Here is a 56,819-nt window from a genome sequence, read left to right as displayed (position 1 = left end):
GGCCGCGGTACTGCACCAGGATCTCGGCGGCCCGCTGGCCAGCGCCTACACCGATTACACCGGCGAGCTCGGCACCTACAACACCCAGATCGTCGGGTATCAGTGCCACTCCTTCGACGAGGTCACCCGCGGCCACCTGGTGGCCCGGATGCCGCGCGGCACCTACGCCCGCTTCGCCTCGGTGGGCAACTTCCCCCGGGTGATGACCGACCTGTGGACCCAGATCGCCTACGCCGAGGAGCACAACCAGATCCGGCGCACCTACACCGGCGATTTCGAGTGCTACCCGCACGCCTACAAGATCGAGCTCTATCTCGCGGTCGAGGATTCATGACATACACCATCGCGGTGCGCAATACGGCGATCTACGGCGGTCTGGTAGTCCCCCGGGTGCACCCCAGCTTCAAGGTCAGCAACAGCGACCTGATCGAGTTCCTCAAGGACCGGCTGCGCGAACGTTCCGGCGACAAGCATCCGATGTACACGGTGTACGTCCCGGATCCGGCCGGTAGCTACAACGCTGTGGTCAGCTTCGAATACCGCGCGCCGGAGGAGATCCCGGTCGGCGATCTGCTGGTGCGGGTGCCCAAGGGCGTCTACGCCCGCTTCGAGCCCAACGGTGATTACCACGACCCGGTCGAGGACGTCTGGGCCCAGGTCGACGATGCCACGGCATCGGCGGAGATCACCCGCGCCTACCGCGAGGAGATCGAGATCTGGCGCGGCCCGGACGCGGTCGAGCTCTTCATCTCGATCCTCATTTAGATTGCGGACAGTTAACTCAATTGGAACCGACTGGTCTCTAGTTTCTGGCGCGAAATCGCCCAGAATCGTTTGACCTGCGTGAACTTCGGCTCGGCGCAGAAGTTTTCGGAAGATTAGCCAGACGCCTGGTCAATTCCCGTCATATGACGGATACTGCCCTAGGCAAACTCGTGCGCTGCGGATTCACCACGCCCGGCAGCCATGGATCGGAGGACGTGCGCAGGCATGAACGGTGACCTTGGTCCCCGCGCGGACTTTCGGCCGCTGATCCTCGACGAGTCGGCCCCCGCCGATACCCCCATGCTCACCCAGCTGCGTAAGTCGCAGCTGGTCCGCATCCACGATCTGCGGGACGTCCTACGCCAGGAACTCGGCACCCTGACCAACCCGATTTCCACCGAGCCCGAGGACCGTTGGGTCTACTACCCCTGGCGGCGTACCCTGGTCGGGCTCCTGGACGAGACCTCCTTCCGTGCCATCCGGCTCGACCGCAACCGCAACAAGCTGACCCGCGACGAACAGCAGCGCCTGGCCGGGCTGCACATCGGCGTCGTCGGCCAGAGCGTCGGCCACGCCTGTGCCTACACCATCGCGCTCGAAGGCGGCTGCGGCATGCTGCGCCTGGCCGACTTCGACGAGATCGAGCTGTCCAACCTGAATCGGGTGCCGGGCAGCATCTTCGACATCGGCGTGAACAAATCCGTGGTCACCGCCCGGCGCATCGCCGAACTCGATCCCTACCTGCCGGTGCAGATCCGCACCGCCGGGGTCACCGAGGACTCGGTCGACGAATTCCTCACCGGACTGTCGGTGGTCATCGAGGAGTGCGATTCGCTCGACATCAAATTCGCGGTCCGCGAAGGCGCCCGCCGGTTCCGCATACCGCTGCTCATGGAGACCAGCGACCGCGGTCTGTTCGATGTCGAACGCTACGACCTCGAGCCCGGGCGGCTCCCCTTCCACGGCCTGCTCGGCGCCACCACGGGCGCGGACCTGCGCGGGCTCACCACCAAGGACAAGGCGCCGCACGTCATGCGGATCCTGGACCCGGGTGAGCTGTCCGCGCGGATGGCGGCCAGCCTGGTCGAGATCGACGAAACCGTCACCACCTGGCCGCAACTCGGCAGCGAGGTACAGCTCGGCGCGGCCGTCGTGGCCGCGGCGGTGCGCCGAATCGGATTGGGGCACAAGCTCTCCTCCGGGCGCGTGCGCGTGGACCTGGAACACGGGCTGGACGCCCTCGCCGAACCCGAGCCGGTCGAGGAAGGCAGTTTCCCCGAACCCGAGCCGATCGACGACGCGCCCGCGGTCTCGCCCGTAGAACGGGTACTGCACTGCGCCCAGCGCGCACCGTCCGGCGGCAATACCCAGCCGTGGGTACTGCGACAGGACGCCGCGGGCCTCCGGATGGATCTGGTGCGCACCGAGTCCACGGCGCTGGACATCGGCTACCGGGGCAGCGCGGTCGCGATCGGCGCCGCCCTGCACAATGCCCGCGCCGCCGCGGCCGCGCACGGATTGCTCGGGCCGCATCGCGTCGCCGAGAACGCGGCGACCGTGCTCACCGCGACCCTGGAGTTCGGGTCCGGCGCCGACCCGCTGCTGGCCCGCGACTATCCCGCCGCCCTGGCCCGCGAGACCAACCGGCGGCTCGGCAACGGCGCCCCACTCGCCACGCCGGTACTGGCGGGTCTGGCCGCCGCGGCCGCCGCCGAGGGCGCGCTGCTGCACGCCGTCACCGAGCACGACGATCTCGCCCAGGCCGCGGAACTGCTCGGCAACTCCGACCGCATCCGATACCTCACGCCGCGCCTGCACGAGGAGCTGTTCGCGGAGCTGCGCTGGCCGGACGGGCACGGCAGCGCCCAGCGATCCGAGCCCGAGCGATGGCCGGGCGGCGGGCGGGTCGCCCTGACCGGAATCGACGTCCGCAGCCTGGAACTCTCCCCGGTCGAACAGGCCAAGCTGCGGATGGCCCGGCGCACCGATGTGATGGCCCGCCTGCACGAATGGTCGACCGGGCGGGCGCTCGGCGAATACACCCGCGACCGCGTGAATTCCAGCTCGGCCCTCGTCGCGGTGACGCTGCCGTGCCCCTCGGGCGCACCCGGTCTGATCGACTACGCGCGCGCCGGTGCGGCCGCCCAGCGGGTCTGGCTGGAAGCCGGTCGCCGAGGTCTGGCCGTGCAGCCGGTCTCCCCGGTGTTCCTGTACGCGCGGCGCCCCGCGGAGTTGATCGCGATTTCCCCGGATTTCGCGGATACACTGACTTCACTTCAGGGCCGTTTCCTGGACCTGCTCGGAGTGCCGGAACATGAGATCATGGCCTTGGTGCTTCGCCTGAGCTACGCGGCAGCAGCCACGGTCCGCAGCAGGCGGCTTCCCTTCGGGGAGCACAGAAGCCGATGGGGCGGGTCGGACCAGCCGGGCGCGGGCGACCGCAGCTAGCACGATCGGAGACATGGGTGCCTCGCCGAACGCTCGACTCGTTGGTGACCGAAGTCGCCGCCGAGTTGATGGGCGTCGACGCCACGACCATGGTGGCGGCGAGCGAACGCGTGCTGGCCAAACTGGTCGAGCATTTCGACGTCGACTTCAGCTACCTGCGCCATACCGAGCGCGAACGCCGGGCCACCGTGCTGATCGCCGAGTGGCCGCACCGCGCCGAGATCCCCGATCCGGATCCGCTCGCGGTCGTCTACTTCGAGCACGCCGATTCGGTCTTCCGCGAGCTCGAACACGCGGTCGAACCGATTATCGTGCGCCCGGATACGCAGTCCGCGGACTACCAGGAGACGATCCGGCGCTCCTCGGGCATCCCGACCGTGGCCATGGCCGCGGTACCGCTGCTCTCCCGTGGTGAATCCACCGGTGTCCTGGGCTTCATCAAGCAGGGCGACCGGGCCTGGAGCACCCGCGAGCTCAATGTGCTCAAGGCGATCGCCGTGCTGTTCGCCCAGGTCCAGGCGCGGGTGGTGGCCGAAGAGCGGCTGCGCTACATCGCCCTGCACGACGACCTGACCGGCCTGGCCAACCGCCGCGCCCTGCTCGAGCACATGGAGGACCGGCTGCGGGCGGGCGCGCCCGGCCCGGTGGCGGCCCTGTTCCTGGATCTGGACCGGCTCAAGGCGCTCAACGACTTCCTCGGTCACACCGCCGGGGACAACTTCATCCGCACACTGTCCTCCCGGCTGCGCGAGAACCTGGACCCGCACGACATGATCGCCCGCCTCGGCGGCGACGAATTCGTCATCGTCCCGGCCAAGCCGATGGACGCGGTCGCGGCCGAGCTGGAGGCCACCCGGATTCAGCAGCTGATCGGACGACGGGTCACCGTCGGCGGTGAGTCGGTCAGCCGGGGCGCGAGCGTGGGCGTGGCCGTCGGCATCCCGGGTGAGACCACGGTCGCCGACGTCCTGCGCCGCGCCGACCACGCCCTGCTGTCGGCGAAATCCGGCGGCGGCAACGGTGTCGCGGTGTTCACCGACGCCATGCGCGCCCAGTTCGAACTCCAGGACGATGTGGAGCTGAATCTGCGCGGCGCGGTCTCCGACGGGTCGCTGCTGCTGCATTTCCAGCCCGAGGTGGATCTGCGGACCGGCCGGATCGTGGCGCTGGAGGCGCTGGTGCGCTGGATGCACCCGACCCGCGGCCTGCTGCCGCCCGCCGCTTTCGTCACCGTCGCGGAGGCCACGAATCTGGCCGGTGAGCTGGGCCGGTGGGTGATCCGCTCGGCGTGTGCCCAGTTCGCCGAGTGGCGGCGGCGCGGGCTGGCCTCGAATGTGGTGATCCGGATCAATGTGTCGCCGGTGCAGCTGGTCAGCCTGGATTTCGTGGAGCGGATCGAGGACATCCTGCGCCTGTTCGGCATCGACGGCAGTTCGGTCTGCCTGGAGATCACCGAGCATGTGGTGGTGCAGGATCTGGCCCGCACCCAGGTGACGCTGCGCGGTCTCAAACGCATGGGCGTGCAGATCGCCATCGACGACTTCGGCACCGGGTACAGCTCGCTGTCGCATCTGAAGGCCCTGCCCGTGGACGCGGTGAAGATCGATCGCGGTTTCGTGCAGCGGCTCGGCGCCAGCACCGACGATCTGGCCATCGTGAAATCCATTATCGGGCTGGCGGGTTCGTTCGGCCTGGGCGTGGTCGGCGAGGGCGTGGAGACGGCGGTCGCGGCGCGCACCCTGGTCGGCCTGGGTTGCTATCGCGCCCAAGGGTTCCTGATCGCCCGGCCGATGCCGGCCGACGAGGTCGAGGAACATCTGCTCCTCGGCCGGATCCCGCTGGATCTCGAACTGCCCCGGGCGGGCCGCACCGCGCGCTGATTCCGCGGTGTTTAGGCCACCACCGAATGGTGGTGCGCGGGGCCGGTTCCGCTTCCTACGCTGCTGATCGGAAACCTACCGAGAGGCGCGACGATGACGAACCATGTAGCTGTCCACACGACCGGACCGGCACCGCTGGCCCTCGTGGACGGTGCCGTCGACCTGTGGCGGCGCGGCTGGGAGCGGCTGCGCGGCATCGGGTTCCGTACCCGGCCCGTACCGGAGCCGCAGTCGGTTCCCGAGCTGCTGGCCCGGCTGGATCCGTTCAATCCCGCACCGGGCCGCGGGCGGCGCTGAGCGCGCGTAGCGTGAGCTCGAAGAGATTGCGAGGCATCGGATGAAGCGGTTGTACCTCACGCCCGACGACCTGCTGCGGGTCCGGATCGGTGCGCCGCTGGGCGCGCTCGGCGAGACACTGCTCGCGAGCCGGACCGTACAGCGCACGCGCACCGTGCTTTTCGACGGCTGGCGGTCCCAGGTGGCGACCACCATGCCCGAGAACTTCGGCGTGCTGGCCGATCTGATGCCCGCCGACGGCTGCTTCCTCGATCTGATCACCCCGACCCGGGGCGCTCGCACCCTGTCCGACGGGATCACCGCGCTACATCTGGCCTCGCGCGAGGAGTTGCGCCGCGAAGTGGCCTGCGCGGCCACCGATTCCAGCACCGACGGATGCGCGCAGTGGATCCGGAAACCGCCGCTGCCGAGCTGGGCGGCGCACCTGCCCGACCGCGACAATCGCACGCTGGGCGAGGTCGCCGCGGCGATCGAATCGTTCCACTCGGTCGCCTTCGCCGATCGCTGGACCCACGTGCAGTCCTATCTCGAGGTCGCGGTGGACCGGATGGCGCGCACCATGGCGACCGACGGTGTCGAGGGATTGTTCGCGACCCTCGCCCCGTACGCGCGCTGGCGCGCACCGATACTCGAGGTCACCTGTCGCCGCCCCTCCCCCGACCGCCACCTCGACGGCCGCGGGCTGGTGGTGGTGCCCGCGCTGTTCCTGGGCACGGAACCGATCCTGCTCACCTCCACCGTCGACGACACCGCGCCGATGACCCTGATCGTCCCCGCTATTCGGGACCGCACCGATTTCGCCACCGCGTGGGGGCCCCGCGAACCCAACGAGGCCCTGATCGCGCTGCTCGGCCGCACCCGCGCCGCCGCCCTCCAGGAGATCGCGGAGGGGTGCAGCACCACCGAGCTCGCGCGCCGGCTCGGGGTGAGCCCGGCCACCGCCAGCGAGCACGCCACCATCCTGCGCGAGGCCGGGCTGATCGAGAGTCGACGGCATCGAAACGCCATGCGCCACGGGGTGACAACGCTGGGCGCGGCACTGCTCGACGGCGCCTACGACACCGGTCTGCGCAGCGCCTGAACGCCGTCGGCGCGCTGTCGGCGCGCTGTCAGCGAGTCCGGGCACCTTGGTCTCGAGCGGGCGTAAGCCCGACCTAAACCGAGAGGAAAACCCATGTCGGACACCGCATTGCACGAGGTCGCCGCCGCGCGAATCACCGTCGCGCAGTTGCTCAATCACACCTCCGGCATGGACTGGAGCATCATCAACGACACCGGCGAGGGCCCGGAGGCGCTGGCCGATTTCGTGGCGACGCTGGCCGAGCTGCCGATGATCGGCGAGCCGGGTGCGCGCGCCTCCTACAGCCAGGCCGGGTTCAATGTGCTGGGCCGCGTGATCGAACAGGTCACCGGCCAGTCCTACGAGCAGGCCGTCACCTCGATCATCCTGACCCCACTCGGCCTGACGAACACCGTGTTCTCCGAGCGCGAGGCGATCACCCGCCGCTTCGCCGTCGGCCACGACAAGGGCGCCGACGGCACGCTGACCGTGGCGCAGCCGTGGAAACCCACCCGCGCCAACAATCCCGGTGGCGGCGTCGCGTCCTCGGTCGCCGACCAATTGCGCTGGGCCCGCTTCCATCTCGGCGACGGCGCGCCGGTCCTGCCCGCGGGCATGCTGCGTGGCATGCGTGAGCCGACGGTCGCGCTGCGCGGCAGCTCACTCGGCGACGCCTTCGGCACCTGCTGGTTCCTGCGGGAGATCGACGGCGTCGACACCATCGGGCACGGCGGTTCCAGCATCGGCCAGTTCGGTGAGCTGCTGATCGTGCCGGATCGCGACTTCGCCATCATCGTCGCCGCCAACGCGGGCCCGGACGGCATCGCCGCCAACCAGGCCATCGTGCGCTGGGCGCTCGAGCACTACCTCGGCCTGATCGACCGCGACCCCGAGCCGATCCCGTTCGACACCGCCCGCGCGGCCGAGGTGACCGGGCATTACGAGAACGACGCCATGACCTTCGACATTCGCGCGGACGGTGCGGGCTTGATGCTCGAGGTGCTGATCAAACCGGAACTGCGCGCCGCGTCGGAGTCGGAACTGCCCGCCGACCACGCCCCGTTCGAATTCGGGCTGCTCCCCGGCGACGGTGACGAGTACGTCATCACCAGCGGCGCGTTCCGCGGCCAGCGCGGCTTCTTCAGCCGCGACGGCCGGGGCGCGGTGGTGGGCGTCGACCTGGCGGGCCGGCTGTTCAACCGGTCGGCCTGACCACCTCGGGATAGCGTGCGCGGAGTTGCTCGAGGCAGCGCTGCACCTCGCGCAGCTCCCGGCGCAGCAGCTGGGATTCGGTGCTCGCGCGGGGCTGGCCCCGCCGGTTCAGCCGAGTGGCCAGGGCCGCGGTCAGCGTGGCGGCTTCGGCGCTGAGCAGGTCGTAGAACACCTGGGCCTGGGCCACATCGGATTCGTCGTGCACCGCTCAGACCGCCCGCGTCCACCCGGTCCGAGTCGTTTGCCAGCCGTACACCGCGCCGTTGCTCATGGTTCATGGTCACCGGCCCGGCCCCGCTCGTCAATCGGTGTGGAACTATCGGGGCGACGGAGCTGGTTGTATGGGAAGTACTCCGACCACTCTCACCGAGGAGGAAGCGTGACCGACACGCGTAAAGCGATCCTGGCGGGCGGCTGCTTCTGGGGCATGCAGGACCTGATCCGCAGGCAGCCCGGCGTGCTGGCCACCCGGGTCGGCTACACCGGCGGGCAGAACGACCACCCCACCTACCGCAACCATCCGGGGCATGCCGAAGCCGTGGAGATCGTCTACGACCCGGCGGTGACCGACTACCGGGCGCTGCTGGAGTTCCTGTTCCAGATCCACGACCCGACCACCAAGAACCGCCAGGGCAACGACATCGGCACCAGCTACCGCTCGGCCATCTTCTATCTGGACGACGAGCAGAAAGCGGTCGCGCTGGACACCATCGCCGACGTGGACGCCTCCGGCCTGTGGCCGGGCCCGGTGGTGACCGAGGTGACCCCGGCCGGCGCGTTCTGGCAGGCCGAGCCCGAGCACCAGGACTACCTCGAACGCTTCCCCGACGGCTACACCTGCCACTTTCCCCGCCCGGGCTGGAAACTGCCGAAGCGGTAACGGATTTCGCCGAGGGCATTGTGGGCGTCGCGCTCGCCCTGCGCCGAGCGCGACCCGGATAGGCTGTGCCGGTGCGGGTTGGACAGCGGGTCTCCGGTTTTCTGGCATTCGCGGTACTGCTGGTGGTGGTCGTGGCCACCGCGTGGGAGCAGCAGCCGCGTGGGTCCGCGCCCGCGTCGGCCCCCGCGGACGTGTTCAGTGCGGGCCGGGCGTTTCCTACGGTGGAATCGATTGCGCGGCAGCCGCATCCACTGGGAACGGTGGCGCACGATCAAGCGCGTGACAAGCTGCTCGACCAGCTTCGGGAGATGGGGTTGCAGCCCCGGCTCGAGACCGGTACCGGACGTTATCCGGGCGCGCTGGCCCGCGATGTGACCGGGCTCGCCCGGGTGGAGAATATCGTCGCCCGGCTCCCCGGCACCGCCTCGACCGGCACCATCTACCTTGCTGCGCACTACGATTCGGTGACCTCGGCACCGGGCGCCAACGACGACGGTGTCGGCGTGGCCACGGTGCTGGAGATCATGCGCGCGCTGCGGGCGAGCCCGACGCCGCTGCGCAACGACGTGGTGGCGCTGCTCACCGACGGTGAAGAGGCCGGGCTGCTCGGCGCGGAGGCGTTCGTGGCCGCGCATCCGGATCTGCGCGGCAGCGTGATCATCAACCATGAGGCGCGCGGCGCGGGCGGCCCGGTGTTCCTGTGGCGCTCGACCCGGCCGGACGGTGATCTGATCCGCACCGTCGCCGCCTCGATCCCGCGGCCGAACACCGACTCGCTCTCGACCGCGCTGGTCGCGGAGATCACCTCGAGCAACACCGATTTCGCCGCATTCGAACCGGCCGGCCCGCGCGTGCTGGACTTCGCCTACGCGGGCCGCAGCGCCTACTACCACAATCCGTTCGACGATCCGGCGCACGTCGAGCCGGCGACGATGCAGCAGATGGGCGACAACAGCCTGGCGTTGACCCGCGAACTGGGTGACCGTGATCTCGCCGCGCCCACCGCCGACGACGAACCCGCCTACTTCCCACTGCCGTTCGGCCTGCTGATAGTGCTGCCGACGTGGGTGATGTACGTCTTGGCACTGGTCGCGCTGCTGGGCGCCGGGTGGGTGAGCCGGCGGGTCCGGCAGTCGGGCGAGACCAGTGTCAAACGGGTATTCGGTTCCACCGCACTGCTGTTGGTGACAGCGCCGATCGCCTCCGGCGCGGTATACGGACTGTGGGAGGGGATCACAATGGCACGGCCGGAGTATCGGCCGTTGTTCGTCGATCCGTACCTGCCGGAGTTCTACTACGCGGCCGTCATCGTGCTGTCCGCCGCCGTGCTGGCGGCCTGGATCGCGCTGTCGCGCCGCTGGTTCGGCACCACCGGCACCGCCGCGGGTCTGCTGTGCGGACTGAGCGTGCTCGCGGCGGTGTTCGCCGCGGCCGCACCCGCCGCCGCACCGACCCTGGTGGTGCCGACCGCCGCTGCGGCCGTGGGCGTTTCAGCCATGTTCGCCGTCGGCGACGGGTGGCGGCTACCGGTGCTGGCCCTGTTCCTGATGCCCGCGGCCGTCTTCCTCGGCCTCGGCGTGTGGGCGCCGCTCCAGACGGGCGTGGCCGCCGCGCCGTTCCTGGTCACCCCCACCATCGTGCTGCTGGGCGCACTGCTCACCTTGACACTCACCCACACCTGGCCCCGGCGCGGCTGGACCGTGCCCGCCACCGCCCTGCTGCTCGCCGCCGCGCTCACCGCCACCGGTCTGGCCGTCGACCCGATCGATGACCGGCATCCGATGACCGCCCAGCTCACCTATGCACTGGATGCCGACAGCGGTCGGGCCCAGTGGATTTCGCGCTCACCAGCGGACCGGTGGACCGATCGCTTCGTCGACGACACCCCGCCCGGGCCGCCCTACTCCACCCTGTGGGCCGACCTCGCCGCGAGCGGTTCCGCACCCGCCCAGGCACTTCCGGCACCGACCGCCGAGATACTGTCCGACACCACCGATTCCGGTAGGCGAACCGTCCGCCTGCGGCTTCGTACCCACCGTGCCGCGCCCACCGTAGCCCTGCGCTACACCACCGCCCCGCTGCTCCTCCGGGCGGATGGTCGCGAACTGACCCCGGTGCCGCCCAAGGGATTTCAGTTCCACGCACCGCCGCCGGAGGGGATCGAGGTGGAACTGGTCGCCCCGGCGGGCCCGCTCGAGCTGACCGTTGCCGACTACAACTACCTGCCCGATTCCGGCATCGAAAGCTACCGGGACCAGCCCGCTGATGTCTTCCTCCGCCAGGACAGCCTCAGCGGCGTCTTCGCCCGCATCCCGCTCGGGTGACCGCCTACGCCGACGCCGCGATCAACGCGATCAGCGGCAGCACGCTCGACCCGATGGTGCCGAGCACGCTGCCGCCGCGCGGCCGCCACAGCCCGAAGGCGTCGGCGACACCCATGGCCAGGCTGGCGAGCAGCATGTACCAGCACCCGGTCAGCACGACGGCCGCACCGGCCGCTTCGGTGCCGTTGTGCAGGATGATCAGGCCGATGATCGTCCCGAGGCCGCCGAGCAGATTGCGGAAGCCGACGACGAAAGCCCACATGCGCACGTCGTCCACGTTCTCGGTGTCGACGTGCAGCAGTTTCCGCACGGCGGGCCGGTCGTAGTAGAACATCTCCAGTGGCGCCGCCCCGAGATAGACCAGCGCGGCGAGCAGCGCCACGATCTGCGCGAATCCATTCACGACACACTCTCCTCGAGCGTCGTTTCCGGCGGGCCCACTTCGCCGCCGCTGCTTCCAGCATGCGCCGCGAAACCCCTGTTCGAAACGGTTTCCGGCTACTCGTCCGGCAGCAGTTCGTATTCTTTGAGCATTTCGCCGATCTCGGTGGAGTCCAGTTTGGCCATCAGCTTCTTGCGGACCAGCGAGGGCCCGGGCAGGCGCAGTTCCGCGCCATCGCGCAGGCGGCTCGTCGCGGCCAGGAGCTTGCGGACGTCGTAGGTGGAGTTGAAGACCTCCGGGATGCCGCGCTCGATATCGAGCAGCCGGTAGGCGGCCTCCATGCCGGTGCGCACCGAATACTCGGTGGTGAAGATGCAGTCGCGGGTGGTTTCGGCGAACTGGCCGATGAAGGCGAAGTTCACCGCGCCCTCGGGCACCACCTCGGGACGGTCACCGGCTCGGCGCGGCATGAAGAACGCGGTGACATACGGCATCATGCACGGCACGCATTTGGCGGCGGAGGCGGCGAGTTCGCCGATATCGGCTTCCGGTACGCCCAGGTGGTAGAGCCACTCCTGGGTGATCTCCGCGCCGGTGCACTCCTGCATCGGCTTCTTCACGTAATCGCCCGGCACGTCGACGAACAGCGAGTAGACCCACACCACGATCTGGTCGGCGGGCTGCTGTTTGAAATGCGGTTGCCGGTTCACCGTCCAGCTCATCAGCCAGGCCGAATCCCGGACCGTGACGATGCCGCCGGTGACCACCTTGCCGCTGAACGGGTCGCGCTTGCAGATCTTTTGGATGTAGCGCGGAATTCGCTCGTCGAGGGTGGTGACGGTGGCGGATTCCCATTTGCTCTTGTCGATGTCACCGGCGAATACGTCCGGGCGGCCGAAGGCCGGGTCCTTGGCCGCGATGCGCCGCCACAGGTCCCAGGCGGGCGCGGGGCCACGGTCGAGTCGCGCCGGTGTGTTCTGGTCGCCCTCGTCGGAGTTCTCGGTGAGTGAGCCGATGGTCATGAACAGCAGATCGTCGGGCCCCAGATCGATGCCGCCCGCGTCGCCCTCGGAGATCCAGTACAGGCGCGTCGCCTGGGTGCGCTCGGCGGTGCGGTCGAAGTCGACATCGGTGATCGTGGTGTCGAATCGGAAGGTGACGCCCTGGTCCAGCAGCCAGCGGTACAGCGGCAGCACCAGTGATTCGTACTGGTTGTATTTGGTGAACTTGAGCGCCGAGAAGTCCGGCAGGCCACCGATGTGATGGATGAACCGGTGCAGGTAGAGCTTCATCTCCAGCGCGCTGTGCCATTCCTCGAAGGCGAACATGGTCCGCCAGTACATCCAGAAATTGCTGGCCAGGAATTCCTTCGAGAAGACCTCGTCGATCCGCTTGTTCTCCATCTCCTCGCGGGTGGCCAGGAAGACCTTGACGACGTCCTTCTGCCCCTGGTCGCCGAGGGTGAACAAGCCGTCGGTGTGCGCGTCCTCGCCGCGCCGGACGGTGGCCCGCTGGAGGGAGAAGTTGGGGTCGTCCTTGTTCAGCCAGTAGAACTCGTCGAGCACGCTGGCGTCCTCGAGCTCGATCGAGGGAATGGAGCGAAACAGGTCCCAGAGGCATTCGAAATGGTTCTCCATTTCCCGGCCGCCGCGGATGACGAACCCCTTCTCCGGTTCCTTGATGCCGTCCAGCGCACCGCCGGGCAGTTTCAACTCCTCGAAGATGGTGATCTTGCTGCCGGGCAGTTGCCCGTCCCGGATGAGAAACGCCGCCCCGGACATGGACGCCAGCCCCGCCCCGACGAACCAGGCGGTCTTGTTGTCGACGCCCTCGGGTTTGCGCGGTCGCGCGAACGCCTCGTAGTTGCCGCTGCTGTAGTACATGGGACCCCTCTTCCGAAACAGTCGAAGTACTGGCCACGCGCGCCTTCCACCTTCCTACACAAAGCGCGATTAGCCAAGAGGTTGCCGACTGGGCTAGGGGCCGAGTTCGAGAGCGATTGCACCGGAGAGGAGTTCACGCGCCCGCTCGAGGGTGAGGGAGCCGCTGTGCCAGCGCTCACTCAACCCCTCGACCAGGGCGGTCAGGCGCTCCGCACTGTCCGCCGCGTCCACACCGGAGGCACACGCGCCGGTGTCGCGCGCAGCCCGGATCAACGCCTCGATATCGGCGCTCCAGGCCTCGGTGGTGGCCCGGAGCGGGGCACGCAACCCCGGATCGAACGCCGCGCTGGCGCGGAGCTCACCCCAGGCAATGCTGGTCTCGCGGACATGCTCGTCCCCCTGGAGTTCGCGCAGCAGTATGGCCTCGATCCGCTCCCGGCCATCCAGGCCGTCGGGCTCGGTATAGGTCTGCGCACGGTGATTGACGTGCTCGAGCGCGGCCGACAGAATGCCCGCGCGATCCTTGAAGTGGTAGTAGATCAGCGCGGTCGACACCCCGGCCGCCGCCGCTAGCTTGTCCACCCGCAGGCCGCGGACGCCATCCTGGGCGATCACGCGGACGGCGGCTTCGAGGATCTGGTTTCGACGCTCCGACACGATTCCCCACAGTAAGGTCAGGCAGCCGGTTCCTGCTGCGTGGTGCAGTGGATACCGCCGCCACCGGCGGCGATACCGTCGATATTCAGCTGCACGATCTCCCGGCCGGGGAACAACCGCCCCAGAGTGGCGCGGGTGGCCGGATCGGTGACCGGATCACCGAACTCGGGCGCGATGACCGCGCCGTCGCAGACATAGAAGTTGATGTATCCGGCGGCGAAATCGTCCGCGGCGAAGGTCTCCCGCACGGTGGAGGGCCCCTCCAGCACCTCGACGCGCAGCCGGCGGCCACGCGCGTCGGTCGCCCCGCCCAGGATGTCGAGGTGACGGCGGGTGACGTCGTAGTCGAACGAATCCGGGTCGTTGTCCAGCCCCGCCACCACCACTCCCGGCCCGGCGAAGCGCGCGTAGAAGTCGGTGTGGCCGTCGGTGATGTCCTCCCCGGCGATGCCGGGCAGCCAGATCACCCGCTCGATTCCGAGTAGATACGCCAGTTCCGCTTCGACGTCACGCTTGGTCCAGCCCGGATTGCGGTTGTTGTTGAGCACGCAGCTCTCGGTGATGAGCGCGGTGCCCTCGCCGTCGACCTCGAGAGCGCCGCCCTCGAGCACGAGGTCGGTACGCAGCCGTTCGACACCGGCGCGCTCGGTGACGATCCGCGCGACCGCGGCGTCGCGGCGGTGCTCCTGCTTGTCGCCCCAGCCGTTGAAGTTGAAATCGACTCCGGCGCGCCCGCTCGCGCCGCGTACGAACACCGGCCCGGTATCGCGCATCCACAGGTCATCGATCTCGGCCGGCACCAACTCGACGTTCGCACCACCGACCAGGCCATGCGCCAGTTCCAGCTCACCGGGCCGAACCAGCATCGATACCGGTTCGAACCGGGCGATCGCGGTGGCGATGGCGGCCAGATTGCGCCGCACTTCCGGAACCAGTTCGGCGCCCCAGATGCGTGCATCGGCGCCGAAGGCCATCCAGGTGCGCGCGTGCGGCTGCCCCTCCTCGGGCATCAGCCAGGTCCGCTCGTCGTCCTCGGCGACCCGCTCGGCGCAGCCCGCCAGCAGGCTGCCGATCGCCGCCATCGATGTCTGAACGAATGTTCGTCGCCGCATAATGCTCCTCCTCGTTCGGCAAGCACCAAGCTATTCCTGACTGAATTTTCAGTCAAGTACTCGTGGCGCGTGTCTCTCGTAGGCCCGCCCAGCGACGAGACCGCGGCTCGGCTGGGCCGCCGAGGAGTTGGATCACCGAGATGGTGCGGCGGCGGGGGTGAGATCCAGCGGCTTGCCGCGCAGCGAACGCACCCAGGGCGCGACCCGCATCATGCCCCAGCGCAGGATCGGGTTGCGGGTGGTGAAGCGGGTCATCATCGTCTCGGCGGCATCGACCTCCCGGAACGAGTAGTCGAGCATTTCGCGCTGGTATTCGGCCACCGCGGATTCCAGCGAAGCGCCGGATTCCACTGCGGCTCTGAGCTTTTCACCCAGCAGGGCCGCGTCACGAAGCGCGGTGTTGCCACCGTGCGCGCCGAACGGGGGCATGGTGTGCACCGCGTCGCCCATGAGGGTGGCGCGAGTGGCGGGCCACCGCGCGGGCGCGGTCGCGGCGCGCAGCGGAACCGCCAGCGTGCAGTCGATGTCGGCGGCTTCCACCAGCCGCGCGAGCACCGGATGGTATTCGCTGGAGGCGTCGACAGCGAAGCGATGAAGGGTCGCGGCGTCGCACCGGCCAGCGGGAAACTCGTTGTCCGGGACGATGATCGCCCACATCACGTAGTCCTCAGCGACCGGCGGACGCTGCGCCGGGGCCAGGCGGGCGAAGGCCCGCGCGGGCGATTCCTTGAACATCATGCTGGTGCAGAAGAAGGCCGAGCCGGGCGCACCGACCGAGAGGACGCCGCTGTCCAGCAGCGCGGGCGGGACCAGCGACGCGCCATCGAGCCACAGCGGCGAGCAGCCGTAAACGGCGGTCATGCCGGTGGCCCGGGGCGCGCAGTCGGGCAGGAGTTGTTCGCGCAGTGGGGAATTCGCGCCATCCGCGCCCACTACCAGATCTGCGCGGACCGCGGTGCCGTCGGCGAAGCACAGCGTCGCACCGTGCGCGTCGACCTCCACTCCGGCGGCCGCTTTGCCGTAGTGCACCCGCCCGTCGAGGCCGTCGAGCAGCAGCGCGCGCAGCGTCTGGCGATCGGACTGGCGAGGCTTGGTGAGATCCTCACCGGTCGGGTCACCGTCGAAGCTGAAGCTGAAGATTTCCCGCATGCGCCGATCGAGAAACCGGAAGTGACCGCCGGAGCGGGTATCACCGGCGGTGGCGAGATACAGCTCGAACAGGTGCGGCGGCAGGCAGCGGCGCAGCGCGTCGATGCCGTGCTCATCGGTGGTGATGCGGTAGCCCTGGCGGCGGGCGTGCGGCGCCGCGTCGCGCTCGTAGACCTGGACCTCGAAGCCCGCCGCGAGCAGCGACTGGGCCAGGCACAGGCCGCTGAGCCCGGCTCCGGCAATGGCGATGGACGGTTTTTCGGTGGGTGCGTGATTCGACATGCCTCAAATAGTCATCCATTTGGATGATTGTGTCAACCGTGAGTACAGTTACGACTCGTTATGGCTGATGAGACCAAACGCCCCCGCCGCGCACCCGCCGACGAACGCCGGCGCGACGCCGAACGCACCCGCGCCCGGCTGCTCGCGGCGGCACTGGATGTGTTCGCCGCCAAAGGATTCGCGGGCGCCCGCGTCCAGGAGATCGCCGATCGGGCGGGCGTGAACAAGCAGCTGATCACCTACTACTTCGGCGGCAAAGACGGCCTCTACCAGGCCCTGCAACAGCAGTGGTTGCAGGTCGAAGGCGGTTTCGCCGCACCCGAGCTCCCCCTCGACGAGCTGGCCGCGGCCTACCTGCGCAACAGCTTCGACGACTCGCGCATGAGCCGGCTACTGGCCTGGGAGGGCCTGGCCGAGTCCTCCGGCGCGGCACCGGTCGACTATGCCCCGGAGGACCTGTCCGATCTGCGCCGCCGCCAGGCGGACGGCCAGTTCCCCGCCGACGTGGACCCCGGCGTCTTCCTCCTGACGGTCATGGGCGCCGCACTGGTGCCGACCGTGTTACCCCAGGTCGTTCGGCGGGTGACCGGCCTGGACCCGACGTCGCCGGAATTCCGGAGCCACTACACCGAACACCTGCGGCGCCTCATCCGCCATCTCGCGGACTGACCGTCAGGACGCGGACCCGCTCGACGGCCGCGGAGTGTTGTCGACCACGGCCGACCGATGCCAAACCGCCGCGGGCAGGCTGCCGACCATCTGGCCCGGCACCAGCACCGGCGGCTTGTGCTCCCAGGTACCGTCCGCCCCCAGCTCCGGCGGCTGCTGCTCCCAGGTGGCCGGACCCGTGAGCATCGGGCAGGCCACCGCGACCTGGGCGCTACCGCGTGGCGGCACATAGGTGTCCACCACGACCGTCCGGCGATCCGCCACCGTCATCCCCACGGCCCTGCACTCCACCTCCGACGTCACGCGATACGTGTCGTCGGTGTCATTGACACAGGTGAAGCCGTCACAGGTGACGCCGGGTGGGAGCGCCGCCGCGGCCTGCGGCGCGGCCAGGACCAGTGGGGCCGCGAGGGCGAAGGCGGCGATCCCGATATTGCGATACATGGTGTTCCGATACATCATGGCTCGGATAATGCCAGCGTGCGGAGTTCCGGACAAGCCGACGTATTCGGGATCACGCGGCGAGCTCAGCGCGGCACGACATCGCGGGGACGGCGCGACCGTAGACCGGCGAACAGGATGACTACGAGCGCACCACACAGGGAGACCGCGCTGGACAGCAGGACGAAATGCCGAAGTGTGGAATTCACGGCGTCCCAGCCGGCCAGGCCCGCCGACCCGAGCCGATACCGGAGCCACACCAGCAGTACCGAGCCGCCCATCAGCGAGCCGAGCAGCCGGGTCGTCAGATGGATACCCGCACCGGCGCCGGCGCGATCCGGCGGGAAGGAACGCGTCGCCACCGCGGCGAGCGGACCCCAGACCCCCGCGCCACCGACGCCGAGCAGCCCGCCGATCGGCACGAACATCACCGGCGGGTATCCGAGGGTGTCTACGGCGAACACCCCGGCCACCGCGAGCGTGGACAGCGCGAATCCGAGTGCCGGGATCAGCCCGGGATGCACTCGGTCGGACAGCCCGCCCAGCAGCGGAGCGGAGACGACGGCGGCCAGGCCCGCCGGAATCAGCAGCATTCCGGTCATGAGCAGTGCGCCGCCCGGACGGTCCACGAGATACATCGACATCGCCATCAGCTGCGCGGTCAACGCGCCTGCCGCGACCGCGCTCGCCAGACCCGACAGCCACCAGGCATGGTCTCGCAGTACGGCTTTCGGCGTCAGCGTGGTCCGGCTACCAAGGACTTGCAGCAGCAGGAACAGGCCGGTGATCAGCAGGCCGGCGCCGAGTAGCCCGTACCCCCACCCCGGCCGATTGCCGCGCACCACCGTCTGGAGCCCGAGGACCAGCAGCAGGACGCCAGTACCCGAGAGAAGGACACCGCCGATATCCCAGCCCGGGCGCTGCGCGGGCAAGGCCGGAATCAGCGCCGCGCCCAGGCCGAGCGCGACGATGCCGAGCGGCAGGTCGAGCAGGAAAACCCAACTCACGCTGAGGTTCTCGACCAGTCTGCTGCCCAGCAGCGGGCCGACCAGGGTGACCGCGCCGCCCGCGCCCGCCCACAGTCCCATGGCCGTGCCGCGGCGGCCGGGCGCGAACGTGCGGATCACGACGGCGACCACCTGCGAGAGGACCAGCGCGGCGCCGAAGCCCTGCAGCGCGCGCCCCACGATCAACAGCTCGATATCGGCCGACAGCGCACAGAACAAAGCCGCCATCGTGAAGAGCGCGAGTCCGGCCAGGTAGATGTTCTTGGGGCCCAGTCGATCTCCGAGCCGTCCGGCGAGTATCAGCGGTACCGTCGCGGCCAGCACGTAGCCGTCGACCAACCACGCGGCCATGGTCGAGGAGGTCTGGTATTCCCGCATCAGGGACGGCAGCGCCATCGGGACGGTGGCCGAATCCAGCATGATCAGTGCGAATCCCACGGCGACCGCCCACACGGCAGGCCAGGTGCCGCGTTGTCGCACGGGGTACATCGCAGGCACGGAATGCTGTTGCGGCGGGGACGGAATGTGCGTGGCCAGGGTGGCGCCGGAGGGCGGGGCAGGAAAGTGCGCGGCCACGGTGGCGCCGGCCACCGCGTGCGTCGCGGCCGCCGCGAATTCTCCCGCGCTGCTGTAGCGTTCGGCCGGATTCTTGGCCATCGCGCGCGCGATGACGGCATCCAATTGCACCGGCACATCCGAACGCCCGAGTGGCGGCACAGGTTTGACCAGATGCCCCGCGACCACCTGTCCGGGATCACCGGCCGCGAAAGGTGCCTGCCCGGCGAGCAGCGCGAACAGCGTGCAGGCCAGCGAATACTGATCGGACCGATGATCGACCTGGGTGCCGGACAGCTGTTCGGGTGAGGCGTAAGCCAGTGTGGCGGTGAAGGTTCCGGTGGCGGTCAGCTGGGTATCCGAAGCGAGCAGACGGGCGATGCCGAAATCGGTGAGCAGGGCCCGCTCGCCGCGGCCCGCCTGTTCGGCCGTGAGCAGAATGTTCGCCGGCTTCACGTCGCGGTGCAGCACTCCGCGACTGTGCGCGTAGTCCAGCGCGGCGGCGATCTCCGCGATGACGCGCACGGCGCGGCCCGCGCTCATGGCGCGCGCGTCCAGCCCGCTCGCGTCCGTGCCCTCGATATAGGGCATGGCCAGCCACAGCTGCCCGTTCTCGATCCCGCGATCCTCGACCGCAACGATGCCCGGATGATCCAGCTGCGCAACGACCGTGGCTTCGCGCTCGAACCTGGCCCGCAATTCCGGATCGGCCGACACGTCGCGATTGAGCAGCTTGAGCGCCACCTTGCGCGGCAATCTGGGGTGGCCGGCCTGGTAGACGGTTCCCATCCCACCGCGCCCGAGCACACCTTCGATCATGTATCCGGCAAAGGTCGTGCCGTGCACCGCTTCCAACCGACCTGCTCCCCCACTCGCACTCTGCTCGGCACAGGCGAACTCGACTGCCCGGCGAGTCGATCATAGTGCGCGAACGCCGGCCGCGTCGGTCGCTGTCGCCGCGCTGATCCTCAGCGCATCAGCGCGGCGGCACGTTCGGCGATGGCGTCGCCGAGTTCGGCGGTCGTGGCCTTTCCACCGAGATCGGGGGTGCGGACCTCGCCCGCGCCGAGCACATCGCACACGGCCGTGTCGACGGCGGCGGCAGCCGCGGATTCGCCGAGCTGGTCGAGCATCATCGCGCCGGCCAGGATCTGAGCCACCGGGTCGGCGATGCCCTGCCCCGCGATATCGGGTGCGCTGCCGTGCACCGCTTCGAACATGGACGGATGCTCGCGCGCAGGGTCGATGTTGCCGGAGGGCGCCAAGCCCAGTCCGCCGGTCACGGCGGCGGCGAGATCGGAAAGGATGTCGCCGAACAGATTCGAGCCGACGATGACATCGAGCCGGTCGGGATGCAGAACGATCTCGGCGGCCAGGGCATCGACATGCATCTGCCGGGTCTCGACGCCGGGATAGTCGGCGGCTACCTGCTCGAAGACGCTGTCCCAGTACGGCATCGAATGGATCAGGCCATTGGATTTGGTGGCCGAGCACAGCCGCCCGGAACGCTCGGCGGCACGGTCGAACGCGTAGCGGATGATGCGCTCGCAACCCACGCGGGTGAACACCGATTCCTGGAGCACGAATTCCCCTGGGCGGCCGGGATTGTGGATGCCGCCGAGCTCGCTGTACTCCCCCTCGGAATTCTCGCGCACGATGAGCAGATCCAGATCGGCCGCCCCGCGATCGCGCAGCGCCGACTCCGTCCCCGGCAGCAGGCGCACCGGCCGCAAGTTGACGTACTGACCGAACGCGCGGCGCACGGGAATCAGCAGCCCCCACAGCGAAACATGGTCCGGCACACCGGGAAATCCGACCGCGCCGAGCAGGATCGCGTCGAATCCGGCCAGCTGCTCGATGCCGTCCGGCGGCATCATGGACCCGGTCCGCAGGTATTGCGCACAGGACCAGTCGAATTCGGTCCAGGCGAGCCCGGGCAGCACCGCGTCGAGCACCTTGACCGCCTCGGCGGTCACGTCCACGCCGATCCCGTCCCCCGGAATGGTGGCGATCCGGTACCGGTTCACAGCGCCACGCCGATGTACTTGGTTTCCAGGAACTCGTCGATACCGATGAAGCCGCCCTCGCGGCCGAGCCCGGATTCCTTGACCCCGCCGAAGGGCGCCGCCGGATTGGACACCACCCCCTGATTCAGTCCGACCATGCCGGTCTCCAATGCCTCGCAGACCCGCAGCCCGCGCCGCAGGTTCTCGGTGTACACGTACGCGACCAGACCGTAAGGGGTGTCGTTGGCGCGCGCGACGGCCTCGTCCTCGGTGTCGAAGACCGCGAGTGGCGCTACGGGACCGAAGATCTCGGTGTGGCACAGCGCCGCGTCATCCGGTACATCAGTGAGAACCGTTGCCGGATAGAAGTTCCCGGGCCCTGCCAGCGGCTCGCCGCCCAGCCGGACAGCGGCTCCGCGCCGACGGGCGTCGGCGACCAGCTCACTCACCTTCGCCACCGCGTCGGCATCGATGAGCGGGCCGAGGACCACCCCCGGTTCGGTGCCCGGCCCCATCGGGAGGGCGGCCATGCGTTCGGTCAGCCGCCGCGCGAACTCGTCGGCGACGCCGCGCTGCACCAGGATTCGATTGGCGGCCGTGCACGCCTGCCCGGTATTGCGCAACTTCGCCGCGATCGCCCCGTCGACGGCCGCGTCGAGATCCGCGTCCTCGAAGACGAGGAACGGGGCGTTGCCGCCCAGCTCCATGGAGGTGCGCATGACGGTGCGCGCACACAACTCCAGCAGTTGCTTGCCGACGGCAGTGGATCCGGTGAAGGACAGTTTGCGCGAGCGGCGGTCGAGGATCAGCGGCGTCATGAGCGCGCCCGGGTCGGCGGTGGTCACCACGTTCACCACGCCGGGCGGCACACCGGCCTCGTGCAGCACGGCGGCGAGGGCCAGCATGGACAGCGGTGTCTGTTCGGCGGGCTTGACGACGCAGGTGCAGCCCGCCGCCAGCGCCGGGCCGATCTTGCGCGCGCCCATGGCCATCGGGAAGTTCCACGGCGTGATCAGCAGGCTCACCCCGACCGGCTGCCGGGTCACCAGGAAGCGGGAGCCGCCGGTCGGCGCGGGCAGGTAGCCGCCGTCCAGGCGGACCGCCGCTTCGGCGAACCAGCGCAGGAATTCGGCCGCGTAGGCCACCTCGCCGCGGGCCTCGGCGAGCGGTTTGCCCATCTCCAGGGTCATGATCGTGCCCAGCCGCTCGGCGTCGGCCAGGAGCAGCTGCTGGGCCCGGAGCAGGATCTCGCTGCGGGTGCGGGCCGGGGTGCGCGCCCAGCCGGCCTGCGCGGCAGTGGCGGCGGCGAGCGCGTCGAGGCCGTCCGCCGGAGCGGCGTCCGCGACCTGGCACAGGGGCTTTCCGGTCGCCGGGTCGAAAACCGGTAGCGCGCCGGGGGTTTCGCGCCAGGCGCCGTCGATGTAGAGACCTTTCGGCACGGATTCGATGACAAGCATCGGTGGCCACTCCCTCCGCTGCGGTGGCGCGTTTCGAACCATTGCCGCGCCGCTGCCCGCCATGTTATGCATATTGTCAACAATCCGACAATAGCTGAGGCAGCTCACCATGACCGAGCTTTCCCCCGTCCTCAAACAAGCCACGCCGCTCACCGTCGACCACGGTTCCGGCTGCTACCTCTACGACACCGACGGCCGCCGATACCTGGACTTCACCGCCGGAATCGGTGTGACCAGCACCGGGCACTGTCATCCGCGCGTGGTCGAGGCCGCGCGCGCCCAGATCGGCAGCCTGATCCACGGCCAATACACGACCGTGCGCCACCGGCCACTGCTGGAACTCACCGCACGCCTGGGCGAGGTGCTGCCCCCGGAACTGGACGCGGTGTTCTTCGCCAATTCCGGCAGCGAGGCGGTGGAGGCGGCGCTGCGGCTGGTCCGCCAGGCCACCGGACGGCCGAATGTCATTGTCTTCCACGGCGGATTCCACGGCCGCACCGTCGCCGCCGCCACCATGACCACCTCGGGCACCCGCTTCTCCGCCGGGTTCAGCCCGCTCATGAGCGGCGTGCACGTCGCACCGTTCCCCACCGCTTACCGCTACGGCTGGTCCGAGGACGAGGCCACCGATTTCGCACTGCGTGAATTGGACTACCTGTTCGCCACGCTCAGCGCGCCGCGCGAGACCGCGGCCCTGCTCGTCGAACCGGTACTCGGCGAAGGCGGCTACATTCCCGGCAACACCAGGTTCTTCCAGGGGCTGCGCGAACGCGCCGACGCCCACGGCATCCTGCTCGTGCTCGACGAGATCCAGACCGGATTCGGGCGCACCGGAAAGTTCTTCGGGCACCAGCACTTCGGCGTCCGCCCCGATGTGATCACCATTGCCAAAGGCCTGGCCAGCGGCTTCCCGCTGTCCGGCATCGCCGCCTCGACCGAGCTGATGGCCAAGGCCTGGCCGGGGTCCCAGGGCGGCACCTACGGCGGCAACGCGGTGGCCTGCGCCGCCGCCGTCGCCACACTCGAGGTGATCGAATCCGAAGGCCTGGTCGCCAATGCCGACGCCCGCGGCGCGCAACTGCTGACCGGCATGCGCGAGCGCGCCACCAAGGCCATCGGCGACGTCCGTGGCCTGGGCCTGATGGTCGGCGCGGAATTCAGCACCGCCACCGGCGAACCCGATCCCGTCACCGCCGCGGCGGCGCAACGACGCGCTGTCGACCACGGATTGGTCCTGCTGACCTGCGGCGCGCACAACAATGTGGTGCGCATGATCCCACCGCTGATCGTCTCCGCCGAGCAGATCGACGAGGCGCTCGAGCTCTGGTCGGCCGTACTCGACGAACTCTGAGAGGACACCCATGGCCCGCCACATCACCATCACGCTCACCAAGGCCGGGGTGACCTGCCGCGCCCGGCTGCTCGATGCCGACGCGCCGCGCACCTGCGCGGCGGTCTGGGACGCGCTGCCGCAGGAAGGGGACGCCTTCCACGCCAAGTACGCGCGCAACGAGGTCTACACGCTGCTGCCCCGGATCACGGCCGCGCCGCATCGCGAGAACCCCACCGTCACACCGATTCCCGGCGATGTGTGCCTGTTCGATTTCCAGGCGTGGGAGATCGGCAATCCGGCCTACGGCTACGAGCCGGGGTCCGCGGCGCACCACGCCCAGGGCGCCACCGACCTCGCGCTGTTCTACGGCCGCAACAACCTGCTGATCAACGGCGACCTGGGCTGGGTACCCGGCAATGTGTTCGCCACCATCACCACCGGTCTCGACGAGTTGGCGGCCGCCTGCAACGCGCTCTGGTTGCGCGGTGTGGAAGGCGAGACCCTCGCCTTCGCCCGCGCGAGCTGACTCAGCCCGCGAGCACCTGCTCGGCGAATCGCGCCATCGCCAGCACCAGATCATCGGAATGCCGCGGACCCACGATCTGCATGCCGACCGGTAGCCCGGCGCTCGTCGTCCCCGCGGGGATGCTGATCGCGGGCTGCTGGGTCAGGTTGAACGGGTAGGTGAACGGCGTCCACTCCGGCCAACCGCGCAGGCCACTGCCGGGCGGCACATCGTGTCCCGCTTCGAAGGCCGTGATCGGCATGGTCGGGGTGATCAGCACGTCGTAGGCGGTGTGGAAGGCGCCCATCACAATGCCCACCTCGGCGGCGATCGCACGCGCGTCGAGATGATCCACGGCGCTGAGGGTTTCGCCGTATTCCCATACGGCGCGCAGGCCGGGGTCCACGCGGTCGCGGGTGCCCTCCGGGAACTTCGAGAGCATGGTCGCCGCGCCCGAGGCCCAGAGCTGCTCGAAAGCCGCACGCGGCTCGGCGAATCCGGGATCGGCGGCCAGCACGCGCAGCCCGGCCGCCTCCAGGCGCGCCACCGCCGCCGCCAGCACCGCCGCGACCTCCGGATCGACCTGGGCGTAGCCGAGCGTCGCGGAGTACGCGACCGTCACACCGCGGACGTCACGGTGCAGTTGCCCGCGGAAGGTGGTCATCATGGGCGCCAGCGCCGTCGGGTCACGCGGATCGGGCAGCGACAGAATGTCCATGAGCAGCGCGGCGTCCTCGACCGTGCGGGTCATCGGGCCCGCGTGCGCCAACGGCCCGAACGGGCTGGCCGGATACAGCGGAATCCGCCCGTAGGTCGGCTTGAAACCGACGATGCCGCAGAACGAGGCCGGGATCCGCACGCTCCCACCGCCATCCGTGCCCACCGACACCGGGCCCATCCCCGCGGCGACCGCGGCCGCACTACCGCCGGAGGAACCTCCCGAGGTCGTCGACGGATCGGCCGGATTGCGCGTGATGCCGGTGAGCGGACTGTCGGTGGTCGCCTTCCAGGCCAGCTCCGGTGTGGTGGTCTTGCCCAGGAACACCATGCCGTCCGCACGCAGCCGCGCCGCGACCGGACTGTCCAGCGGCCAGGGCACATCGGCTTCGATCGAGGTCGATCCGCGCCGGGTCGGCCAGCCCTCGGTGAGGAAGATGTCCTTGATCGAGATCGGCACTCCGTCCAGCAGGCCCTGGACGTGCCCGGAGAGCCAGCGGGCCTCGGATTCCTTGGCCTGGATCAGCGCCCGTTCCGGATCCACCAGGCAGAAGGCGTTCAACTCCGGATCACGCTCGGCGATGGCATCGAGGGCGGCCCGGGTGGCTTCGACCGGCGACAGGGCGCCGGTGGAATACGCGGTGACCAGCTCCACCGCCGACATGGCCGTCGGCTCGGTCGTCATAACGGACTCCCTTCAGCCGGGCACGTAACCCAGCCTCTTGTCGACCACGTCGCACAGCGGCCGACCGTCGATCCACCGTTCGAAGTTCGCGGTGAAGGCGGTGACAATGTCGGTCCGCCAGCCTGCGAAATCTCCGGAATTGTGGGGTGTGAGGTGAACATCGGGCTGATCCCACAGCGGATGACCGGACGGCAGCGGCTCGGGATCGACGACATCGAGCGCCGCCCCCGCGATAGTGCCGGAGCGCAGGGCGGCGACGAGATCGTCTGTCACTACTAATTCCCCACGACCGACATTGATGAAACGGGCATGCGGCTTCATGGCCGCGAATGCTCGCGCGTCGAACAGGTGCCGGGTCGACGGCGTCAGCGGGGCGATGGCCACGACGTAATCGGTCGTGGCCAGTTCGGCGTACAGATCGACGCCGACCGTGCCGAAGTCCGGGTCCTGCGCCCGGGGCCGGCGGCCGAGACCGCGCACCCGCATGCCCGCCGCGCGCAGCAGTCGCGCGATGGCCCGGCCGATCGGGCCGGTGCCGACCACCAGCACCGTGGCGCCCGCGATCCGCTCGGATTCGCGATGCCGCCAGATCTGTTCGCGCTGCAAACGCGACGACTCGGTGAAATCCTTTGCGAAGGACAGGATCTGGCCGAGCACGTACTCGGCGATGGCGGTGTCGAAGACGCCTCGGGTATTGGTGACGACCACCGGGCCGGCCACCAGCTCGTCGAACATGACGGTGTCGACACCGGTCGCCGCGACGTGCACCCAGCGCAGCCGGTCCGCCGCGGACCAGGCGCCGGGGACGGCCCGGCTCAGGAAGTCGTACACGAACAGCGCCTCGGCGCCGCGCAACGCGTCGGCGAGGCCCGGCGATTCGGTGTAGCGAACCGTGGCGCGCTCGTGGACGGGATGCATAAGCTGCGCATCGGGCCGATTGCCGTCGTGAAGAACGGTGATTATCGGTCCCTCATTCACATTGACAGGGTAAAAACGCATCGTATGATTGTCAACAATCTGACGACATGCGGTGGTAGCCCGGCTGAACGCGAGAGGGGCCCTCGTGGAACTCCAGTTTCCCGATATAGAAGGTCCCGTCGCACAACGGGGTATCGGCATCATCGCACCCTTCGACCTGGCGTTGGAACGCGAACTATGGCGGTGGGTACCGCTGGAGGTCAGCCTGCACCTGGCGCGCACACCCTATGAGCCGGTGCCGGTTTCGGTCGCCATGGCCGAACTCGTCTCCAATCCCATCCACCTCTCGGCCGCGACACACAATGTGCTGCACGTGGATCCGGAGGTCATCGCCTACCTGTGCACCTCCGGCAGCTTCGTGCACGGCATGGCCCACGAGTCGGCCCTGCGCGAGGCCATCTGCGCGGCCGGGGCGCGCGACGCCGTCACCACCTCCGGTGCGCTGCTGGAGGCCATCCGCGCACTCGACCTCACCCGCATCTCGGTCATCACCCCCTACGACGCGATACTCACCGGCAAACTGGCCGACTTCCTCGTCGAGGCGGGCTGCGAGGTCCTGCGCTCGGACCATCTCGGACTCGGCGGCGGCATCTGGAAAGTCAGCTACCGCACCGTCGCCGAACGCATCATCAACGCCGACGACCCCGGCTCCCAGGCCATCTTCGTCAGCTGCACCAACCTGCCCACCTACGACCTGATCGAACCCCTCGAACAGGTACTGGGCAAACCGGTGCTCACCGCCAATCAACTCACCATGTGGGCGTGCCTGGGGCGGATGAAACTGCCCATGATGGGGCCCGGCCGCTGGCTCCAGGATGTGTTCTAGGAGGGCATATGACGATCGGCTTCATCTACCCCGACCACGCCGCCGAAGACGACTACCCCCGCGCGGCAAGCACTCTCGGCGTCGAGCTGCGCGTGGCCCACATCTACGGCACCGATCTGCACGCGGTACCCGAACTGCGCGAGCTGGGCAGCCCGGCCAAACTGCGCCGGGGCGCCGAGCTGCTGCGGCCCTTCGCACCGGACGCCGTCGTCTGGGCCTGCACCTCCGGCAGTTTCGTCTACGGCCCGGACGGCGCGCGCGAACAGGTGCGCGGGTTGGCCACGGCCGCCGGGGTACCCGCGTCGAGCACCAGCTTCGCCTTCGTCAACGCGGCGCGGGCGCTGGCGGTGGACACGGTGGCGGTGGTGGCCAGCTACCCCGACGAGGTGGCCGCGCTGTTCACGGACTTCCTGGCGGCCGAGGGCATTCGGGTTGTCTCGGGCACCAGCGCGGGCATCGACACCGCCGCCGCGGTCGGCACGCTCACACCCGACCAGGTGCGAAACCTGGTCCTCGCCAACGACTGTCCCGACGCTGCGGCGCTGCTCGTCCCCGACACCGCCATGCACACCCTGGAGGTGCTGCCGGAATTGGAAGCGGCACTGGGCAAACCGGTGCTGACGGCCAATCAGGTAACCATCTGGGAGGGCCTGCGGCTCGCGGGGGTACCCGGCGCCCCGACCGGCAAACTGGGAAAACTCTTCTCGGATAGGTGTATACATGCCAGTGCTTGATTTCGAACCGGTCAACCGGCAGTCGACTGCGGAGATGATCGCCGACCGGCTTCGCGACGCCATCGTGCGTGGCGCGCTCGCACCGGGCGCGCAGCTGATCGAAACCGATCTGGCCGCCCAATTCGATGTCTCCCGCGGGCCGATCCGCGAGGCCATGCAGCGCCTGGTATCGGAAGGACTGCTGCACAGTGTCCGCCACCGGGGGATCTTCGTCATCGAACTCACCCTCGACGACGTCATCGACGTCTACCGCGCGCGCACCGCGATCGAGAGCGGCGCCCTCGAGCTCATCCTCGACGGCAGACGCGAAATCGCCTACCGGGCACTGGAACCCAGCGTCGAGGTGATGCGAGCCCACGCCGAATCCGGCAATGCCACCGGCGTCTCCGACGCCGACCAGGCCTTCCACGAGGCCCTGGTCGACAGCGCCGCCAGCCCCCGCCTGGTCCGCGCCGCCCGCACCCTGCTCCTCGAAACCCGCATGTGCCTGGGCGCTCTGGAAACCACCTACCCGGATCTGCGTGTGCAGGCCCGCGAACACCTCGACCTGCGCGACGCCATCCTCGACGGCCCGCCCGAGCGGGTCCGCGCGCTGCTGGTCGAGCACCTGGAGGACGCGGTGCAGCGGCTGCGCACCCGCTACTGAGCGGATCGGCGCGTAGTCAAGCCGGTGACCGCGACGAACGCAGTTCCGCCAGTGTGTGCCTGGTGCGCACACTCGCGCCGAGCGAGACGACGCGCACCTGCCACGGCCGCGGTGGTGCGGTCGATTCCGCGCGCAGGGAGTTCGCCATGGCGAAGGTCTCCAGCAGGCCGGTGAACCCGAAATCCGCCGTACCGTCCAGCACGAAGATATCCACATTCATGTCGGAAACAGTACGGAATGTGTCGCTTCCGACACTACGCAAGCGAATGTCGTCCTCTTACAGTCCAATTCGTGACCCTCTTCGCCACCACCGGCACCCACCACATCCGCCTGACCGTCACCGATATCGATCGCTCGCGCGAGTTCTACCAGCGCGTCCTCGGCTTCGAGGTGGCCGCCGAATCCCCCGGCAGCCCCGCCGATCCCGACGTCCGCGCCGATCCCTACCAGCTCTTCGGCGGCTGTGTGTTCCAGGCGAACGGCATGCTGCTCGGCCTGCGCCCCGTCGCCGACCCCGCCGACCGCTTCGACGCCGACCGCGTCGGCCTCGACCACCTGAGCTTCTCCGTCGCCTCGAAAGCCGACCTCTTCCAGGCCGCCGAGCGCTGCGCCGAGGCCGGCATCGAACACGGCGAGGTCATCGACATGGAGCAGTTCGGCATCGCCATCCTCTCCTTCACCGACCCCGACGGCATCCACCTGGAACTCACCGCACCGCTCTGACCTGCGCGGGCGGCGCCTCGAACGCACCGAGGCACCGCCCCGCGGCGAGCCGTTCGCCGCTCAGTTCTCGAGTTTCCAGGCGGCGACGGGTTCGCCGCGGTTGCCCTCGGCGTCGTAGGTGAAGAAGCCGGCGCGGTCGGCGAGACCGGAACGGCCCGCATCGATGCTCTGCTTCAACATGTCGGCGAACTTGCGCATCTTGGGATCCGGTGAGTTGCGCGAAATGTTGTAAGCGACATTGAAACCGACGATGTCGAAGCCCTGGAACGGGCCGAACGGGGACTGTGTGGCGATGCGCCACACCGCGTCGATATCGGCCGGATCGGCGACCTCGTCCACATAGAGCTGGGCGCCGGCGTTGAGGAACGGAATGAGCACACTGTTGAGGATGTAACCGGGGACTTCCTTGCGCACCGGGACCGGCACCAGTCCGATCTCGCCGGCGAACCGCATGACCGCGTCGAAACACCGGGGATCGGTGGCCGGAGTGGCCATCACCTCCCCGGTGTTGTGCGACCAGATCAGGTTCGCGAAATGCAATGCCAGGAATCGGTCCGGCCGACCCGTCGCCTCCGCGAAATCACTGGGCCGCAGCGACGATGTGTTGGTCGCGAAAATCGTCTCGGCGGGCGCGGCCTGCCCGATCTGCCCCCACACCTTCCGTTTCAGGTCGAGGTTCTCCGGAATGGCCTCGATCACCAGATCGGCCTGCGCGACCGCATCCGCGACATCGGTGCTGGTGCGAATAGCGGCGACCGCCCGATCGAACCGCTCGGCGTCGTAGTCGGGCAGATCACGCTGGTAATACCCGCGCATCCATTCCCACCGCTGCGGCAGCTTCGCCAGCAACTCCTCCGAAACGTCATACCCGGTAACGGATTTACCGTGATACGCGGCCTGCATCATGATCTGCGACCCGAGCACCCCGGTCCCGAAAACTGTCACATTCGTCAGAGCTGCCATTCGACTACCTCTTTCTCGACGCCGCACGGACACAGAACGCCTGCCAGTAGACCGTGCCCGCCGAACCGATACCAGCGGCCACGCCGCGATCGAAGCGGCACTGGGCAGTCCGCTCATGACCGGACTCGACTGCCGAATAGCGGCCGGGCAATAGACGTTGCCGTATCGGCTTGCCAGACTTGGGCCCATGCGCGAGCTTCACCGAGATGTGGTCGATCACGCGGGTGCGAGGGCGCTGGTCTGGTCCGGTAGTCGGCTGTACGACGCGGCGTCGGGCTGGCGGTCGATTCCCTTGGAGGGATCGCCGGGGTCGTCGAGATTCGACGACTACGGCGCACAGTTCGACACCGCGACAGCGTCACCTCTCGGCGACGTCATCGCATTGGTGGCGAGCACCGGCACGAACGGACTGCTGCTGACGCCGGATGGTGAGCTCATCCGCGAGATCCATCGAAGTGACTACTGCGCCGACGCATATCGATACCCCGTGGCGCTGTACACACTTCCGGACGGCCGCACCGGATTGGCGCATTGCCCCGAGGAATACAACCGTCTGGAAATCGAAGTCGCGGCGAATGGCGAGCGCGTGACCGCCGATTCCGACCGCAGCCCGGAGGATGTCTTTCATTCCCGGTTGGAAGTATCACCGAGTGGGCAGTATCTGCTCAGTGCCGGGTGGGTGTGGCATCCAGTGGATTGGCTGGCTGTCTACAAGCTGTCGTGTGTGGCGACAGAACCAGCGGTTCTGGATTCGCTGAGCGGATTCGCGCACACGAGTATCGATGTCGCCGGTGCGTGTTTCCTCGATAGCGACGACATCGTGATCAGTACCTGCCCGGACGGAGTGGCATCATCCGATGATCCCGAAGTGCTCGGGCCCAATACGCTGGCCCGCTGGTCGCCCGTCACAAAGACAGTCGTCTGGCGCAGACAGCTGCCTTCGGCCGCAGGTGACATCGTGACCATGGCGGGCCACATCCTGGCGCTGCACGACTACCCCCGCCTGTATGACGCGGCGGACGGAGCACTGCTGGCTGAATGGCCCGACCTCCCGACCGGCTCGGCTACCAGCTCCATCGTGGGGACCAAGTCCTTTTCGGGGCGAGGGCGAATGGCGATCGACTCGGCCGGTCGACGCTTCGCGGTCAACGACGGCGAGCGGATCACGGTGGTTCACCTGGGGTGACCCGCTGCCCAACGGTCAGTCCGGCTCGGGTGGGTCCAATCCGAGCAGGCGGGCGACGAGGGCGACCTGCTCGGCGTAGTGGTGGACGAATTCGGAACTGTGCGGGTCGACTCGGCAGATGCCTTCGATGACATTGGGGATACTGGTGGTCGCCATGGCGGCGGCGGTCAGGATGATCGTCAAACAGGCTGGGTCGATGTCGGCCGACAGTTGGCCCGAGTTCTGGCGGGCCCGGATCTCGTCGACGGCGGATTGCATGTGTTGCGCGCGTCGTTCCTGATCGAAATCGCTGCTGGGCCCGGTGTATTCGAGTCCACCCCAGGCCAGCAGCCGGACGGCGTCCGGGTTGTTCGTCGCTTCCAACGCGTAGCGGCGGATCTGTTCGGACAGGGGCGTGCCGGAGGAGACCAGCTGGCTTTCGCGGGTCTGCCACTGTTGCGTGAGCGCCTGGTAGAGGCCCTCTTTGCTGCCGAAGTAGTACCAGAGCAGCTGCTGGTTGACACCTGCCTTGGCGGCGATCGCGCCGGTTCGAGCGCCGGCGTATCCGTGTGCCGCGAACTCCGAGGATGCGGCGTCGAGGATGAGTTTTCGGGTGCGCTCCGGGTCACGCTGCCGCTCCTGCGGTTTCGGTGAACGACGCGGCTTCGCTGAGGGCACGGCCGAACTATAACAACAGCCAGCAAAGTCAACTGAATGGAAAACACAATCAAGTAGTTGCTTGACTCAATAGTGCAGCTGGTTGATAGTGAATTCGTCAGCTCGGGTAGCACTGGAGAACCACATGGCAAGCGAAACGCCTGACCGCACCCCCGTACTCATCGTGGGCGGAGGCATCACCGGCCTGTCCACGGCGCTGTTCCTCGCCCGGCACGGGGTGCGCTCGACAACGGTCGAACGGCATCCGTCGACGGCGATCATGCCGCAGGCCAGAGCCTTCAACCCACGATCACTGGAGATCTACCGGGCCCTCGGACTCGAGGACGACATCCGCGCGCACCAATCGATCCTGCTCGACCTGCCCGAGATGATCGGCGCGGACACTCTCGCCGCCGCGGAACGTTTCCGGGTGGACATGCTCGCCCAGGTCCGGCCCGGCGACATCAGCCCCGCCGATTGGGCGCTGATCGACCAGGACGAACTGGAACGAATCGTGCACGCACACGCGATCCGCGCGGGCGCGGACGTGCGCTTCGGCACCGAACTCATGTCACTCACCATCGACGCCGACGGCGTGACCGCGACCGTGCGTGATCTCGCCGGCGGAACCGAATCCACTGTTCGCACCGACTATCTCGTCGCCGCGGACGGCAACCGCGCCGAGATCCGCCATCGGCTCGGTGTCGGCGCGGACGGCCCCGGCGTGCTGGGCCATGCCGCACACTTCCTCTTCGACGCCGACCTCGAGACGCCCCTCCGGGACCGCCGATTCCTGCTCGCCTACCTCGACCAGCCCGCCGCCGGCACCGTGCTGACGCCACTGCGACAGCACGGGCGATGGATGCTCGGCATACCGTTGGATCCACGACAGGGCCAGACCATCGAGGACTTCACCGAGCGGCATTGCCTCGACACCGCCCGCGCCGCCATCGGAGCCGCGGACCTGGACATCACGCTAGTGCCGCCGGTTCCCGGATGGCGCGCCACCCCGACGGACGTCCGGATCGGAGCGTGGGTAGCCCGCGGATACCGGGTCGGCCGGGTGTTCTTCGCCGGGGACTGCGCCCACGTCATGCCGCCGACCGGGTCGTTCGGCGCGAACACCGGGATCGCCGACGCACACAACCTGGCCTGGAAACTCGCCGCCGTCCTGCACGGACAGGCCGGAGCATCGCTGCTGGACACCTACGAAGCCGAGCGGCGCCCGGTCGCGCAGACCACCATGGACACCGCGATGCGGATCCTGACCGCTCGCCACCACGCTTCCGGCGCGGCGGCGACCCAGATCGACGAGGTCAGCATGGCTTTCGGCTACCGATACCGCTCTGCGGCGATCTGTGTCGAGCCGGGCACTCCGGAGCAGCCGGTCGAAAATCCCCGCACTCCCAGCGGTCGCCCCGGAGTGCGCGCCCCGCACGTATGGCTGAGCCACAACGGGACAGCGGTGTCCACCCTGGATCTGTGCACCGGCACCTTCACCCTGCTCGCCGGAAGCGTGGGCGGCCCGTGGATCACGGCGGCCGAGAACGTGGCCGCCGCTCTCGGAATACCTTTCGACGCCTATCGGATCGGGCCCGAGCTGCGCGACACCGACGACCGGTTTCCGCGCACCTTCGGAATCACCGATACCGGCGCCACACTGATCCGCCCGGACGGATTCGTCGCCTGGCGCGCCCGGATCGTGGCCGACCAGCCCGAACATGAGCTGCACCGGGCCCTTACCCGAACTCCTCGCCCGTGGCTAGCCGCACCGGAACGGCGCGGCGGGTCTTGCGTTTCACGCTTTGAAAGTCCACACTTACGAAAGTGGACACTTTCAGAGATGTGGATCTAGCGATACTGGGCGACCCGATGCGCAAAGCGATATTCGAACGGTTGGCGCGCCGGCCTTGCTCGGTGGGTGAACTGGCGCAGGAGCTGCCGATCACGCGCCAGGCGGTATCGCAGCATCTACAGGTCCTCAAACAGGGCGGTCTGGTGGTGGTCACTCCCGAAGGCACCCGGCGGATCTACCGGATCAACCCGGAAGGGCTGGAAGCGATCCAGGCCTACTTCCAGCAGATCTGGGACAACGCCCTCGCCGCTTTTCAGAAGGCCGCCGAAGCGGCGGCCGACGATCCCGAACAGGAGCAACCCGCATGACCACGACACCGGATCTGGCCGCGCTGCAAGGAAAAGCCTCCGTCGCACTGCCGCTCGAGCGCGCGTTCGCGTTCTTCACCGAATCCTTCGGCAAATGGTGGCCTTCGGCCTATCACATCGGCACGGCCGAGATGGCCGACGCGATCCTCGAGCCGCAGGTGGGCGGGCGCTGGTTCGAACGCGGCGTCGATGGGAGCGAATGCGATTGGGGCCGAGTCCTGGTGTGGGAGCCTCCGCACCGGCTCGTGCTGACCTGGCAGATCAACGGCCACTGGCAGTTCGACCCCGACCCCGCGCGGGCCAGCGAAATCGAGGTGCGCTTCACCGCCGAGAGCCCCGAACAGACCACGGTCACCCTCGAACACCGCCACATCGACCGCCTGGTCGAAGGCCGGGCCATGGCGCAGACCATCGTCGAGGGTGGCGGCGGCTGGAGCACGGTACTGGAAGCCTTCGCGAAAACCGCCGAAGGCCAAGGCTGATCGACGCAGACACGGAACGAGAAAGGGCTCATGCTCGCTATGAGCATGAGCCACCTGTCGAGTGGATCCGACTATGTCGCGGTCTGTGGGTTGCTGGACCCCGGCGCGCGCTGGAGCGCGGAACTCGACCCCGCCCAGATTCGGGAACTGATCGCTAGCTATGAGGGTGGAGCGACTGTGTATGAGTTGGGTGTCCAGTTCGGTATCGAGCGACGGACAGTCGGCGAGATCCTTCATCGACATCACGCACCGATGCGACGCCGCGGCCTGACACCCGACCAAATCGATGACGCCATCCATCTCTACGGTCAGGGCTGGTCACTCGCCCGCGTTGGTCGGCACCTCGGTGTAGACGCCATGACCGTCTTGAACAAGCTCCGCGAACGTGGGATCCCTACGAGGGACACCCAGGGAGGACCGCGGGCCTAAGTCGACCGGCACATGATCTGACCCCAGGGTTTCGGTCCGGGTGGACCGAATCACGGGGTCCCGTCAGACCATCGCGCCGAGGTCGATGAACGCGTCGGTGCGTTGGTCGACGACCTGATACACCCAGAAGCGTTCACGTGAGAGCCTGCGCTGATTCGAGCAGAACATGATCGGTTGCAGGTCGGTACCGGAGCTGCCCGGGTGAGAGGTATCGGGCTCCGGCACAGTGTTGCCATGGGTTCGTCGGTCGCTGACTCTTTCACTGTTGCCACTTTCAATGTCAACGGAATCCGCGCGTCACGTCGTCGTGGATTCGATCAGTGGTTGCGGGCCAGGTCGGCGGATGTGGTCGCGTTGCAGGAGCTGCGTTGTCCCGCAGCCGATGTGGGAGACTTCCCGGGATATTCGGCGGCGGTGGACGTCGGTTCCGTGGCCGGTCGTAACGGCGTGGCAGTACTGACGAGGGTTCCAGCCGCCGCCGTGCGGACGTGGGTGACTCACCCGCCCAGGGCCCGGGGACTCGGCGAGTTCGCCGCGCAGGGACGCTATATCGAGGTAGATCTGGCCGACCGCCCGGTGACGGTGGCCTCGCTTTATCTCCCCAAGGGTGGTCTGCCCGCGCATCTCCAGCGCCCCGGATCGATGCGCGAACTGCCCGACGGTGGGGTCAAGTACGAACGGAAGCAGAGGTTCCTCGCGGCGTTCGCCCGCGAAGTGCACCGGAACCGGCTCGCTGCGCTGAGTACGGGACGCAAGTTCGTCCTCACCGGGGATCTGAACATCGCGCACACCCGACACGATGTCACCAACTGGCGTGCCGCCCGCACGATGGACGGCTTCCTGCCTGCCGACCGCGAGTGGTTCAGTTCGGTACTCGGCACGCGCCGACTCGTCGACGTGGTGCGGCAGGTGCACGGCGATCGCCCGGGTCCACTCACCTGGTGGAGTTGGGCGGGTCGATCGTTCGCCAAGGATGTGGGTTGGCGGGTGGACCACCAACTCGCGACGTCCGGTCTCGCCCGCCTCGCGACGGCTGTCGTAGTCGACAAGGAACCGTCACCCGCCGAGCGCCTCTCCGACCACGCGCCCCTCGTGGTGACCTACTCGGCGATGCCTGACTGAGAAGTTCTGATCCCTCGGCAGGGCACCACCCCCGTCGGGCCTCCACCCCTTCCTCGGATGCGCTGTAATGCCGATGAGCGTGTCCCAAGGGGGCGAGCGAGCGTCGTCTACTGGGGTTCAACAGTCCAGCTCGTACCGATACCATCGCCGCGGGTTGCCGTCCTCGTAGAGCCAGAGTGTCGAGTCGCGTCCGATCTTTCCACGAGCCCAGCCCTGGGATCGGCGGCCGTTCGGTAGGCGGAGTTCCTCCCTTGCGGTCTCGGTGATCACGTCGTCTTGGAGGTGGCCGTTGCTCGATCGCGTCGCCGGCGTAGAAGGCCCCCAGCTGATCCCCGGCGCTGTCGAAGGCCACGCCGTTGTGAGGCAGAGTCGAGGTAGTCGGCTGTACTCGGTCGATTCGTCCAGCGCCCAGGATGACTCCGTCGCCGAGGGCATCGATCTTGCTGAACGATTGATCGAGGCCACTCAACGATATCTGGCTGACCTCGTGGCCGTCGCAGATGACGACGGTGGCGTCGTAGTGGGGCATCGACGCCCGCGCCGAGGGAAGTTGTGCGGGATCGGCAAGCAAAGTCAGCAGTCGCCCGCGGTGATCAATTGTGGAAGCGATGACTTCGAATCGTGCGTAACGCTCCGGCAGAGTCGCATGCAGAGCGAGGCAGGGTTTACTGGCCATTGATGATGCCAACCACCTCTACGGTCAGGGTTGGTCACCCGCCCGAGTCGGTCGGCACCTGGGAGTAGACGGCATGACCGTCCTGAACAAGCTCCGCGATCGTGGGATTTCCACAAGAGATACCCACGGACGACCGCGGACGTAATTCGACCGTCACAGGTTCGCTCGATGGGGCCGTAGTCAGCTTTCGCGTGCCGTATCGAAGATCCGGTAATGCCGAATATCGGATGTCCAGCGGGCGATAGCGACTCACACTGGGTCTCGCCGCGGCCGGCCCCGGTCAGTGTGGAATGAGGCTGGGCGGACGAGGATTGGGCCGTGATGCCAGATGTGCTTCGATAACCTGCACCACCTGGTAGGCATGGTCGGTCGAGTCGAGCAGCGGTAGGTATTCGACACTGCGGGCGAGCGCCGGGAGATCGACCGCCAGGTACATCGCCATCAGCGGATTCACGAACAGTTCTGTGCCCCAAGTGCGGCTGGTGGCGTGGACATCGCCGAATTCCCCGCGCAATGCATCGGCGATCTGGGAGTGAACAATGCTGGGCCGTAACGGAGTATCGGCCAAGGCGTGGATGACGGCGGCGAGGTAGGCTGCACCTTCCAGGCTGTCCGGCGGTATGGAGAACGCTCCGAGGAACGCATTCTGACGTTGGAGCGCGGCGAGATTCTCCAACACGTGGGCATGGCAGACGCCATGGTAGGTGTCGATACCGAAACCGACCGACACCACGAGGCAGGTGATGCCGTCAAGCGCTGCCGCAGCTGCGAGGCTGGTCATGTCCTCGTGCGGAGTGCCCAGCCCGGCCTCGTCGCCGCGGAGCAGGATGTCGGTGCCACCGTCGATCAGCACCAAGGCGTCCGCGTCGAGGTGATCGACGAGCGCACGGTAGGCGGCTCGCAGGGGGCGGACGCCGGACTTGGGAAAGGCGTACACGATCTGATCGCGACCGGTGATTGCCAGCCATCGCGCCAGGGTGCGTTCGGGGAAGTAATCGTCATTGCCGTCGGTCTCGGGGTGCACGGCGGCGACCCCCGGCGCGAGCCAGTCGTCGAGTGGGGTTCGGCGCAGGTCGCTGAACGACAGGTTCGCCAGGTACACCTTCTTGCCGAGCCCTTCCAGAGCCACAGCGAGTGGCAGGCCACCGTATACATCGAATCCGCCACCCGCCCCGGCTATCAGCACCCTGGAGGCGCCGCGCAGACGTGTGAACAGAGGTGGCTCGACCAACCGAAACGAAGACACTCAGCCATCATGGCGACGGCAACGACTTGATGCCAGGCTGCTGCCCGGTCGGTCAGCTTCGATCACCCGGTGAACATCCACAAATGCCGCGTCCCGCGCGTGCCGCCAGCGGCCAGAACGGTATAGCTGAAGATCAACGGCCCTGGGGCATCTCGGGGGCGCCGCGGTATCCGCGCTTCTGCCGAAGAGCGTGTTTCGGTTACGGCTTCGCTATAGGTCGCTCACGTAGTTTCCGTAACGACCCGACCACCGTGTTGAACCGGCTACGCAACGAGGAGTCCGCACCCGCGACACACACGGGCAGGCTCGGTCCTGACATCAATCCACTACGACCAGGTGATACCGCACTCGTGACTGTCACGGCTCACGGACGCGGTAATGAAAGAGTGCCTTCCGACTCAATCAACACCGAGCCGGAACGGAACACACCTTGGCGAATTAGAATAGGAAAAAAGCGTTGAACAGACGATATGCGACGCCAGGCTGAACGTGGCCGTGCACTCGAAAGGCGGCAAACCCTGATCAACAGCACTATTCACATGAATTTGTGGACCAAATGCGACGTTACTCGAACCAGGACACCCTAACCACGACCCTGGCATCGATACGGCAACGACTGGTCGACGACCAGGGGAAACACACCGACCGGGACCCAATCCCGAAACCCCACACGGTCCGGCGCCGTCTCACCACCGAACACCGCGCGGCGATCGCCGCCCAATACGAAGCAGGCGCCACCGTCAACCAGCTCGTCAGCCAACATCGCCTCGGCAAAGGAACCGTCCTGAGCATCCTCCGCTCCGCCGGAACAGCGATCAGAACACCCCGACGCTTGAACGAGCAAGAGATCGACCAAGCCATCCACTGGTACCGACAGGGAGAATCCCTCGCTCGGGTCGGGGCACGATTCGACGTCACCGCAGACACGATCAGCGCCGCACTCCAACAACGAGGAATCCCACGACGCGATCCCCAGAGCCCGCGAACGACAGCCCACCACAGGTTGATCCCATTTCGAACGCACGATAATGCCGATTTGCGTGCGATTCTCGTCCGGCCTGATAGTGCTCGGCCGCGCAGTCATCTCTCGCCCTGTGCGTCGTCGATCACGCGGGTGGAGTAGTCCACCGACTGCCCTCCGCTACAGCGCCATGTGGAACCCACACCGTCATGGATCAAGGGTGTCCGAGCGAGTTGCGTATCTGAACAAAGCGCTATCGGACCGCGCAGTCGAGGATTCGTCCGTCGACGGTTCCGATCAGCAGCCATTCTGGGCTGGTGAGGGTGAGTGACAAGGGTATTGCGGGCTGGCCGCTGACTTGCAGATCGTGCCGCCAGCGCACTGTTCCGTCCGAGGTGTCCAGGGCGACGAGCTCACCGGAATTGAAGGCAACGTATACCGTGTTCTCGTCTCCGTCCAAGGCGGTGACCGGGAAGTCGGCGGTGAACACCCACCGCACGGTTCCGTCCAGGCTGCTGCGCCGGACAACGAAGGCGTTGCCGGGTAGTAGTCCGCGTCCGTCGTGTACGGCCCCGGCGTGCACCAAATCCCGGTTCTCCGGACCGCTTACCTCGATGCCGGGCCCGCCGAAGAGGTGTCCGGCACGGGTGGTGTCCCACTCGAGCGGGAAAAGCTCCCGAACTCGGGAGTCGCCATCGTGACCAGTAGGATCGACGGCGACGACGCGCTTGTCGCGCGATGGCTCCTCGTCGTCGAGGCCTCGAAGGAAGAACAACTGTGCACTGTGGCGGACTTGAAAAGGATGGTTGAACGAGTCGAATCTTCCCAGCGGCATGGACATCTCGGGTGCCTGCCCTGTGGGATGGATCAAGGACAGCTGGCCCCCGCGATCGGAGTCCGTGGAACGTAGTGCGAGCCAACCGTCTTCCCGCGTGGTGAGTGCGACGGATGAATCGAGGCGCAGGGAGTCCAGCACCTTCCCGTCCTCCAGTGACACCCGGGCGACGAGCGGTGACTCGGTGATGAGTTCATTGTTTACCCACCGTGACCCCCGCTCCACGTTCACCCAAGCGTCGAGCCGGCCGGGCTGGACCGCGAGTTGCCGACCGCCTTCCTTGTCACGCACGCGCCACTCCAGATGTCCTTCGGGCAGCCATGATTCGGCCAAAGTGCCGTCCGCGCAGGCCAGCACTCGGCCGTCCGACAGCGCCTGGACATCCCATACCTGCACGCGCGGCTCCCACGGCTCCCCGACCAGCGCCGTCAGAGTCTCGACGCCCCGACCGGTCGTCACCCCTGGCGCGGGGCGCTCGAAGTCGATGCACTGTCCGCTGCGCTCATCAGGCTGTACCGAGTTGTCCGCGACGTTGCTCCAGTCGGCCCGTTCGATGACCGCGGAGAACACGTAGGTGTGCGCCTGGGCGTCGTATCGGCCGTCAGGAAAATCGTCCGGTGGCGATGTCACAATCCGCAAAATCCGCGCGCTGGCCCATTCGACGTGCAGTATTTCAGGAGCCCAGCGGATCACCGAGGTCGACTTCCTCGAGTGCAAATCCAGGATCAACAGCTCGCCCTCGAAGGAATATCCACCGTCGTACGCACCGGTCCCTACAGCCAAAATCGGCTGCGTCGGGTGAAAGGCCATCGCGCGCACCGGCCAGGCGGATTCGATCACCCACTGGCACCGAAAATCCTGTGCGCCATAGATTCCCACCCGATACTGCGACCATCGTCTGCTGGCGGTCCCGCAACCAGACCACTGCAGATAGCCCAGGTCGCCGCCCACGGCGACGAGGTAGCGCTCCTCGTCGACGGCCACCGTCGAAGGCATGCCGATCTCGGCGAAGAGGCGGTCGCCGAGTATGCGGCGAATAACGAGCGGACCAGACATGCGAAGCTCCCAGGTAGTGGAAGACCATCCTCGCATCGGCCGGTATCGAGCTCGGCTGCCGCGACCCGCGCGATCCGTGGCGGGCCAGCACGGTGCGGTTGAAGATCAACGGGCAGAGCGCTTCACGTCCTCAGGCAGTGCACGCACGTGCCGATGAGCGGCGATTGTGAGCACCAAGATGGCCGAGTTTCGTGCACTCGACGTGGGACGGTCGCTCCACTCAGCCTGTGGTCAAATCGGCCGTAGGGATGACTTGTCCGGTGGATCGGGCTATTTGGCTCAGAGCCAACTCGTGTAGGGCGGCGTTGTAGTCGGCTATCGCATCGGATGCGACGAAGAATTGGAGATCCCTCGCCAGGGCATCGAAGCTTGTTGCGACAATCCCTTGGGATGCGAAAACGCCGCAGACTACAAGCTGGTCCTTTCCCTGTCGGCGCAGTTCGACGGCGAGATCGGTAGCGTAGAACGCGCTGAGTGATCGTTTGCGGATCCATGGAACAGCAGGCTCGACGATGCCGTCCAAGCATGACTGTGCCGCTTCGGTCGCGTTCGGGCCCTGCCCCCACAGCACCCCGCCCAGACCACGCTGCGGTGTCACTGTCGCGGGCCGTGGTGCTGACGCGATGACCGCCACGTTCCGAATGAAGGCCCAATCCACAAGCGATTGGCACTGGCTTACGACCGCGGCCCGAGTCTGTGGGGCTAGCACGTTTGCGTAATACGGGAGCAGATCGTGTACAAGGACCGCGCAACGATCGTGCTCGAGCTGCCAGCCCAGCCCGTCATGGATGTTGGCAAACTGGGCTGGCTCGTACGGCGTGACATTGACGTCGAAGGTGACCACGTCGTCGATCTTCCACCACCACCGCCGAGGTTCTCGAAACCGCCTGCAGCACCTCGTCATCGGAGCTACTCGCCGAGTCACCGCACCGGACAACCACCCGAATGCGTCAGCCAACATCCTGTAATCAGCGTAAGACGTTCTGAGCCAACACCTATCTGTGCGGACTTCAGTCAGCACGAGTGAACGATTATGCCGCATGGCGCGCGGCATTGTGGATTGGTCTGCAGACACCGCGCCTAGCTGACTCGTGACACGTGCGAAGGGGCGGGCGGACGCAGTTCGTATTCGGCCGCTAGGTTCGAAAGCGACGACGCAATCGATCTCAGGGGGTTAGGGCATGCCATCAGCTTGGGAGCAGGCGTTGAATCGCCGCGTAATCCATCCGGTCGTCGTGTTCGCGCTGAACAACGGTTGCGCGCCCCCGACCTTCGCCCTGCTGGAAACAACCGGTCGCCGGACTGGGCGCCAGCGGGTCGTTCCGGTGGCGAATGGATTGCAGGGCAACACTTTCTGGCTCTTTGCCGGTCAAGGGGCGGCTGCCGCATACGTCCACAACATTCGTGCCGACCCGAGAGTGCGGGTCAAGGTCACGCCCGCGCGGCTTCGCGAGGGCTTCGGCTTTCGGTGGCGTTCGGGCACAGCCCATCTGCTTCCTGACGACGACGCTCGCGCTCGTCACCACGCGCTCGGCAAGGGCCGCCCCGGCTACCGCCTCGACGGTCTGGCGTTACGCCGACTCGCTGCCGGCGCCGAAATGCTCACGATCCGAGTCGATCTCGACTGATCCCTTTGTTCAAGGCGGGTCCGCAACCTTGGGGCCGAAGGGATGAGGAGTTCAACGGCATCGCCGTCGGCGGGCCACTGGCCGGTCGGAGAACCCCGAGTTCGTCGCCGGCTCTCCGTTGTCGAAACGATCCGCCCGACTCGTACCCAGCTCCGCCACCGCGAGCGCCGCCCGGCGAACGCACGCTCATCAGCGTAAGAGGCTCTGGGTCACACCCGCCCCAAACCTGACTTTAGTCAGCGCTAGTGAGCTATGCCGCTTCTCGCGCGAGCCGAAACCAGGGCGGCGCGAGGGCGGACCGGTGTCGCGTCGCATCACTGTGTACCGAACGATCGCGGTTCACAGGAGTCATCGGCAGGTCGGTAGTGAAATACCATGCAGCGCTGTACTGTTCCCAATCAGCCGTGGGGCAGCTGTCCGATCGACGCCGTCGGCGCCAGCGATCGGGGCAGAGGGTGGAGGGGGTCAGTGCCGAGATTCAGCGCGATCGTCAGTGCAGTTGTGGCCGCCACACTGTTCGCGCCGGTGACCACCGGGCATGCCGACCCCACCGTGACAGCTGCGGAACTGGCTCAGGTCACCGGGGAATTGCTGCCGATGCCCGCAGACCGCTCCATGGACATCGCCTATCTGGATGACCGGGGCACCGTGTTCACACATCTCGGCACAGGCAACGCTGCCGACTACGAGACCGGCTCCATCGGAAAGACATTCACCGCAGCCTTGTTCGCCGACGCCGTCGAGCGAGGTGAGGTCCGCACCGACACTCGTGTCGGCGATCTGCTCGCGCTGGTAGGGGCACCGGTGGCGGAGGTGACACTCGAGGAGCTCGCCGAGCACCGCTCGGGTCTTCTGGAATTCGCTCCTACGCTGGATATGCTTGCCGGCGGTGTCGACTACTACGTGTTCGGGCGCAACCCTTTTCACGCGGACCTGCCCCAGTTGCTCGCCCAGGCCCGGAACACGCCGCTGATCGGTCGTGGCGCCTTCCAGTACTCCACACTCGGTTACGCCCTGCTCGGGCAAGCTGTCGCGGCGGCTGCGCACACCACCTATGCGACCCTGCTGCGCACCCGCATGCTCGAACCATTGGGTCTGACCCACACCTGGCTGCCACTGACCGAAGCCGACCTTCCCGCCGATGTCAGCACAGGTATCGATCGCAGCGGACGACCACAGGCGCCGTGGCCGCTCAACGCCACCGCACCGGCGGGCGGACTCCGTTCCACAGTCGGCGATCTCGTCTCCTACGCGCGGGCCTTGCTCGATGGCCGCGTCCCGGGCATGACCGCGCTCGAACCACGGTGGCCGGGCAATATCGCCAATACCTCCCACGGATATTCCTGGAGCGTCGTGACTATGGGCGGACACGAATACACCCTGCACTCCGGAGGCACCGGCGGGTTCAGCAGTCTGGTATTGCTCGACCGAAGCAACCACAGTGCGCTGGTGTTCCTACGAGATATCTTCGACCCCGCCCTCGAACGCGCCGGCATCGACATCCTGCGTCGCCTGCAACACACGTAAGGCCCAGGGCCGGACAAATAGAACCGAGCCACCGGAGTATCCGCTCATGCCGCTTATACGGCGGTTTCGTGACCTACTGATCATGGTGGCCCAGCATCGCCTTTCGTGCGATGACCTGATCGAGCGTCAGTATTTCTAGGAAGACAGATGAGTCCTTTCGTACTTCTGGGCGTCGAGTTGGGCGAGTTTTCTCCTCGGCCGCGGCAAGACTGACGGAAAGACCTTCGATCTCGCCGAGCCAGCCCTCACGTTCGGACTCGGCGATGCGGTCCCCGAAGGTTGTCGCGGATCACGACCAGCCGGGGCCGCTCGCTCGGGGAAACGATGAGAACGGGGCATCGGCCGCGATGCTTCTCTGAACTACTGGTAGGGCTGGTGACGTGCGAAAAGTACAGCTTGCGATGCTTTCTCTTCCGGGGCGAGGAGCAGGTGAGCCTCGACCTCGAAGCCGGCATCACGCAGCCAGGTCGTCATGAGGTCGGGCTGTCGATGGTGGACATGGACATTCATCGGGTGACCGCCATAGCCTTGGGTCTTCAACCGTGACTCGTTGCCGACGTGGAACAGTAATTGCAGAGCTCCGCCGGGCCGCAGTATTCGATGAAAGCGTCTCAGCACGGCCGGGACCTCGTCGTCGGGGATGTGGATCAACGACTGCCAGGCCAGCAGGCCGGCCATCGAGGCTGCCGGGAAGTCCAGCTCCGTCATCGAACCCACCTCGAACCGCAGGCCGGGGTGGTCACGCCGAGCCGACTCGATCATCCCAGGGGAGAGATCGACGCCGAAAGCATCGACACCCAGCTCGTGCAGGTAGGCGGTGACGTGTCCGGGACCGCACCCGACATCGGCTACGAGTCCGCCGCCGGCGGCCCGCACGCTGTCCGCGAACAATGCCAAAGCCGCACGGAGGTACGGGTGTCCAGCCAGGGCATCGCGCACCTGGTCGGCATAGCTCGACGCGACTGTGTCGTAGGAGATTCGGGTATCGGTCAACCAGTCGTCCGCGCTCATCATCGGCAGGGTAGTCGGTGATCACCAACCGCCATTGGCCGACGCTGCGGCGGCTGGATCGAGACCGTGTCTCACAGGGATGTGATTCGCGGCGTGGGCGTTGAGAACGATTGTGTTGCACGATGGTTGGTTATGGATGCGTTGTCGTTGTGGTTGGTGCCCGATGAGTTGTTCTCTGGACTAACTACTCGCTTCGCTGGGCGAGAAGTGGAATCCCGAGATCGATTGCTGTGCCGCCTTGTCCGCTCTGGCGAGCGCGCATCCGGTCTAGGGTCACGAGTTTCCCGGCGGCGGCGATGAGGCTGACTTGCGCAGCCCCTCGACCTCGCCGGTCCAGCTGTTGGCTCGGGCTTCAGTGATGCGATCGCGGAGGTTGGCGGTTATCTCGGCGAGCCGTTCGCGGGTGCGTAGGTCGACGCGCAGGCTCGGACATCGGATGCAGGCTTCTCTGAACTAACTGGCCGATCCGGCGTCGCCCGAACGCACTCTTCTGCCGACGAGCGTGCGAACCCGCGGGCCGGCCAGACCTGGCTCGCGCCTACCCGTACAGGTGGCGATTCACGGTCGGGTCGTGAGCGAGCACGAAATCGACCACGCCCCAGAAATCCGGCAGGCGGGGGTGCGCGAGCCCGGCATCACGTGAAAGCAACGTGCCGTGGATCGCGCTGCCCGTCCCGTCTTGGCACGCCTGGATCAGAGTCGCCGCAGGGTTGGGGTTGCCTTGTACTGGGCCGACTCGGCACCCGAATGTCACGTGGTCGTCGGCTCTTTGATCACCCCAGGTACCCAGAATGACGTCGATCCAAGTCTCGTGCGCCTGACCGGTGTGGTGATAGGAGTTCGCAAAGTACACCGCGTAGGCTTCGGCGCCGTCGCGAACGAAGTTCCATGTCCGCTCGATCGGTGCGCTGCAGCACTCGCACTCGTATCGTCTGATCTGGAGTTCATCAGGGTCCATCGTCAATCCCACCGTCGCACAGTAGCTCAGCTCTTGCTGTGGGCCGGACAGACAGACGTCCGCTTCTGCCGCATATCGGTCGAACAGACGCGAGATCGAATGCTGCGCTGAACATCCCGTGTCGGCTCCGGTGACCGCGTGTGGACGAACGATAAGAGGACTCGCCCGTACACGGCACAGGCCCGCGGATCGGGCTGGGGATCGAACCGTCCACCGCGAAACAAATACTGTCGTCACATGATTCGGAGGGTCGCGGCGTGGGCGGCCCGACGACGCCCGCCCCGCGACTCCGACGGGACAGTCCGACCAACCCGACCGGACCCCGTCCCCGTAACGCACAACGCGGCTACCGGTGGCCCGGGTGCCGCCGGTAGCCGGGCGTTATGCGCGGGTCATCGCTGGATCAGCGCGCCCAGGGCGGTGATCGAGGCCCGGCGTTCGTAGGCGATCCAGGCGAAGATCGCGGACAGAGCAAGCGGGAACGGAGCCAATTCCGGGGTGTCGGCCAGGAAGGCGTTGAACCCTGCGGCGAGGAAGGTGACGATCACCAGGCCCGAGCCGAGCAGATCGATCCACGCGCGGCGGGGTTCGCCCGCAAGGCAGTCGACAACAACCTGTGCATTCGCCAGACCAACGCAGAAAATCCCGAGGCAACTGTGAAAAACAGCCTCGGGATTGCCAGTACCCATACGCAGGCTCTGTCCTGAGTGGAGCTAAGGGGAATCGAACCCCTGACCTTCTCGATGCGAACGAGACGCGCTACCAACTGCGCTATAGCCCCGTGCGGTCCCGGGGGAACCGCGCTGAGACACTGTATCAGGCGCGGGGGCGGGTTACCGAATCGTGGGGGTGAGCTGGGGTTATTCGCCTACGGCGTGGCGGTAGTCGCCGGCGCCGTGGCGGTCGCGCAGGGCGCGGGCGGTGGCGGGATCGAAGGTGTCGAGGTGCTCGAACATCGGATCCTCGTCATCGGCTTCGAGCAGGGCGGAGCGGCGGCGCAGGGCGCGGGCGGTCTCGCGGTCGATGGTGCGGCGACGGACGCGGGCCTCGGTCTCGCGCGGGTCCTCGACAGGGGCCTCGCCGTGCTGCTGGCCGCGAGGCAGCCGGGCGGCGCGGCGGCGGCGGATATCCTCCTCGATCCGGACCTGCTTGCGTAGGTAGCCGAGATAGGCGGCCAGCACGACGACGCTGAGGCCGGACAGCCACCAGCAGGCGGGGTTCACCGCGATACCGAGAGCGCCGGTGGTGAGCGCGGTGAGCAGCAGCGCGAGCACGGCGCGCTGCCGGAAGGTGTAGCGGGCGGCGCGGGCGATCGCGTCGGCCTCGGGATCGAATCCGCCGCGACCGCGGCGGGTGGGGACGAAATCGTCGTCCCGCGAGTCGAGTTCCTCGACATCGTCCAGGCGGGCGGGCACCCGGGCCGTCTCCGGTTCGGTGCGCTCCACGTCGTCATCATCGGCCGAATCGGTGTCCGCCGCAGCGGTTCCGGCGGTAACGGGTTCGAATTCGTCGGCATCGTCGGTGAATTCGCCTGCCCGTTCGGTGTCGGCCTCGGCTTCGGCGGCGCTCATACCGGCCTCGAGCTCTCCGGTGGCGTCGGCCAACTCGTCCTCTTGGTCGGTGACTTGCTCGGCCGGGTTCATCCGGTGCTCCGCATCATCGCTGGTGAAGGACTTTCTGTGCGCACGGCTCGGTCTGTAGTCGGGATCACTGTCGTGCCCGGCGGCCGGACCGGTCCTCATGCGCCGTTTCGAGCCGCCGCGATGCAGCACTCTCGTGGCCAGTGCCGCGTCGGTGGTCTGCCGGATCCGCGGGTGGCGGTCGGCGAGAATCGGGAACAGCACGAAGACCCACAGCACCACCAGTCCGATCCACAGAATCGAATTCGGCATGTCGGTTTCACACCTCCCGTCCCTGCTGTTCCGTTGGCGCAGGGTGCACCACTGACGTCCGTAGGTTAATTCCGGGACGCATCAACATCCGGCAGGCGCGCCGTGCACATCCGCCACATCTGTCACAAGAATCGCCGGATTCAGGCGTTTCTAACCAGGATTCGCACCGCGCGGGGATATCTTGTGCGGTTACGGTGGCAACGAGATCTGTTTCAGGGCAGGAAGATCCGGCCGTCACGGGCGAGCCGATCGACGACGGTGCCCGCTACCTCCTCGACGGTCATCGCGACCAGTAGATGATCGCGCCAGGCACCGTCGACGTCGAGATACCTGCGCAGCAGCCCCTCTTCCCGAAATCCCGCGTTACGCAGCACGGCCTGGCTGGCCAGGTTCTCCGGTCGCACCGTGGCCTCCACCCGGTGCAACCCGACCGGACCGAAGCAGTGGTCGAGCCCGAGCCCGAGCGCCGCCGTGGCCACGCCCTTGCCGCTGAGATCCGTAGCCACCCAGTACCCGATCCACGCCGAACGCAGCGCCCCGCGCACGATATTGCCGACGGTGAGCTGCCCGCCGAAGCGGCCGTCGACCTCGATCACCAGCGGGACCATGGCCCCGCGCCGTGCCTCGGCCTTCAGACTCGACCACAGCGGGGGCCAGTTGGACGGATGGTTGCGCGCCTCCCAGGCGCCTCGGCCGGTCGGCTCCCACGGCTCCAGATACGCCCGGTCCCGCAGCCGGATCCGGCTCCAGGCGGCAGCGTCGCGCAGCCGCACCGGCCGCAGTGTCACGGTCCCGGCGGCGCAGCGCACCGGTCCGAGCCGCGCGGGCCAGCCCGGATGCTGGGTGGCCCGGAAGACGTTCATCGACTCCATCAGCTCCCCGACTAATCAGCCGCGCTGCGCGAGAAACGCGACCCGGACCTCGTCACCGGTTCTGATGTCGGTGTCGTCCGGATCGATCATGATCAGACTGTTCGCCTCGGCCAGGGTGGCCAGTAGATGCGCGGACGCCCCGGCCGCGCCGCCCAGCGGCTGCACCAGATAGTCGCCGGTGGTCTCGTCGCGCATCAACTGCGCGCGCAGATAGCCCTTGCGGCCGGGCATCGAGGAGATCGGCGTGATCGTCCGGGCCCGGATGACGCGGCGCATGGGATGACGGCGCCCCAGCGCGATCCGGATCAGCGGCCGCACCATGACCTCGAAAACCACCAGCGCGCCGACCGGATTCGACGGTAGTAGGAAGGTCGGTACCTCGTCGCGGCCCAACCGCCCGAAACCCTGCACGGACCCGGGATGCATGGCCACCCGGGCGATTTCCAGTTCGCCGAGCCCCTCCAGCGCCTCCCGGACCTGTTCGGAGGCCCAGCCGCCGACCGCGCCCGCGATCACCACGACCTCCGAGCGCACCAGCTGCCCCTCGACCACATCGCGCAACTGCCGCGGATCGGCGCTCACGATGCCGACGCGGTTCACATCGGCGCCGGCGTCGCGCGCGGCCGCGGCCAGCGCGTAGGAGTTCACGTCGTAGACTTGGCCCGGGCCGGGTGTGCGATCGATATCGATGAGCTCGCCGCCGACGGAGATGACCGACAGCCGCGGCCGCGGATGCACCAGCACCTTGTCCTGCCCGACGGCCGCGAGCAGACCGACCTGCGCGGGCCCGATGATCGTGCCCGCCCGCACCGCGACATCGCCGGGCTGCACATCGTCGCCGATGCGGCGCACGTAGTCACCCGAGCGCACCGACTCGTAGACCTTGATCCGGGCGCGGCCGCCGTCGGTGAAGTCCAGGGGCAGAACGGCATCCGCGAGGGTCGGCAGCGGCGCACCGGTATCGACCCGCACGGTCTGCCGGGGTTGCAGCCGGATCGGCTGCCGCGAACCCGCGACCACCTCGCCGACCACGGGCAGGGTCAGATCGACGAGTTCGCCGTCCTCGCTGCGAATATCGGTGCCGGCGGCGGCGACATCGACGCTGCGGACGGCGTAACCGTCGATCGCGGCCTGGTCGAAGCCGGGCAGCGGCCGCTCGGTCACCACGTCCTCGGCGCACAGCAGGCCCTGGGCCTCGGAGATCGCGACCCGCACCGGCCGGGGCGCGACCGCCGCCGCGGTCACTTTGATCTGCTGATCCTCAACCGAGCGCATCGAGCCCTTCCCTGATCTGGCGTCCCACTGACGATCCCACCGCGCACCAGTGATGGTGTCACCGGATCACCGCGAAAGCGGGTTTCGGCGCGCGGACAGGTGAAACCTCATTGGTACCCGACCGCACGCCGTCAGCGAAACCGACGAGCGCGAATCGGCACTCAGTCGTAGGGCGTCAGTTGCGGATCCCACTCCGGACTCAGCCTGTGCTGCAACCACTCCCGCAGCGCCGGGCCGTATTCCTCACGTTCCAAAGCGAAATCGACCGCGGCTCGAAGATAACCGCCCGGGTTGCCCAGATCGTGGCGCGACCCGCGGTGCACGACGACGTGCACCGGGTGCCCCTCGTCGATCAGCAGCGCGATGGCGTCGGTGAGCTGCAATTCGCCGCCGGCGCCGGGCTCGATCCGGCGCAGCGCGTCGAAGATGGCGCGGTCGAGCAGGTATCGACCGGCGGCGGCGTAGGTGGAGGGCGCGTCGGCCAGCGCCGGCTTCTCGACCATGCCGTTGACCCGCAACACATTCGGGTTCACCGCGTCGGGCACGGTCGCCACGTCGAAGACACCGTAGGAGCTGACCTGGTCCTTGGGCACATCGATGGCGCACAGCACGCTGCCGCCGCGCTTGCGCCGCACCCGGCTCATCACATCGAGCACGCCGCAGGGTTGTACCAGATCATCCGGCAGCAGAACCGCGATGGCCTCTTCGTCGTCGTCGAGGACGCTCTCGGCCTGAGCAACCGCGTGCCCGAGACCCAGCGGCTCCTCCTGGATCACCGAGAGCACGTCCAGCAGGCCCGGCGCCTTGCGTACCTTCTCCAGCAGCTGGAACTTGCCGCGCTCGGCGAGCGTGCTCTCCAGCACCAGGTCCTCGACGAAGTGCGCGACCACGCCGTCCTTGCCGGGCGAGGTGACGATCACCAGCCGGTCGGCGCCGGAGTCGGCGGCCTCGACGGCGACCAGTTCGATGCCCGGGGTGTCCACCACCGGCAGCAACTCCTTGGGCACCGTTTTGGTGGCGGGCAGGAAGCGCGTCCCCAATCCGGCCGCGGGCACGACGGCCGTGCGGAAGCACGCGACCGTACCGTCTGCGGATTGTCCGGTTTTCGCTGTCATGGGCATACCCTATCCATCCATCACATCGCCCCAGCGCCGTCGGGCGTGGGGCTTCGCGGGTGAGCATATGGTGATCGTCATGGAGATGCCCGCCGAGGCCGATAAACATGCATGGCGCTCCGAAGTTCTCAGAGAGCGGAGTTCCCAATCCGCGGCGGATCATGCCGAACAGGCGCGATCACTCGCGGAAACCGCGGGCACACTGCCGGTTTCCGAGTGGGTGTGCGCCTATATGCCGGCACGCGGTGAGCCGGGGTCGGCGAGTCTGCCCGACGCGCTGCGCGCGGCCGGGGCGCGGGTGTTGCTACCGGTCACGGGGCCGCCGGGCCCGCTGGACTGGGCCGAGTACACCGGCCCGGACAGTGTGCGACCCGCGCGTTTCGGACTGCTCGAGCCGACCGGCGCGCTCCTGGGCTCCAGCGCGGTCGGCCGCGCGGGACTGATCCTGGTGCCCGCGCTGGCGGTAGATCTGCGCGGCGTGCGACTCGGGCGTGGCGCGGGTTACTACGACCGGACCTTGGCCGCCGCTCGCGCGGACGCCCGCCTGATCGCGGTGGTGCGCGACCGGGAATTGGTGGACCGTCTTCCCGAGGAACCTCATGACCTGCGCATGGGCTGGGCACTGACACCGCGGGGTGGTCTGCGCCGACTGGGTACGGTGGAATGAATGCAGGATTGGCGATGTTGGCACTGTCGCCTGTAGAGTGCCAAATCGACGAGACCAGCGGAGGATCCTGTGCCAACTTATTCGTACGCGTGCACCCAGTGTGACAACCGCTTCGACATCGTGCAGTCCTTCAGCGACGACGCGCTGACCGTGTGCCCCGAGTGCTCGGGCAAGCTGCGCAAGCTGTTCAACTCCGTCGGCATCGTCTTCAAGGGCAGCGGCTTCTACCGCACCGACAGCCGCGGCGGCGCGTCCACCGCGAGTGAGCCGGCCAAGACCGATTCCGGGTCGAGCAAGCCCGCCGATTCCGGTTCGGCGTCGAGCAACGGTTCGACCGGCACCTCGTCTACCAGCAGCTCGTCTACCAGCACCGCGGCCGCCGCCAGCTGAGTCATCCACAGCTGCCCGGTTATCCACAGGCAGGTCTTTTCCCGGGCGTGGCGCGGTACCCGCACTCTTAGGCTCCGGGCATGACATCGCGCACCGATCTCGGTCGCGAGCACCCGCTGCGCGCGGTGCTCGACAATCGACCGCCCTGGGCCGATCTGCTCCTGGCCCGTCGCCTGCTCGCCGCCGCGCTCACGGCGCTGGCGGCCGTCCTGTTCCTGCGTGGCGATCCGGATTCGCACCCGGTCCAGGTCGTGGTCGCTGAACACGACCTGGCGCCCGGCCGCCTACTGCAGGCCGGTGATCTGCGTACGGCGGCCCGCGAATCCGGTTCCCTGCCCACCGGTGCGGTGCGCGATATCTCCACCCTGGTCGGCACCACGCTGACCGGTGCGATGCGGCCCGGAGAGATCTTCACCGACCTGCGGGTGGTGAGCCCGCGCCTGGCCGCGGTCACGGCCGGGGTGCCCGACGCCCGCATCGTCGGGCTCCGGCTGGCCGACAACGCGGTCGCCGAGATCCTGCGTTCCGGCGATCGGGTCGACGTGGTGGGCGGCGCACCCGAGAGTGACCACCCCGCACGCACACTCGCGACCGGCGCCACCGTGGTCCTGGTCGCCCGCCCGGCGGACAAGCGGGCCGGGGCCGAACCGGTGGTCCTGGTCGCCCTCGGCGGCGCACAGGCCGTCGCGGTCGCGGCCGCCTCGCTCCGGACCGAGCTCACCGTCGTCTTCCATTAGCATCTGCTACCGATCGCGGCTCCGCGAAGCCATTACGCGTTATTCGACAGGAGATTTTCGACCATGCTCAAGGGATTCAAGGACTTCATCTTCCGCGGGAACGTGCTGGACCTCGCGGTGGCGGTGGTGATCGGTTCCGCGTTCACCGCGATCGTCAGCTCCTTCACCGACGGCGTGATCAAACCACTGCTCGCGGTGTTCGGCGGTACCAGCGAACTCGGCTGGGGCTTCGAACTGGTCTCCGGCAAGCCCGCCACCTTCGTGCAGCTGGGCACCATCGTCGGCGCGGTCATCGACTTCCTGCTGATCGCGGCGGTGGTGTACTTCGTGCTGGTGCACCCTGCCAACCGGGTGATGGCGCGCTTCAGTTCCAAGGAGGCCGCGGTCACCGAGATCGCGCTGCTCACCGAGATCCGCGATCTGCTCGCCGCCGAACGCCGCTACGACGGCGACACCACCACGACCACGACCATCCGCGAGGTGTAGCCCGCGGAACGAGAGCAGGCCCGCCGCGAAAGCGACGGGCCTGCTTCGTAGTTCAGCGAACCGAATCAGCCGATGCTGAAGGGCTGACCCCAGAGCACAACGTAGGACATCACGTTGTCGGTCTCGACCTTGACGCGCACGAAGGAGCGCGCCTGGGCGTAACCGGCGCAGCCGGTCAGGCCGATGGTCGAGTCGGCCCAGGCCACCGAGCCGTTGGTGCCCTTGAACTTGTTGTTGGTGGAGTGATCTTCGTTGCCGAAGTCATCCGCGACCTCACGGTCCAGGACGTAGAACGACGCGGTCTGGCCGGGGCCCAGCGACAGGCTGCCGCCGCTCTCCGCGCTCGGCTTGGCCGTCACGGAATCACCGCTCTGCTCGATCGAGACACCGGCACCGGCGTCCACACCGCCACCGGCGATGTTGACCTGGCAGCCCACCACGTAGCCCGGGTAGATCTTGCCGCCGACCGCGCCCGAGCCGGAGAGCTCGACGATCGCGGTGCCGGAGACCCACGCGTTGCGGTGCAGCGGGGTGGAGCCCATGGACGGGTTGATGTTGGCCGACTCACCGACCAGCTTGACGGTCACCACGGTGCCGTCGGACAGGGTCTTGGAGATCTCGCCACCGGGCAGCGGCACGAAAGTGTCGGCGTTGGCCGCGCCGGTGGAGAACAGGCCCATGGCGATGGTGGCGGCGGCACCCGCACCGGCAACCTTCGCCAGGTTCTTACGGTTGATCATGTTAATCCCTCAGGGGTTGGAAGTATTCGGCGAGAAGAGGATTCGACGATTCGAAGACGGGTCAGCCGATGCTGAACGGCTGGCCGTACAGGGTGGTCTTCGAGTAGTGATCGCCGATGATCTCGACCACGGTGTAGGAACGCGCCTGGGCGTAGCCCGCGCAACCCTGAATCTGCATCTCGACGTCCTGGTACTCGACCGAGTACACACCGGCCTTCGGGATGTCCTTCAGCTCGACCGCGACCCACTTCACTTCACCGGGGCCGAGGTTGACGCCCAGCGAGCCGGACAGACCGAGGCTGGACATATCGATGGACACACCACCGCCCGCGCTGATCGCGTCGTCGGCGATGCTCACCTGGCAGCCGATGATGTAGCCGGTGTTGACCTGCGACTGGCCGTGCGTCGACGAGTTGTTGGTACCGGGGCCGTTGGCCGGGCCGTTCCACGGACCGGCGGTGCCCTCGGGCGTGACGGTCACGTCGGCGGTCGCGTTGCCGGAGACCCAGACAACGCGCCCGGCGCCGTTGGCGGCCAGCGACGGCGAAACGACAGCATGCTCACCCGTGCGGGTAATGGTCACGCCCGGGCCGACCTTCTGACCGTCCGGCAACGGCACGAAGACATCGGCGTTGGCGGCGCCGGTCGAAAACAGACCCATGGCAACGGCCGCGGCAGCAGCGCCGACGCCTGCGGCGCGGGCACCGCGACGCAGACCGTTGGTGCGGTTCTCGCTCATACTTCCCCTCATCAGGTTCTAACAGTCAACCTCGACCGTCGAGGCTGGATGGTCCTCTCAGGCCCAGCTCAGTTTGTCGCTCCTATGTTGCCGGTGTGTAACCGGTCGTTATTTCGGCGCAACGGCCTCAGCTGGCAACGGAACGGAGCCATCGTTCCGCCGGGTCGGCAACGTTCGTGACGCACCCGGGCCTGTGTGGTCCATTGTTGGGTGGCTCTCGGCGAAGATTAAACCGTAGGTAACGGTGCTGCAACGCAGGCTTAGGTAAAGAACAATGTGATGTAGATCACACATCCTTTGATAGCCATATCGCTTGACGTGCATAGACGCAGCGGAGAAGGTTCGCCGGACGGCTATTCGAAGCGCCGGGACACAAAGATGCCATTCGTGGTTACGAGTCAGCGCAGTAACGAAATGGCGTGGATCACAGTCGAATTGCAAAAACCGTGAGGACAGCTGGGCTGTTAATTCATCGGTGATACGTAGTGCGGCCGTAGATAAAACTCAACCGTGGTGCGGAGGCACCTGGGAGCGCAGCCAATCATCGGAAGACGCGGCCGCGTCGGAATCGTCGCCGCGTTCGTCGCGAGTGGTGTCGGGCAGCGCGTCGCCGAAGATCTCGGCCAGACGCGCAGCGTCCCTCGCCCGGCGGCGGGCCGAGCGAGGGTCGTCTGGGGAATCGGTGGCGCTGATTACTCGGCCAATCCGGAGAGCTCGCCGATCGCCTTGCCCGCCAGCGGGCCGAGGGTTGCCATGCCGTCGCGGACGGCGGCCCGGTTACCGGGCAGATTCACGACCAGGGTGCTGCCGGAAATGCCCGCGAGCCCACGGGACAGCCCGGCCTCCAGCGACCCGGCGACCCGGCCGGACGCGCGCAACGCCTCACTGATACCGAGCAGTTCCCGGTCCAGTACCTGGGCAGTGGCCTCGGGGGTCACATCGCGCGGGGTCATGCCGGTGCCGCCGACCGAGATCACCAGATCGACACCGCCGATCACCGCCGTGTTGAGCGCATTGCGGATCTCCACCTCGTCGGCCTGCACCGACACCGACGCGTCGACCAGGAAACCCGCCTCGGTCAGCAGCTCGGTGACCAGCGGCCCGAGCGAATCCACACCTCCATGCGCCGTTCGATCGTCGACGACCACCACCAGTGCACGCCCCGCCACAGGAGCATCGATTTCCATGCTGCTCACCGTAGCGCCTGTCGCGGCCGGATCGACGGCTGAGTCAGCAACCACACTCGACATCATCATGATCGAACCTGCCTTACGCGGGCGCGCCGCTGAGGGTGACATCGACGGTCTTGGAATTGCCGCCGCTTTCGTCGGTGTAGGTGACCTTCACCCGGTCGCCGGGCTGGTACGAGCGCACCGCGGCGATCAGCGCGTTACCCGAATCGATCGGGCGATCG

General features: G+C 67.5%; 57 protein-coding genes and 1 tRNA gene (2 of these 58 cut by a window edge). 27 read left to right on the top strand and 31 right to left on the bottom strand.

Annotated features, from left to right (window positions below; genetic code table 11):
• The 7 genes from ACFVMC_RS08080 to ACFVMC_RS08050 all read left to right on the top strand — a co-directional run.
• A protein-coding gene (locus ACFVMC_RS08080; RefSeq protein ID WP_379208075.1) for a GyrI-like domain-containing protein crosses the window boundary here: on the top strand, positions 1–334 show its 3' portion. Its footprint begins 110 nt before the window's first position; 334 of the gene's 444 nt are visible here — the last part of the coding sequence; its start codon lies off the left edge, out of view; the stop codon is at positions 332–334.
• Positions 331–765: an effector binding domain-containing protein gene (locus tag ACFVMC_RS08075; protein WP_379208073.1), complete on the top strand. Its 435-nt coding sequence runs from the start codon at positions 331–333 to the stop codon at positions 763–765. Before ACFVMC_RS08080 ends, ACFVMC_RS08075 begins: the two co-directional genes overlap by 4 nt.
• A 225-nt stretch (positions 766–990) precedes the next feature.
• Positions 991–3,213 (top strand): Rv1355c family protein, encoded by a 2,223-nt coding sequence (locus ACFVMC_RS08070; protein WP_379208071.1) that lies wholly within the window; start codon positions 991–993, stop codon positions 3,211–3,213.
• A gap of 68 nt (positions 3,214–3,281) precedes the next feature.
• Positions 3,282–5,093: a putative bifunctional diguanylate cyclase/phosphodiesterase gene (locus ACFVMC_RS08065; protein WP_379209453.1), complete on the top strand. Its 1,812-nt coding sequence runs from the start codon at positions 3,282–3,284 to the stop codon at positions 5,091–5,093.
• 93 nt (positions 5,094–5,186) lie between these two features.
• Positions 5,187–5,390, top strand: a complete 204-nt coding sequence (locus ACFVMC_RS08060) for a hypothetical protein (RefSeq protein ID WP_379208070.1) — start codon at positions 5,187–5,189, stop codon at positions 5,388–5,390.
• 40 nt (positions 5,391–5,430) lie between these two features.
• A complete protein-coding gene (locus ACFVMC_RS08055; RefSeq protein WP_379208068.1) occupies positions 5,431–6,471 on the top strand; it encodes a winged helix-turn-helix domain-containing protein in 1,041 nt (346 codons plus the stop codon).
• Between the two features lie 93 nt (positions 6,472–6,564).
• Positions 6,565–7,662 (top strand): serine hydrolase domain-containing protein, encoded by a 1,098-nt coding sequence (locus ACFVMC_RS08050; RefSeq protein ID WP_379208066.1) that lies wholly within the window; start codon positions 6,565–6,567, stop codon positions 7,660–7,662.
• On the opposite strand, the gene ACFVMC_RS08045 is transcribed toward ACFVMC_RS08050, so the two are convergent.
• Complete coding sequence (locus tag ACFVMC_RS08045; protein WP_379208064.1) at positions 7,646–7,867, bottom strand: hypothetical protein; 222 nt, start codon at positions 7,865–7,867, stop codon at positions 7,646–7,648. The two genes, ACFVMC_RS08050 and ACFVMC_RS08045, sit on opposite strands and share 17 nt — an antisense overlap.
• A gap of 222 nt (positions 7,868–8,089) precedes the next feature.
• Here ACFVMC_RS08045 and msrA point away from each other — a divergent pair, with 222 nt between their 5' ends.
• Positions 8,090–8,542 (top strand): peptide-methionine (S)-S-oxide reductase MsrA, encoded by a 453-nt coding sequence (gene msrA, locus ACFVMC_RS08040; RefSeq protein ID WP_379209451.1) that lies wholly within the window; start codon positions 8,090–8,092, stop codon positions 8,540–8,542.
• Between the two features lie 71 nt (positions 8,543–8,613).
• Complete coding sequence (locus ACFVMC_RS08035; RefSeq protein WP_379208063.1) at positions 8,614–10,866, top strand: M28 family peptidase; 2,253 nt, start codon at positions 8,614–8,616, stop codon at positions 10,864–10,866.
• Between the two features lie 4 nt (positions 10,867–10,870).
• On the opposite strand, the gene ACFVMC_RS08030 is transcribed toward ACFVMC_RS08035, so the two are convergent.
• The 5 genes from ACFVMC_RS08030 to ACFVMC_RS08010 form a co-directional block, all read right to left on the bottom strand.
• Positions 10,871–11,269, bottom strand: a complete 399-nt coding sequence (locus ACFVMC_RS08030; protein WP_379208061.1) for a DUF1304 domain-containing protein — start codon at positions 11,267–11,269, stop codon at positions 10,871–10,873.
• Positions 11,270–11,364: 95 nt separating this feature from the next.
• Complete coding sequence (locus tag ACFVMC_RS08025) at positions 11,365–13,131, bottom strand: oleate hydratase (protein WP_379208059.1); 1,767 nt, start codon at positions 13,129–13,131, stop codon at positions 11,365–11,367.
• Positions 13,132–13,224: 93 nt separating this feature from the next.
• Entirely contained in the window at positions 13,225–13,788 is a 564-nt protein-coding gene (locus ACFVMC_RS08020) for a TetR/AcrR family transcriptional regulator (RefSeq protein ID WP_379208058.1), read from the bottom strand.
• A 17-nt stretch (positions 13,789–13,805) separates the two neighbouring features.
• Positions 13,806–14,900, bottom strand: a complete 1,095-nt coding sequence (locus ACFVMC_RS08015; RefSeq protein ID WP_379208056.1) for an agmatine/peptidylarginine deiminase — start codon at positions 14,898–14,900, stop codon at positions 13,806–13,808.
• Positions 14,901–15,032: 132 nt separating this feature from the next.
• Positions 15,033–16,331, bottom strand: coding sequence for an FAD-dependent oxidoreductase (locus tag ACFVMC_RS08010; protein ID WP_379208054.1), 1,299 nt, complete (start codon positions 16,329–16,331; stop codon positions 15,033–15,035).
• Positions 16,332–16,391: 60 nt separating this feature from the next.
• Here ACFVMC_RS08010 and ACFVMC_RS08005 point away from each other — a divergent pair, with 60 nt between their 5' ends.
• A complete protein-coding gene (locus ACFVMC_RS08005; protein WP_379208053.1) occupies positions 16,392–17,000 on the top strand; it encodes a TetR/AcrR family transcriptional regulator in 609 nt (202 codons plus the stop codon).
• A gap of 3 nt (positions 17,001–17,003) precedes the next feature.
• Here ACFVMC_RS08005 and ACFVMC_RS08000 read toward each other — a convergent pair whose 3' ends face one another.
• The 4 genes from ACFVMC_RS08000 to ACFVMC_RS07985 form a co-directional block, all read right to left on the bottom strand.
• Complete coding sequence (locus ACFVMC_RS08000) at positions 17,004–17,462, bottom strand: hypothetical protein (RefSeq protein WP_379208051.1); 459 nt, start codon at positions 17,460–17,462, stop codon at positions 17,004–17,006.
• 65 nt (positions 17,463–17,527) lie between these two features.
• Entirely contained in the window at positions 17,528–19,849 is a 2,322-nt protein-coding gene (locus tag ACFVMC_RS07995; RefSeq protein ID WP_379209450.1) for an MDR family MFS transporter, read from the bottom strand.
• 122 nt (positions 19,850–19,971) lie between these two features.
• On the bottom strand, positions 19,972–21,030 hold the full coding sequence (locus tag ACFVMC_RS07990) for a tartrate dehydrogenase (RefSeq protein ID WP_379208049.1): 1,059 nt from the start codon (positions 21,028–21,030) through the stop codon (positions 19,972–19,974).
• Positions 21,027–22,466 carry an NAD-dependent succinate-semialdehyde dehydrogenase gene (locus ACFVMC_RS07985; protein ID WP_379208047.1) on the bottom strand — a complete coding sequence of 480 codons (1,440 nt, stop codon included), beginning with the start codon at positions 22,464–22,466 and terminating at the stop codon, positions 21,027–21,029. The genes ACFVMC_RS07990 and ACFVMC_RS07985 overlap by 4 nt, the downstream gene beginning before the upstream one ends.
• 109 nt (positions 22,467–22,575) lie before the next feature.
• Here ACFVMC_RS07985 and ACFVMC_RS07980 point away from each other — a divergent pair, with 109 nt between their 5' ends.
• The gene (locus ACFVMC_RS07980; protein ID WP_379208045.1) at positions 22,576–23,817 is read left to right on the top strand and encodes an aspartate aminotransferase family protein; all 1,242 of its coding nucleotides are present in this window, start codon (positions 22,576–22,578) and stop codon (positions 23,815–23,817) included.
• Positions 23,818–23,827: 10 nt separating this feature from the next.
• The gene (locus ACFVMC_RS07975) at positions 23,828–24,325 is read left to right on the top strand and encodes a DUF3830 family protein (RefSeq protein WP_379208043.1); all 498 of its coding nucleotides are present in this window, start codon (positions 23,828–23,830) and stop codon (positions 24,323–24,325) included.
• Between the two features lies 1 nt (position 24,326).
• On the opposite strand, the gene ACFVMC_RS07970 is transcribed toward ACFVMC_RS07975, so the two are convergent.
• Together ACFVMC_RS07970 and ACFVMC_RS07965 are read right to left on the bottom strand one after the other, a co-directional pair.
• On the bottom strand, positions 24,327–25,706 hold the full coding sequence (locus ACFVMC_RS07970) for an amidase (RefSeq protein ID WP_379208041.1): 1,380 nt from the start codon (positions 25,704–25,706) through the stop codon (positions 24,327–24,329).
• 12 nt (positions 25,707–25,718) lie between these two features.
• Complete coding sequence (locus tag ACFVMC_RS07965; protein WP_379208040.1) at positions 25,719–26,684, bottom strand: D-2-hydroxyacid dehydrogenase; 966 nt, start codon at positions 26,682–26,684, stop codon at positions 25,719–25,721.
• Positions 26,685–26,769: 85 nt separating this feature from the next.
• On the opposite strand from ACFVMC_RS07965, the gene ACFVMC_RS07960 reads away from it, so the two are divergent.
• Genes ACFVMC_RS07960 through ACFVMC_RS07950 form a run of 3 tightly spaced genes read left to right on the top strand, consistent with a single transcriptional unit; the run spans position 26,770 to position 28,890 of the window.
• Positions 26,770–27,510 (top strand): Asp/Glu/hydantoin racemase, encoded by a 741-nt coding sequence (locus tag ACFVMC_RS07960; RefSeq protein ID WP_379208038.1) that lies wholly within the window; start codon positions 26,770–26,772, stop codon positions 27,508–27,510.
• 8 nt (positions 27,511–27,518) lie between these two features.
• Positions 27,519–28,244 carry a maleate cis-trans isomerase gene (locus ACFVMC_RS07955; RefSeq protein ID WP_379208037.1) on the top strand — a complete coding sequence of 242 codons (726 nt, stop codon included), beginning with the start codon at positions 27,519–27,521 and terminating at the stop codon, positions 28,242–28,244.
• Positions 28,231–28,890, top strand: coding sequence for a GntR family transcriptional regulator (locus ACFVMC_RS07950; protein ID WP_379208035.1), 660 nt, complete (start codon positions 28,231–28,233; stop codon positions 28,888–28,890). Before ACFVMC_RS07955 ends, ACFVMC_RS07950 begins: the two co-directional genes overlap by 14 nt.
• 16 nt (positions 28,891–28,906) lie before the next feature.
• On the opposite strand, the gene ACFVMC_RS07945 is transcribed toward ACFVMC_RS07950, so the two are convergent.
• Positions 28,907–29,110, bottom strand: a complete 204-nt coding sequence (locus ACFVMC_RS07945; protein WP_379208033.1) for a hypothetical protein — start codon at positions 29,108–29,110, stop codon at positions 28,907–28,909.
• A 71-nt stretch (positions 29,111–29,181) separates the two neighbouring features.
• Here ACFVMC_RS07945 and ACFVMC_RS07940 point away from each other — a divergent pair, with 71 nt between their 5' ends.
• Entirely contained in the window at positions 29,182–29,613 is a 432-nt protein-coding gene (locus ACFVMC_RS07940) for a VOC family protein (protein WP_379208032.1), read from the top strand.
• A 60-nt stretch (positions 29,614–29,673) separates the two neighbouring features.
• Here ACFVMC_RS07940 and ACFVMC_RS07935 read toward each other — a convergent pair whose 3' ends face one another.
• On the bottom strand, positions 29,674–30,576 hold the full coding sequence (locus ACFVMC_RS07935; RefSeq protein WP_379208030.1) for a 3-hydroxyacyl-CoA dehydrogenase: 903 nt from the start codon (positions 30,574–30,576) through the stop codon (positions 29,674–29,676).
• Positions 30,577–30,763: 187 nt separating this feature from the next.
• On the opposite strand from ACFVMC_RS07935, the gene ACFVMC_RS07930 reads away from it, so the two are divergent.
• Positions 30,764–31,762, top strand: coding sequence for a hypothetical protein (locus ACFVMC_RS07930; protein ID WP_379208028.1), 999 nt, complete (start codon positions 30,764–30,766; stop codon positions 31,760–31,762).
• A gap of 15 nt (positions 31,763–31,777) precedes the next feature.
• Here the strand turns inward: ACFVMC_RS07930 and ACFVMC_RS07925 are convergent, their stop codons facing one another.
• Positions 31,778–32,419, bottom strand: coding sequence for a TetR/AcrR family transcriptional regulator (locus tag ACFVMC_RS07925; RefSeq protein ID WP_379208026.1), 642 nt, complete (start codon positions 32,417–32,419; stop codon positions 31,778–31,780).
• 124 nt (positions 32,420–32,543) lie between these two features.
• Here ACFVMC_RS07925 and ACFVMC_RS07920 point away from each other — a divergent pair, with 124 nt between their 5' ends.
• From ACFVMC_RS07920 to ACFVMC_RS07910, 3 genes are read left to right on the top strand one after another with little or no spacing between them, the layout of a single operon-like run.
• Positions 32,544–34,253, top strand: coding sequence for an FAD-dependent oxidoreductase (locus ACFVMC_RS07920; protein WP_379208024.1), 1,710 nt, complete (start codon positions 32,544–32,546; stop codon positions 34,251–34,253).
• Positions 34,226–34,561, top strand: coding sequence for an ArsR/SmtB family transcription factor (locus ACFVMC_RS07915; protein ID WP_379208023.1), 336 nt, complete (start codon positions 34,226–34,228; stop codon positions 34,559–34,561). The genes ACFVMC_RS07920 and ACFVMC_RS07915 overlap by 28 nt, the downstream gene beginning before the upstream one ends.
• Positions 34,558–35,043 (top strand): SRPBCC family protein, encoded by a 486-nt coding sequence (locus ACFVMC_RS07910; RefSeq protein WP_379208021.1) that lies wholly within the window; start codon positions 34,558–34,560, stop codon positions 35,041–35,043. Before ACFVMC_RS07915 ends, ACFVMC_RS07910 begins: the two co-directional genes overlap by 4 nt.
• 492 nt (positions 35,044–35,535) lie before the next feature.
• On the opposite strand, the gene ACFVMC_RS07905 is transcribed toward ACFVMC_RS07910, so the two are convergent.
• Positions 35,536–35,697: a hypothetical protein gene (locus tag ACFVMC_RS07905; RefSeq protein WP_379208019.1), complete on the bottom strand. Its 162-nt coding sequence runs from the start codon at positions 35,695–35,697 to the stop codon at positions 35,536–35,538.
• 9 nt (positions 35,698–35,706) lie between these two features.
• Here ACFVMC_RS07905 and ACFVMC_RS07900 point away from each other — a divergent pair, with 9 nt between their 5' ends.
• Entirely contained in the window at positions 35,707–36,594 is an 888-nt protein-coding gene (locus tag ACFVMC_RS07900) for an exodeoxyribonuclease III (protein WP_379208017.1), read from the top strand.
• A 956-nt stretch (positions 36,595–37,550) separates the two neighbouring features.
• Here the strand turns inward: ACFVMC_RS07900 and ACFVMC_RS07895 are convergent.
• The 3 genes from ACFVMC_RS07895 to ACFVMC_RS07885 form a co-directional block, all read right to left on the bottom strand.
• Complete coding sequence (locus tag ACFVMC_RS07895; protein ID WP_379209448.1) at positions 37,551–38,456, bottom strand: DUF1152 domain-containing protein; 906 nt, start codon at positions 38,454–38,456, stop codon at positions 37,551–37,553.
• Positions 38,457–39,730: 1,274 nt separating this feature from the next.
• Entirely contained in the window at positions 39,731–41,404 is a 1,674-nt protein-coding gene (locus ACFVMC_RS07890) for a hypothetical protein (RefSeq protein ID WP_379208016.1), read from the bottom strand.
• A gap of 184 nt (positions 41,405–41,588) precedes the next feature.
• On the bottom strand, positions 41,589–42,212 hold the full coding sequence (locus ACFVMC_RS07885) for an isochorismatase family protein (RefSeq protein WP_379208014.1): 624 nt from the start codon (positions 42,210–42,212) through the stop codon (positions 41,589–41,591).
• Positions 42,213–42,573: 361 nt separating this feature from the next.
• Between ACFVMC_RS07885 and ACFVMC_RS07880 the strand changes: the two genes are divergently transcribed.
• Both ACFVMC_RS07880 and ACFVMC_RS07875 read left to right on the top strand, forming a co-directional pair.
• On the top strand, positions 42,574–42,996 hold the full coding sequence (locus ACFVMC_RS07880; protein ID WP_379208012.1) for a nitroreductase/quinone reductase family protein: 423 nt from the start codon (positions 42,574–42,576) through the stop codon (positions 42,994–42,996).
• Positions 42,997–43,464: 468 nt separating this feature from the next.
• Positions 43,465–44,523, top strand: a complete 1,059-nt coding sequence (locus ACFVMC_RS07875) for a serine hydrolase domain-containing protein (RefSeq protein WP_379208010.1) — start codon at positions 43,465–43,467, stop codon at positions 44,521–44,523.
• A gap of 360 nt (positions 44,524–44,883) precedes the next feature.
• Here the strand turns inward: ACFVMC_RS07875 and ACFVMC_RS07870 are convergent, their stop codons facing one another.
• The 8 genes from ACFVMC_RS07870 to ACFVMC_RS07835 all read right to left on the bottom strand — a co-directional run bounded on the left by ACFVMC_RS07870 (position 44,884) and on the right by ACFVMC_RS07835 (position 51,646).
• Positions 44,884–45,534 (bottom strand): class I SAM-dependent methyltransferase, encoded by a 651-nt coding sequence (locus tag ACFVMC_RS07870; protein WP_379208008.1) that lies wholly within the window; start codon positions 45,532–45,534, stop codon positions 44,884–44,886.
• Between the two features lie 538 nt (positions 45,535–46,072).
• Complete coding sequence (locus ACFVMC_RS07865) at positions 46,073–46,504, bottom strand: hypothetical protein (RefSeq protein ID WP_379208006.1); 432 nt, start codon at positions 46,502–46,504, stop codon at positions 46,073–46,075.
• 380 nt (positions 46,505–46,884) lie between these two features.
• Entirely contained in the window at positions 46,885–47,181 is a 297-nt protein-coding gene (locus tag ACFVMC_RS07860) for a hypothetical protein (protein ID WP_379208005.1), read from the bottom strand.
• Positions 47,182–47,200: 19 nt separating this feature from the next.
• Positions 47,201–47,273: transfer RNA gene (locus tag ACFVMC_RS07855), tRNA-Ala, on the bottom strand.
• Positions 47,274–47,352: 79 nt separating this feature from the next.
• Positions 47,353–48,384, bottom strand: a complete 1,032-nt coding sequence (gene glpR / locus ACFVMC_RS07850; RefSeq protein ID WP_379208003.1) for a gephyrin-like molybdotransferase receptor GlpR — start codon at positions 48,382–48,384, stop codon at positions 47,353–47,355.
• A gap of 212 nt (positions 48,385–48,596) precedes the next feature.
• Complete coding sequence (locus tag ACFVMC_RS07845) at positions 48,597–49,247, bottom strand: GNAT family N-acetyltransferase (protein WP_379209446.1); 651 nt, start codon at positions 49,245–49,247, stop codon at positions 48,597–48,599.
• Positions 49,248–49,271: 24 nt separating this feature from the next.
• Entirely contained in the window at positions 49,272–50,531 is a 1,260-nt protein-coding gene (glp, locus tag ACFVMC_RS07840; RefSeq protein WP_379208002.1) for a gephyrin-like molybdotransferase Glp, read from the bottom strand.
• Positions 50,532–50,692: 161 nt separating this feature from the next.
• Positions 50,693–51,646 (bottom strand): UTP--glucose-1-phosphate uridylyltransferase, encoded by a 954-nt coding sequence (locus tag ACFVMC_RS07835; protein ID WP_379208000.1) that lies wholly within the window; start codon positions 51,644–51,646, stop codon positions 50,693–50,695.
• Positions 51,647–51,725: 79 nt separating this feature from the next.
• On the opposite strand from ACFVMC_RS07835, the gene ACFVMC_RS07830 reads away from it, so the two are divergent.
• From ACFVMC_RS07830 to mscL, 4 genes are all read left to right on the top strand, one after another.
• Positions 51,726–52,313 (top strand): 5-formyltetrahydrofolate cyclo-ligase, encoded by a 588-nt coding sequence (locus tag ACFVMC_RS07830; protein WP_379207998.1) that lies wholly within the window; start codon positions 51,726–51,728, stop codon positions 52,311–52,313.
• A gap of 69 nt (positions 52,314–52,382) precedes the next feature.
• Positions 52,383–52,703 (top strand): FmdB family zinc ribbon protein, encoded by a 321-nt coding sequence (locus ACFVMC_RS07825; RefSeq protein WP_379207997.1) that lies wholly within the window; start codon positions 52,383–52,385, stop codon positions 52,701–52,703.
• A gap of 80 nt (positions 52,704–52,783) precedes the next feature.
• On the top strand, positions 52,784–53,440 hold the full coding sequence (locus tag ACFVMC_RS07820; protein WP_379207995.1) for an SAF domain-containing protein: 657 nt from the start codon (positions 52,784–52,786) through the stop codon (positions 53,438–53,440).
• 63 nt (positions 53,441–53,503) lie between these two features.
• Positions 53,504–53,926, top strand: a complete 423-nt coding sequence (gene mscL / locus ACFVMC_RS07815) for a large conductance mechanosensitive channel protein MscL (RefSeq protein WP_379207993.1) — start codon at positions 53,504–53,506, stop codon at positions 53,924–53,926.
• A 65-nt stretch (positions 53,927–53,991) separates the two neighbouring features.
• On the opposite strand, the gene ACFVMC_RS07810 is transcribed toward mscL, so the two are convergent.
• The 4 genes from ACFVMC_RS07810 to ACFVMC_RS07795 all read right to left on the bottom strand — a co-directional run.
• Positions 53,992–54,666, bottom strand: a complete 675-nt coding sequence (locus ACFVMC_RS07810) for an MspA family porin (protein ID WP_379207991.1) — start codon at positions 54,664–54,666, stop codon at positions 53,992–53,994.
• 61 nt (positions 54,667–54,727) lie between these two features.
• Complete coding sequence (locus ACFVMC_RS07805; RefSeq protein ID WP_379207989.1) at positions 54,728–55,405, bottom strand: MspA family porin; 678 nt, start codon at positions 55,403–55,405, stop codon at positions 54,728–54,730.
• 692 nt (positions 55,406–56,097) lie between these two features.
• The gene (locus tag ACFVMC_RS07800) at positions 56,098–56,655 is read right to left on the bottom strand and encodes a molybdenum cofactor biosynthesis protein B (protein WP_379209444.1); all 558 of its coding nucleotides are present in this window, start codon (positions 56,653–56,655) and stop codon (positions 56,098–56,100) included.
• Positions 56,656–56,674: 19 nt separating this feature from the next.
• Positions 56,675–56,819 carry the 3' end of a trypsin-like peptidase domain-containing protein gene (locus ACFVMC_RS07795; protein ID WP_379207987.1) on the bottom strand. The gene runs 1,256 nt beyond the window's last position, so the window shows 145 of its 1,401 coding nt (coding positions 1,257–1,401); its start codon lies beyond the right edge, outside the window; it ends in the stop codon at positions 56,675–56,677.

This window comes from Nocardia sp. NPDC127579, from assembly GCF_042672005.1.
GTDB lineage: Bacteria > Actinomycetota > Actinomycetes > Mycobacteriales > Mycobacteriaceae > Nocardia.
The sequence above is the reverse complement of the archived record's forward strand: the minus strand, read 5'-3'. Positions and strand labels throughout refer to the sequence as shown.

Bases quoted from the DNA above. Each gene is read 5' to 3' on its own strand.
- ACFVMC_RS08075 (WP_379208073.1), top strand. From the start codon at position 331: ATGACATACACCATCGCGGTGCGCAATACGGCGATCTACGGCGGTCTG.
- ACFVMC_RS08070 (WP_379208071.1), top strand. From the start codon at position 991: ATGAACGGTGACCTTGGTCCCCGCGCGGACTTTCGGCCGCTGATCCTC.
- ACFVMC_RS08065 (WP_379209453.1), top strand. From the start codon at position 3,282: ATGGGCGTCGACGCCACGACCATGGTGGCGGCGAGCGAACGCGTGCTG.
- ACFVMC_RS08060 (WP_379208070.1), top strand. From the start codon at position 5,187: ATGACGAACCATGTAGCTGTCCACACGACCGGACCGGCACCGCTGGCC.
- ACFVMC_RS08055 (WP_379208068.1), top strand. From the start codon at position 5,431: ATGAAGCGGTTGTACCTCACGCCCGACGACCTGCTGCGGGTCCGGATC.
- ACFVMC_RS08050 (WP_379208066.1), top strand. From the start codon at position 6,565: ATGTCGGACACCGCATTGCACGAGGTCGCCGCCGCGCGAATCACCGTC.
- msrA (WP_379209451.1), top strand. From the start codon at position 8,090: ATGCAGGACCTGATCCGCAGGCAGCCCGGCGTGCTGGCCACCCGGGTC.
- ACFVMC_RS08025 (WP_379208059.1), bottom strand. From the start codon at position 13,131: ATGTACTACAGCAGCGGCAACTACGAGGCGTTCGCGCGACCGCGCAAA.
- ACFVMC_RS08015 (WP_379208056.1), bottom strand. From the start codon at position 14,900: ATGCGGCGACGAACATTCGTTCAGACATCGATGGCGGCGATCGGCAGC.
- ACFVMC_RS08010 (WP_379208054.1), bottom strand. From the start codon at position 16,331: ATGTCGAATCACGCACCCACCGAAAAACCGTCCATCGCCATTGCCGGA.
- ACFVMC_RS08005 (WP_379208053.1), top strand. From the start codon at position 16,392: ATGGCTGATGAGACCAAACGCCCCCGCCGCGCACCCGCCGACGAACGC.
- ACFVMC_RS08000 (WP_379208051.1), bottom strand. From the start codon at position 17,462: ATGATGTATCGGAACACCATGTATCGCAATATCGGGATCGCCGCCTTC.
- ACFVMC_RS07985 (WP_379208047.1), bottom strand. From the start codon at position 22,466: ATGCTTGTCATCGAATCCGTGCCGAAAGGTCTCTACATCGACGGCGCC.
- ACFVMC_RS07980 (WP_379208045.1), top strand. From the start codon at position 22,576: ATGACCGAGCTTTCCCCCGTCCTCAAACAAGCCACGCCGCTCACCGTC.
- ACFVMC_RS07975 (WP_379208043.1), top strand. From the start codon at position 23,828: ATGGCCCGCCACATCACCATCACGCTCACCAAGGCCGGGGTGACCTGC.
- ACFVMC_RS07970 (WP_379208041.1), bottom strand. From the start codon at position 25,706: ATGACGACCGAGCCGACGGCCATGTCGGCGGTGGAGCTGGTCACCGCG.
- ACFVMC_RS07955 (WP_379208037.1), top strand. From the start codon at position 27,519: ATGACGATCGGCTTCATCTACCCCGACCACGCCGCCGAAGACGACTAC.
- ACFVMC_RS07950 (WP_379208035.1), top strand. From the start codon at position 28,231: ATGCCAGTGCTTGATTTCGAACCGGTCAACCGGCAGTCGACTGCGGAG.
- ACFVMC_RS07945 (WP_379208033.1), bottom strand. From the start codon at position 29,110: ATGAATGTGGATATCTTCGTGCTGGACGGTACGGCGGATTTCGGGTTC.
- ACFVMC_RS07935 (WP_379208030.1), bottom strand. From the start codon at position 30,576: ATGGCAGCTCTGACGAATGTGACAGTTTTCGGGACCGGGGTGCTCGGG.
- ACFVMC_RS07930 (WP_379208028.1), top strand. From the start codon at position 30,764: ATGCGCGAGCTTCACCGAGATGTGGTCGATCACGCGGGTGCGAGGGCG.
- ACFVMC_RS07920 (WP_379208024.1), top strand. From the start codon at position 32,544: ATGGCAAGCGAAACGCCTGACCGCACCCCCGTACTCATCGTGGGCGGA.
- ACFVMC_RS07910 (WP_379208021.1), top strand. From the start codon at position 34,558: ATGACCACGACACCGGATCTGGCCGCGCTGCAAGGAAAAGCCTCCGTC.
- ACFVMC_RS07900 (WP_379208017.1), top strand. From the start codon at position 35,707: ATGGGTTCGTCGGTCGCTGACTCTTTCACTGTTGCCACTTTCAATGTC.
- ACFVMC_RS07890 (WP_379208016.1), bottom strand. From the start codon at position 41,404: ATGCGAGGATGGTCTTCCACTACCTGGGAGCTTCGCATGTCTGGTCCG.
- ACFVMC_RS07870 (WP_379208008.1), bottom strand. From the start codon at position 45,534: ATGAGCGCGGACGACTGGTTGACCGATACCCGAATCTCCTACGACACA.
- ACFVMC_RS07860 (WP_379208005.1), bottom strand. From the start codon at position 47,181: ATGGGTACTGGCAATCCCGAGGCTGTTTTTCACAGTTGCCTCGGGATT.
- glpR (WP_379208003.1), bottom strand. From the start codon at position 48,384: ATGCCGAATTCGATTCTGTGGATCGGACTGGTGGTGCTGTGGGTCTTC.
- ACFVMC_RS07845 (WP_379209446.1), bottom strand. From the start codon at position 49,247: ATGAACGTCTTCCGGGCCACCCAGCATCCGGGCTGGCCCGCGCGGCTC.
- glp (WP_379208002.1), bottom strand. From the start codon at position 50,531: ATGCGCTCGGTTGAGGATCAGCAGATCAAAGTGACCGCGGCGGCGGTC.
- ACFVMC_RS07835 (WP_379208000.1), bottom strand. From the start codon at position 51,646: ATGACAGCGAAAACCGGACAATCCGCAGACGGTACGGTCGCGTGCTTC.
- ACFVMC_RS07830 (WP_379207998.1), top strand. From the start codon at position 51,726: ATGGAGATGCCCGCCGAGGCCGATAAACATGCATGGCGCTCCGAAGTT.
- ACFVMC_RS07820 (WP_379207995.1), top strand. From the start codon at position 52,784: ATGACATCGCGCACCGATCTCGGTCGCGAGCACCCGCTGCGCGCGGTG.
- mscL (WP_379207993.1), top strand. From the start codon at position 53,504: ATGCTCAAGGGATTCAAGGACTTCATCTTCCGCGGGAACGTGCTGGAC.
- ACFVMC_RS07810 (WP_379207991.1), bottom strand. From the start codon at position 54,666: ATGATCAACCGTAAGAACCTGGCGAAGGTTGCCGGTGCGGGTGCCGCC.
- ACFVMC_RS07805 (WP_379207989.1), bottom strand. From the start codon at position 55,405: ATGAGCGAGAACCGCACCAACGGTCTGCGTCGCGGTGCCCGCGCCGCA.
- ACFVMC_RS07800 (WP_379209444.1), bottom strand. From the start codon at position 56,655: ATGTCGAGTGTGGTTGCTGACTCAGCCGTCGATCCGGCCGCGACAGGC.